Origin of the sequence: Duganella levis (genome assembly GCF_009857605.1) — a bacterium.
GTDB classification, from domain to species: Bacteria; Pseudomonadota; Gammaproteobacteria; order Burkholderiales; family Burkholderiaceae_D; genus Rugamonas; species Rugamonas levis.
Map to the genome: position 1 here is coordinate 1 of NZ_WWCT01000009.1, position 56,763 is coordinate 56,763.

Below are 56,763 nucleotides of genomic sequence, written 5' to 3' on the forward strand. Positions count from 1 at the left end.
CCGCAGGCAGCACCGCCAGCGGTCGCAGCACCGCAAGCGCCTTCGGCTGCGTACACGCCGCCTGCCGCGCCGTCACGTCCTGCACCGTGGGAAGACATGCCGCCAGCCGCCGATGGCGGCGCGGCTGTCCTGGAAGCGCCGGTCCGCGTGGCGCCGCCAGTAGCCGCACCGCAGCAAGTCGCGCCAGCCCCGCAAGCCAGACAGCAAGCCGTTGAAGACGACGTGCCATCCTGGGTCACTGAATTCTCGGACGACAGCGCAGTCGCCGCACCAGCCTCGTCGCATCCCTACGCGCCGTCGCCATCGGCGGCCCAAGCGGGACAGCCTGAAGACCCGCACGCCATCGCCATGCCAGCCCGCGCCGCACCGGCACCCGCCAAGGCGCCGTACGCCTACGTGGTAACGCCAGTCCCGGAACTGAACTGGGATGGCAACTGGCCCGCCGTGGCCGCCGCTTTGCCACTGCGCGGCACCGCCCAGCAACTGGCCATGCAAGCCGAGATGGTCAGCTGCACCTTTGAAGGCAACGCCGCCGTGTTCACCCTGCGCGTGCCGATCGAAACCTGGCGCACCCCCGGCAACCTGGAAAAACTGACCACCGTGCTGACCGAACGCTTCGGCCGTACGGTGCGCGTCGATAGCGAACTGGGCGCCGTCTGGTACACCGGCAGCGCCGAGGCGCAAGCCTACCGCGACGCCTGCCAGCGCGCCGCCGAGGACATCGTCGCCAACGATCCTTTTGTGAACAGCATGATCCGCGAACTGGATGCCTGGGTTGTGCCCGGCACCGTGGTGCCGCCGCAGTTTAGTGCGGCAGCGGCCGGCTGATCGCCATCTTTAACTGAAACTCGGAGAACTCCATCATGATGAAAAACCAACTCGCCGGCCTGATGAAACAAGCCCAGGCAATGCAAGACAATATGAAAAAAGCCCAGGAATCGCTGGCGCTGATCGAAGTCGAAGGCCAGTCGGGCGCCGGCCTGGTCAAGGTCGTGATGACCTGCAAGAACGACGTCAAGCGCGTCTCGATCGACCCGTCGCTGCTGGCCGACGACAAAGACATGCTGGAAGACCTGGTCGCCGCCGCCTTCAACGACGCCGTGCGCAAAGCGGAAGCCACCGCCGCCGAAAAAATGGGTGGCCTGACCTCGGGCATGAACCTGCCGGCCGGCTTCAAGATGCCTTTCTAAGGAACCATGGCCAAATCGCTGGAATTCCTGACCGAGGCACTTCGCCGCTTGCCTGGCGTCGGCCCCAAGTCGGCCCAGCGAATGGCGTTCCACCTGCTGCAGCATGACCGCGAAGGCGCGGACATGCTGTCGCGCGCGCTGCATCAGGCCGTCAACGCCGTGCACCACTGCGCACTCTGCAATACCTTCACCGAAGAAGAAGTCTGCGACACCTGCAACGACGAGCAGCGCGACCGTCGCCTGCTGTGCGTGGTTGAGACGCCGGCCGATCAGCTGATGATCGAGCAGACGCTGACCTATAAAGGCCTGTACTTCGTGCTGATGGGCCGGCTATCGCCGCTGGACGGTATCGGTCCCAAGGACATCCATCTGGAAAAACTGGTGGCGCGTGCCGCCGACGGGCTGGTCACCGAAGTGGTGCTGGCCACCAATTTCACCAATGAAGGCGAAGCCACCGCGCACTACATCAGCGAGATGCTGAAGGCGCGCGGCTTGCACGTCAGCCGCCTGGCGCGTGGCGTGCCGGTCGGCGGCGAACTCGAATATGTGGACGCCGGCACCATCGCCCGCGCCATGCTGGACCGGAGAGCGACTTGAGCAAGAACACTTCCGGCCCCCTGGCCGGTATCAAGGTACTGGAACTGGGCACGCTGATCGCGGGCCCTTTTTGTGCGCGCATGCTGGCTGAGTTTGGCGCCGAAGTGATCAAGGTCGAATCGCCCGACGGCGGCGATCCGATCCGCAAATGGCGGGTGCTGAAGGATGGCACCTCGCTGTGGTGGTCGGTGCAGTCGCGCAACAAGAAATCGCTGACCCTGAACATGAAGCATCCGCAGGGCCGCGAGATCGCGCGCAAGCTGGCGCTGGAAGCCGACATCGTCATCGAGAACTACCGTCCCGGCGTGCTGGAGAAGTGGGAGCTCGGCTACGAACAGCTGAAGGCGCTCGATCCGTCCATCATCATGGTGCGCCTGTCCGGCTTCGGCCAGACCGGGCCGATGAAGGATTTGCCGGGCTTTGGGGCGATTGGCGAATCGATGGGCGGTTTGCGCTATGTATCCGGCCATGCCGACCGGCCGCCGGTGCGCGTCGGCGTGTCGATCGGCGACTCGGTGGCGGCCTTGCACGGCGTGATCGGCGCCATGATGGCCTTGCGTCACCGCGACGCCACCGGCGGCAAGCTGAAAGGCGAGGGACAGATGGTGGACGTGGCGCTGTACGAATCCGTCTTCAACCTGATGGAATCGCTGGTGCCGGAGTTTGACCATGCCGGCGTGGTGCGCGAGCGGACCGGCGGTTCGCTGCCGGGCATCGTGCCGTCCAATACCTACACCACCAGCGATGGCGAGAACATCGTCATCGCCGGCAATGGCGACGCGATCTTCAAGCGGCTGGTGCTGGCCATGGGGCGCATCGACCTGGCCGGCAATGCCGAGCTGGAGCGCAACGATGGCCGCGTCAAGCACACGCAGATGATCGACGACGCCATCCAGGCCTGGTGCGACACGCAGACCATCGACAGCGCGCTGACGGTGCTGAAAGCGGCCGATGTCCCGGCCGGCAAGATCTACTCGGTGCGCGACATGATGACCGACCCGCAATTCCTCGCGCGCGAGATGTTCGAGCAGCACCAGTTCGCCGACGGCACGCCGGTCAAGCTGCCGGCCATCTCGCCCAAACTATCGGCCACGCCGGGCCACACCAAATGGCTGGGCCCAACGCTGGGCCAGCACAACGACGAAGTCCTGCAATCCCTCGGCTACACCGCCGCCGCCATCGCCGCGATGAAGCAGGATGGGGTGTTGTAGACGAATTCGCGAGAGGTGGGTGATGCGGATCACGTCATGGCCAGCGCGGTTTGGCTGGCCAGCATGCGGTGGATGGTGTCGGGCGGCGAGGGGTGGCCGAGGTAGTAGCCTTGCACCATGTCGCAGCCGTATTGTTCCAGCAGCACCAGTTGGGCATCGGTCTCCACGCCTTCGGCCACCACCGCCATCTTCAGCCCGTGCGCCATGGCGATAATGGCGCGGGTGATGGCGGCGTTTTCGGAATCCAGCGGCAGCCCGCTGATGAAGCTCTTGTCGATCTTCAGCGCCCGCACGTCGAAGCGCTTGAGGTAGTTCATCGACGAGTAGCCGGTACCGAAATCGTCGATCGACAAATACACGCCAATGCCGCGCAGCTGTTCCAGCGTGGCCATGGTGGCGCGCGCGTCGTCCATCAGCGTGCCTTCGGTCAGCTCCAGTTCCAGCAGCTCGGCCGGAAGGCCGGTATCATGCAGCGCCGACAGCACAATCTGCATCAAATTCTCGTCCTTGAACTGCTTGGCCGACAGGTTGACCGCCACCCGCACCGGCGGCTTGCCCTGCGTCTGCCACGCCATCGCCTGCTGGCAGGCGGTGCGTAGCACCCATTCGCCGATTGGCACGATCAGCCCGGTCTCTTCGGCCAGCGGAATGAATTCGGTCGGCGAGATTACGCCGCGCTCGGGATGGCGCCAGCGCACCAGCGCTTCAAAGCCGGTGATCTGCGCGCTGGCGACGTCGATCTGCGGCTGGTACAGCAGGTACAGTTCGTCGTTCTGCAAGGCCTTGCGCAAGCCCACCTCCAGCTTGACGTGGCTCATGATCTGCATCGTCAGCGACGAACTGTACAGCTTGGCGTTATTCTTGCCGCAGTTCTTGGCGTGGTACATGGCGGTGTCGGCATACTTGAGCAGCGAGTTGCAGTCCTCGCCATCCTCCGGATACAGCGAGATGCCGATGCTGGCCGTGACGAAGATTTCGTGCGCGTCCAGCAGGAACGGCCGCCGCATGGCTTCCTTGACGCGGTGGGCGACGTTGAGCGCGTCTTCCACCCGCTCCAGGTCGGGAATCAGGATGGTGAATTCGTCGCCGCCCAGCCGCGCCAGGTTGGTGGCGGCTTCGGTGCGCGAGATCAGGTCGCCCGGCCGCGTGGTTTCGCGCAGGCGCTCGGAGACGGCCTTCAGCAGATGGTCGCCGACGTCGTGGCCCAGCGTGTCGTTGATGCGCTTGAAGGCGTCCAGGTCCATGAACAGCACGGCGAATTTCTTGTTGGCCTTGCGCGAGCGCGCCAGTTCGGCTTCCAGCGTTTCCAGGAAGGCCTGGCGGTTGGGGATGCCGGTCAGCGAATCGCAATAGGCCAGGCGGCGGATCTGCTCCTCGCTGCGCTTGCGCTCGCTGATATCGCGCACCAGGCCCAGCACCTCGTCCGGTCCGGTGGCCACCAGCCGCGCCTCGAAGTGGCGCACCGGCTGCGGCGCCGGATGTTCGCCCTGGCGCACGCGTGGCGCCGGTCCGGGCAGCGGCAGTTCGTAGTCCAGCGAGTGAATGTGCTGGGTGTCCAGCACCGTCTGCACCTGCTGCAGCATGTGTTCGGCGATATCGGCCGGCAGCACCTGGCTCAGGTGCTGGCCGACGCAGCGCTCGCTGGAAAAGACGCTGCTGGCCTCGTGGCCTTGTTCGTAGTCGAGGTAGTAGCCGTCCTTGTTCATGCGGAAGAAAGTGTCGGGAATGGCCGCCAGCACGGCGCGGTGCTGGGCGTCGGCGATGCGCAGGCGGCTGATGGCGTCGCTGGCGCGCAGTACGTACAGCACGCGGTGGCCGAGGATGGGCCAGTTGATCGGCTTGGAGACGAAGTCGGTGGCGCCGGCCTCGTAGGCGCGCGTGACCGATTCCAGCTCGTCGCCGCCGGTGACCATGATGATGGGTACGCTCGCCTGGGTTTCCAGCCGGCGGATTTCGCGGCACACGCTAAAGCCGTCCATGCCGGGCATGTCGACGTCCAGCAGCACCAGGTCGGGCGCCACGCTCTGGTAGCAGGCCAGCGCCTTGAGGCCGTCCTCGGCTTCGATGGCGTCCAGGCCGACCTGGGCCAGCATCTCCAGCATCAGCAGCCGCATGGTGGGATCGTCGTCGGCGACCAGTACCAGGCCGCGTTTGGGGGAAGTTGCCATGATCAGGTTTCCTTTTCCAGCATTGCTCCCAACGCCTGCCGCGCGGCCTGGAAAGATCGTTCCATGTCAGCCAGCAGGACAGCGGCGCCGGCGGTGGTTTCGTTGCGTCCCAGTTGTTCCAGTTCCTTGCTGCGCTGGGCCAGGGCGTTGGCGCCGACATTGGCGGCGCTGGATTTGAGACTGTGCGCCGTCTTGCGCAGTTGTTCGGCATCGTCGGCGGCGATCGCCTGGCGGAGGGTGTGCAGGTGGCCCGGCGTGTCGTTCAGGAAGGCTTGCAGCACGCGTTCCAGCAACGCGTCGCCGTTGGCCGGGCTGAGGGCGCGGATGTTATCCAGTGCTTGTTGATTGATCGGTTCGTCATCGGACGGCGGTTCGGCCAGCGCGGCCGACGGGGCTGGCACGCGCGGCAGGCTGATCCAGCGCGCCAGGGTCTGTCCCAGCGCTTGCTGGGTGTAAGGCTTGCTCAGGTAGTCGTCCATGCCGGCCGCCAGGCAGGATTCGCGGTCGCCTTGCAGCGCGTTGGCGGTGATGGCGATGATCGGCAGGCTGCGCGCGCGGCCGCGTTGCTGTTCGTGGCGGCGGATTTCGGTGGTGGCGGCGAAACCATCCATCACTGGCATCTGGCAATCCATCAGGATCAGGTCGAAATCGTCGGCCTGCACCGAGTGCAGCGCTTCCTCGCCGTTGCAGGCGCGGCTGACGTCCAGGCCCAGTCCCTCCAGCATTGCGCTGGCGACTTCGACGTTGACGGGATTGTCTTCCGCCAGCAGTACCTTGCGCCGTTTGCGCGCACGCGTACCCGGCACGGCGCCGCTGCTGACCGCGCTGACCGGCGGCGCCGTCACCGCCACCGCCATCGCATCGGCGACGCCGGGCAGACGCGGCGGCGGTGTTTCGGCCGCTGGCGCATCCACCACCGGCCGGCTGTCGCGGCCGCGTACCGGGGTGACGATGGCGTCGTACAGATCGCATTCGCGTGGCGGCTTGATCAGCTGGAAGGCGACGCCGGCGGCGCGCCGTTGCACGCCGTCGGCGGCGTTGCGTTCGGTGCTCAGCAACAGCAGGCGAGTCGGCGTCAGCGTGCTGTCGGCGCGGATGGCGGCCGCCAGTGCCAGGCCGGAGGTGCGCGGCTGCTGCATGTCGAGCAGTACCACGTCATAGGCCTGGCCGCGTGCCGCCGCCTGCCGCAGCTGGGACACGGCCTCGTTAGCGGTGGCGCTGGCATAGCTGATGCGCCAGGTCGCCAGTTGCCGCTCCAGCGCGGCGCGGCTGGCCGGATGTTCATCGACAATCAAAGCACGGATTCCCTGTGTTGCGGTGGATGGATCGTCGATATCGATACGACGTTTGTCAAAATTTACGGCAAACCAAAAGATCGATCCTTGAGTTAGCGCATGATCCACGCCTATAGAGCCGCCCATTAATTCCACCAGTTGCTTGGAGATTGCCAGGCCCAGCCCGGTGCCGCCGTGCTTGCGCGTGGTGGAACCGTCCGCCTGCGAGAAGGAATCGAAGATGCGCGCGCGCGCTTCGGCTGAGACGCCGATGCCGCTGTCATGCACTTCGAAGCGCAGGCCGACCGATGGCGCGTCTTCCTGCGCGACGACCACCTTGAGCGTGATCTGGCCGCTATCGGTGAACTTGATAGCGTTGCCGAGCAGATTGAAGATCACCTGCCGCAGCCGGTTGGGATCACCGCAGATGCTGAGCGGAATGTTGTAGGCGATGTCCAGCTCCAGCCGCAGCCCCTTGGCCTGCGCCTGCGGCGAGAACACATTGTCGATGTCGTCCAGCAGGTCGCGGAAATTGAAGTGGATGTATTCAACCGTCAGCTTGCCGGCTTCGATCTTGGAAAAATCGAGGATGTCGTTGATGATCACCAGCAGATGTTCGCCCGAACGCTTGACCATGCTGGTGTAGTGGCGCTGCTGTTCCGTCAGGCGCGTGGCCAGCAGCAGCTCGGTCATGCCGAGCACGCCATTCATCGGCGTGCGGATTTCGTGGCTCATGGTGGCGAGGAAGGCGCTCTTGGCCTGACTGGCGGCCTCGGCCGAATTCTTGGCTTTTTCCAGCTGCTCGGTGCGCACGCTGACCTGGCGTTCCAGCTGGTCGCGGTATTCGGCCAGCGCGGCGTCGCGGCCTTCCACCTGCGCCAGCATGTCGTTGAAGCTGTCGATCAGCGCGCCCAGCTCGTCGCTGCGCTGGTGGACGATGCGCGGCGTCGCGTGGCCGCGGCTGACCTGCTGGGCGGCGGCGATCAACTGGCCGACCGGCTCGGCGATGCTGCCCTTGAAGCGGGCCGCCGTCAGCAGCGCCATCATGAACGACAGCGCGGCGGCGGCGACGGCGGCGCCGAGGTTTTTCAGGATGTCCAGCCACATCCGCAACTGCGAACTTTCCAGCATCACCACGCCGACCTCCGTCTCGCCATCGCGCAGCACGCGATAGACGCGCAACGCTGGTGACCACAGCGGGCCGCTGCGTTCGGTGGTAAGGTCGGTGGCGTTGGTGGTGGCGTCCAGCTCATCCGGCCCGGTCTGCTTCTGGGGCAGGCGCGGCGAAGTGTAGCGCGCCAGCAGCTTGCCGTCGCTGCTGTACAGCGCCGCCTGCAGGATGTCTTCCTCGACCGCCAGCGTCGCCAGCGTCTGCTCGGCCTGGTGGCGGTCGACGTATAGCAGGGCGCTGCGGCTGTTGCTGCCGATGACGCCAGCCAGCGAGGAGAGTTGCTGACGCGAATCCTCGCTGTGACTGAGCACGGCGGTGGCGGCAAATGCGACGAATACCAGCAGCAAGGCGCTACCAGTGGACACCACGGACATGATCGTGAGCTTTTGGCTCAGACCGGAACGTTCAAAGTTGAACATCGCGCGCGCCTCTCAATAAATTCCAATAGGAAAAATATATGTATCTGGCACACTCGACATTGATCCTTGTCTAAGGCTGCACGTTTGCGCTGCCTCAAACAACATGTGCGCAGGCGTCGCAAGCTAGGGGGATGGAACGCAAAAAAATCCTGTTCGTGGCCGAGGCGGTCACACTGGCCCACGTAGGCCGTCCGTTGGCGCTGGCGCAGATGCTGGACCGCCAGCGCTACGACGTGCACTTCGCCTGCGCACCCGGTTACGAACGGTTCTTGCAGGGCAGCCAGCTCAGCAACTGGCCACTGACCAGCATTGCCAGCGCGCGTTTTCTGGCCGCGCTGGCGGCCGGCAAACCGGTGTACGACGCGCCGACGCTGGCGCAGTACGTGCTGGACGATATGCGGCTGTTGCAGGAGCTGCGGCCCGATGTAGTGATCGGCGACTTTCGGTTGTCGCTATCGGTCAGCGCGCGGCTGGTGCAGGTGCCGTATGTCAGCGTCATCAATGCCTACTGGAGTCCCTACGTGACGCAGCGTTACCAGGTGCCGGCGATTGCGCTGGCGCGCGTGTTGCCGATACCGCTGGCCGACAGCCTGTTCAACCTGGTGCGGCCGCTGGCGTTTGCCTTGCACAGCCGGCCGCTGAACCAGGTGCGGCGCGCCTACCGCCTGCCGTCGCTGGGGCGCGATCTGCGGCGCATCTACACCGACGCCGATTACGTGCTGTATGCCGATATTCCGGAGATGTTTCCGCCGAGTGATTTGCCGGCGTCGCATAGCTACCTGGGGCCGGTGATGTGGTCGCCGCCGGGCGAGTTGCCGGCGTGGTGGGATGGCGTGTCCGGCATGCGCGACATCATCTACGTCACGCTGGGCAGTTCGGGGCAGGGCGCCTTGTTGCCGCAGGTGCTGCAGGCGCTGGCGCCGCTGCCGGTGACGGTGATCGCCGCCACCGCCGGTAACGTTGACGTCGGCGTACTGCCGGACAACGCGCTGGTGGCCGACTACCTGCCCGGCGAGCTGGCGGCGGCGCGTTCGCGGCTGGTCATCTGCAACGGTGGCAGCCCGACCAGCCAGCAGGCGCTGGCGGCCGGCGTACCAGTGCTGGGCATTGCCGGCAATCTGGACCAGTATCTGAACATGGATGGCGTGCTGCGCGCCGGCGCCGGCGCCTTGTTGCGCTCGGACCGCTTGGCGGAAGAACCCTTGCGCGAGACGGCGTTGCAACTGCTGTCACAAGCTGAGCCGCGCGCGGCGGCGGCGCGGGTGGCGCAGCAATTCCAGCGTTATGATGCCGGCGCGCGGCTGGCAGGTTGTCTGGCGCGCATTCTGCAAAGATAAAAAAAGCGGACCGGCGCTGTTCCGCCGATCCGCTGCCAATACTGCTGCTGCGCTCAGGACTGCACTTTGCGGCGTGTGCCCAGCGCGAGGCCAGCAAAGCCCAGTCCGATCAGTGCCAGCGTGGCAGGTTCCGGAATCGTGGCAAAGCTCTGCGACGAGTCGACCTTCAGGAATGGCACTGTGGTGGGGGTGGAGCCGTCCCACATGGTGGTGGGGGTAAAGAACGACGGCACGTTGGTGGTGCCGGTGAATTTGTCGACAAAGATGGAGCCGGTAACCGCATCCAGGTACAGCGGATTCACATAGTCGAGCATGAAGCGCGAGTCGAACGAGCCGGTGCCGACCGCGCCGCTGGCGCTGAAACTGGAGGCGTTGAATACCAGGTGGCCGGACAGGATCAGGATGCCGTCGCCGTCGCCGCCGGCGCCGCCGCAACCGGTCGAGGTGCTGCCGGCGCCGTAACAGCGCACGGTGTTGGGGCCGTTGCCGGGAATGGCGCGGCTGCCGTCGGTGATGTTATCGAGGTAGATGGCCATGTTCTGCACGCCGGCGTGCAGCGGATCGACATCCATCGCCGCCGACTGGGTGGGTGGCAGGCCGAAGTTGATGGTGGTGGTGCTTTGCGCCGTCACCAGTTCCTGGAAGCGAACCAATTTGGTGATCTCATAAGTGGTGTTTAGCCCCGCCGGCGTCACGATGGCGGGGATGTTGCTGTTCGACATAGTACCGACCATCATTTGTGAGCGCAGTTCGGTCAAGTAAGGCGCGGTGGCGCCAGGACCGACGATGCGGCCGGGGATGAAGCCGCTGGACAGGCCGGTATCGGTGACGTTGGTCCACAAGTCGGCATAGGTGGTGTAGTTGCCCGTGCCGGTCGGGTCCAGGCCCAGTGTGGGGCCGGCGCTGGCGGTCAGTGGCGCCGTCAGCGCGCCGGCCAGGATGGCGACAGCCAGCGCGGGGTGATGGGTGTTCATGTGTGCTCCTTGAAAAGGGCCAGGGGAATCGAGGCCGTAGGTAAAAAATCAGTCGCAGCGATAGAAAAAGGCGGAAAAAAAGCGGGCCGGCGCTGTTCTGCCGATCCGCTGTCAATACCGCTGCTGCGGTCAGGACTGCACTTTGCGACGCGTGCCCAGCGCGAGGCCCGCAAAGCCCAGTCCGATCAGTGCCAGCGTGGCAGGTTCCGGAATCGAAGCGAAACTCTGCGACGAATCGACCTTCAGGAATGGCACTGTGGTGGGGGTGGAGCCGTCCCACATGGTGGTGGGCGTGAAGAACGATGGCACGTTGGTGGTGCCGGTCACTTTGTCGACGAAGATCGAGCCGGTGACCACGTCCAGGTACAGCGGGTCGACGTAGTCAATCATGAAGCGCGAGTCGAACGAGCCGGTGCCGACCGCGCCGGTGGCGCTGAAGCTGGCTTCGTTGAACACCAGGTGGCCGGACAGGATCAGCAGGCCGTCGCCATCGCCGCCCGCGCCGCAACCGGCCGAGGTGACGCCGGTGCCGTAGCAGCGCACGGTGTTGGGGCCGTTGCCGGGAATCGCGCGGCTGCCGTCGGCCAGGTTATCGATGTAGATGGCCAGGTTCTGCACGCCGGCATGCAGCGGATCGACGTCCATCGCCGCCGATTGGCTCGGTGGCAGGCCGAAGTTAATGGTGGTAGGGGTTTGCGCCGTCACCAGTTCCTGGAAGCGCACCACTTTGCTGATCTCGAAAGTGCTGTTCAGCCCGGCCGGGGTCACGATGGCGGGGATATTGCTGTTCGACATAGTACCGACCACCATTTGCGAGCGCAGCTCGGTCAGGTAGGGCGCGGTGGCGCCAGGGCCGACGATGCGGCCGGGAATGAAGCCGGTGGCCAGACCGGTATCGGTAACATTGGTCCACAGGTCGGCGTAGGTGGTGTAGGTGCCCGTACCGGTCGGGTCCAGGCCGAGCGTGGGGCCGGCGCTGGCGGTCAGTGGCGCCGCCAGCGCGCCGGCCAGGATGGCGACAGCCAGCGCGGGTTGATAGGTTTTCATGTGTGCTCCTCGAAAAGGGCCACGGGAATCGAGGCCGTATCGTACCAAGAGCAAAACCCTTGCCAGAGTATGAAAACAGTTTTAAATCAATTGCTTACGCGCGTTCAGGAGGCGTTTGAGGCGGCCAGTGTAAAAAAATCCGTCAGGCCGCGTCTGGTGCGGATTTGAGCTTGCGCGCCGGGATGCCGCCCCAGATTTCGCCGGCGCCGATATGAGTATTTTTGGTGACCACGGCGCCGGTCGAGACGATGGCGTTGTCGCCGATCTGCACGCCGGCCATCACCACTGCCTTGGCGCCGACGGTGACGGTGTTGCCGATCTGGACCGGCAGCAGTTCCAGCCGCGCGCCTTCCACCACGTGGGCGAAGATGACGGCCTCGTGGCCGATGATGGTGTTGCTGCCGATGCGCGTCAGCGGCGGATCGAGCAGGGTGCCGGCGCTGTAGGTGTTGACGCCCAGCCGCGCGCCCAGCGCCAGGTAGATCAGGCGCTGGATCGGCACCGGGATGAAGTGGGTGCAGATCAGCGAGTTAAACAGCAGCAGGTAGAACAGGCTGTTGACGTTGGCCACCAGTTCGTCGCGCGAGTGCTCAACCACTTCGCCTTCCGGCAGCGGCAGCACCAGCAGGAACAGGCGGTAGACCAGAAAGGCGTACAGGTAAATCAGCAGCACCGCCGCCAGCACCAGCGTCACGCCGCGAAAGTCGCCCAGCGGCAGACGATCAACCACCAGCGCGGTGGTGCCGATGGCCAGCGCCAGGATCACCAACAGCAGCCATAGGAACACCGCCACCTGGCAGAATTTGATGGCGCGCATCAGCCGCCTCCATGCACCGGCACCAGCAGTTCGCGCAGTGGCCGGCGCAATGAGCGCGCCGTGGCCGCCTGGCCGGCGCCGATGCGCGCCATGAACACGGCCGCTTCCCAGTCCTGCTGGCCGAGCAGCGCCGCGCCCGCGCGCGACAGCTCCACGGCTTTTTCCTGCATGCCGGCGGTGCCGGAAAACACGCGGTTCTCGCGCACATAGCGGGAGAAGATCAGCGGCGTCATTTCAGGCTGCATCTGCAAACCGAGCGCGGTGGCGGTCAGCCAGAAGCGCTGCATGGCGCGGCCGGCGGCGATGTAGTCGTCCATGCGCTGCGGCCGCTGCACCGCCACCAGCACCAGGTGCGCGGCGCAGGCCAGCGACGGGATCAGGTCCATCTGCAAACGCGGCGCCAGCGTGCCGGCCAGCCAGGTGTTGAAGAAGCGCACGCGCTGCCAGTCCTGCATCACCCAGCGCATCAGCTTGGTGGTCATCGGGTCGGCGCCCAGCGCCTGGTCGGGGATGCGGTCTTCGCTGTATTGGGCGTTCCACTCGATGATGGACTGGTGCACGCGGTGCGCTTCCGGCATGGTCAGGCGCAGCTTGGCGTTGCGGAACATCAGACGGGCGGCCGCCACGCGCTGGCTGCCTTCCAGCCAGTGCACGCGATAGCCGTCCGGCAGCGCGGCGGTCAGCGTGGCTTTTTCGGTGACGGTCAGCGGACGCCGGCTCAGCGGGCGGCGCTGCACGGCGCGCGGCAGGATGGCGTCGGCCAGCGGATCGGCCGGCAGACCGGGCGAGGGCACGAATTCGACGCTGATGGTAGGCCGCGCTTCGGGCGTGTCCATGTTGCGCGCGGCGCGCATCTCCAGCCCGAAGGTGCTGGCGGCGATGGCCATGGTTTCCAGCAGCGCGCCGATCGACATCTGGCTGGGATGGCCGTCGAGGTCGTAGACGCAATGGTCGCGCGTGTCGTGGCCATGGATCACCAGCCGGCGATCGTCCAGCACTTCAAAGCGCCACGGCTGGGTGTTGTCGCCGCTGGGCGCCCAGCGCGCCAGGTCGAGGATCTGTTCGAGTGTGGCGTCCAGTTGCTGTTCCATCCTGTTCATGGTTCCCCTCCTGGCCGACGCCGTCGGGCCAGCATCATCATCAGCCGTTGTAGCGGATGGCGGTTGCCGCCGGGACGCCAGGTGCGCACCAGCTTGTTGCGGAAGGCGTCGAACTGGTAGCCCCACGGGGCCGGCCGTACGTCGCCGCGGTTGAGTAAAATCTTCAGCGCTTCGGTGGCAGCGGCGCCGGCGCACAATTCGCAGCCCATGATGGTGGACGGGCCGCGCTGCTCCTTCAGGTTGATGGCCGACGGATCGACCAGGTAGCCGCCGTGCAATCCGGCCGGCGCCAGCCCGACCAGGAAGCGCAGGGCTTTTTCCATGTCCGGCTTGTCGCCCCAGCCGAAGTAATCCTCGAACGTCATGTGGCCGGGCAGGAAGCTCAGCACGGCCGTGCCCATACCCAGCGGCGCTGCCGTGACGGACGGAATGCCGAGCCGGGCGCAGGCGGCAAAGGTGGCCTGGCGCGCGTCAAAGGCAAAGAAATCCAGGCCGTCCACGTACAAGTCTACTCCTTCAAAGAAGCTGGCGAGGTTGTCCTGGCGGATGCCGTCGGGGAAGCGCACCAGTTTGACTTCCGGATTGATATCCAGCGCCATCTCGGCCAGCACCGCGACCTTGGGCCGGCCCAGCGTGCCCATGGTGGCGCCGACCTGGCGGTTGAAGTTGGCGATGTCGAAGGTGTCGAAATCGGCAATGTGGAACGCGCCGACACCTAGCCGCGCCAACGTCAGCAAATGCACGCCGCCAACGCCGCCCATGCCGGCGATGGCGATGCGCTTGTTGCGCAAGGTGGCCTGTTCGTCGTTGGTCACCCAGCCGATGTTGCGTGCAAACGCCTGTTGATAGATAAATTGATGTGCCATGCGTCTCCCATTTTCCAGTTGGACACATGGGAACGGTCGAAAGTTCCGCCGTGGATGAAAAAAGCCGGCTCCTGGGAGCCGGCCTGTGATCAACAACAGCCGCCGCGCTTGCCTGCACCGCCGTAGCGGGCTTCCTGCCGTTCGCGGAAGAATTCCTCGTACGTCATGTAGGGCTCGCCCGGATGGGTGGTTTCCCGGTGCGTGACGTAGACGTCGTAATCAGGCAAGCCCATCATCAGGCGCATGCTTTGCCCGAGGTAGCGGCCGGCCTTGGCGATATCGCCCAGCATCATGGCACCTGCGGCGTCAGCACCAGCGGGCTTTCGTTGGCGGTTGGCTTGCTGTTGGCGCGCGCCGCCAGCACGGTGCGGGCGCCGAAGATCAGCACGCTCAGCACGACGATCACGAAGAAGCCGGCCAGCGAAGCATCCAGGTAATCGTTGAAGATCACTTGCTGCATCTGCGCGATCGACTTGGCCGGGGCCAGGATCTTGCCTTCATCCAGCGCTGCCTGGTACTTGGACGCGTGGGCCAGGAAGCCGACTTTCGGGTTGGCGGCGAAAATCTTCTGCCAGCCGGCCGTCAATGTGCACAGCAGCAGCCAGATGGTCGGCACGATGGTGACCCAGGCGTACTGGCCGCGTTTCATCTTGTACAGCACGCAGGTGCCGAGGATTAGCGCGATCGCCGCCAGCATCTGGTTGGCGATGCCGAACAGCGGCCACAGCGTGTTGATGCCGCCCAGCGGATCGACCACGCCCTGGTACAGGAAGTAGCCCCAGGCCGCCACGCACAGGCCGGTGGCGACCAGGTTGGCGAAGGTGTTCTCGGTTTTCTTCATGGCCGGCACGAAGGCGCCCAGCAGATCCTGCAGCATGAAGCGGCCGGCGCGGGTGCCGGCGTCGACGGCGGTGAGGATGAACAGCGCCTCGAACAGGATGGCGAAGTGGTACCAGAAGGCCATCATCTCGCGTCCGCCCAGCACGCCGGACAGGATGTGGGCCATGCCCACCGCCAGGGTCGGCGCGCCGCCGGCACGGGAAATAATGCTGTGCTCGCCAACATCCTTGGCGGTCTGGATCAGCATGTCAGGCGTGATGTAGAAGCCCATCTGCGACACCGCCTGCGCGGCCGACTCGGCGGTGGTGCCGAGCAGCGCGGCCGGCGAGTTCATGGCGAAGTAGACGCCCGGATCAATGGTCGAGGCCGCTACCAGCGCCATGATGGCGACGAACGATTCCATCAGCATCGCGCCGTAGCCGATGAAGCGGGCGTGGCTTTCGTTCTCGATCATCTTCGGCGTGGTGCCGGACGAAATCAGCGCGTGGAAGCCGGACACGGCGCCACAGGCAATGGTGATGAACAGGAAGGGGAACAGTGAACCCGACCATACCGGGCCGGTGCCGTCGATGAACTTGGTGAAGGCCGGCATTTGCAGGTGCGGCGCGACGATCAGGATGCCCAGCGCCAGGCCGACGATGGTGCCGATTTTCAGGAAGGTCGACAGGTAATCGCGCGGCGCCAGCAGCAGCCACACCGGCAGCACCGAGGCGACGAAGCCGTAGCCGATCAGCATCCAGGTCAGCTCGGTGCCGGTGAAGGTGAACATCGGCGCCAGCGCCGCGTTTTCCTGCACGTACTGGCCGCCGAAGATGGCGCCCATCAGCAGGATGAAGCCGATGATCGACACTTCGCCGATGCGGCCGACGCGGATGAAGCGTGAATACACGCCCATGAACAGCGCGATCGGAATCGTCGCCATCACGGTGAAGCTGCCCCATGGCGAGCCGGTCAGTGCCTTCACCACGATCAGCGCCAGCACCGCCAGGATGATGACCATGATCATGAAGGTGCCCAGCAGCGCGATGTTGCCGGGAATCGGCCCCAGCTCGGCCTTGATCAGGTCGCCCAGCGAGCGGCCGTCGCGGCGCATCGAAATGAACAGCACGATGAAGTCCTGCACCGCGCCGGCAAACACCACGCCGGCCAGGATCCACAGCATGCCGGGCAGATAGCCCATCTGCGCGGCCAGTACCGGGCCGACCAGCGGACCGGCGCCGGCAATCGCGGCGAAGTGGTGGCCGAACAGCACGAATTTATTGGTGGGGACGTAATCGAGGCCATCGTTGAGCTTGCCGGCCGGGGTCTGGCGGCGGGCGTTCAGGCCCAGCACCTTGTCGGCGATGTACAGGCTGTAGAAACGGTAGGCGATCAGGTAGACGCAGACGGCGGCGATGACGATCCAGATCGCGCTGATCGACTCGCCGCGGTGCAGGGCGACGACGCCCAGCGCCGAAGCGCCGGCCAGGGCCATAGCGGCCCACCCCAGCTTGCTTGCCAGGGTAGTTGGTGCGGTACTCATGCTTCCTCCAAGGTTCTCTTTGCCGCTTTTTGCGGCTTATGACTAGTATTCATCAAGCTGATATCAGTAACAAGCGCACCAATACGCACAGCGGCTGCGTACAACTACGTAGGCTGATGGGCGGGCGGGGGCGTAGAATCCCGGCTACAAGAATAAGGAGGGACGGCTCGATGAAGTTGCGGCAGAAGGTGATTTTTTTGGCGATCACGCCGCTGATTCTGGCGCTGTGCGCGATCGCCTTTGCGGTGCGCCACCAGTCGGTGCTGCTGGCCGAGCAGCAGCGCGCCACCATCCAGCAGGCTTACCTGAGCAGCAAGGAAGCCGAACTGAAGCATTACGTGGCGCTGGCCTCGCACTCGATTTCGCACCTGTACGAATCCGGCCGCGACGACGAAGCCACGCGCCAGGAGGCGATGCGCATCCTGTCCTCGCTCAGCTATGGCGACGACGGCTACTTCTTCCTCTACGATATGCAGGGCAACACGCTGATGCATCCGCGCCAGCCGGAGCTGGTGGGCCAGAACCTGTTCGGCCTGCGCGACGAGTACGGTCAGCTGACCATCCAGAACCTGCTGCAACGGGCCCGCGCCGGCGGCGGGCTGGAGCGGTATATGTGGGTCAAGCCGTCCACCCATAAGCCGGTGGCCAAGCTGGGTTACGTGATCGCCATGCCGAAGTGGGGCTGGATGATGGGCACGGGTATTTATCTGGACGACGTCGACCAGGCGCTGGCCAAGATCGACGTCCAGCAGTCCGGCAACATCCACAACACCATGCTGTGGATTGCCGGCATTGCGATTGCCGCTGCCGTGGCCGTGGCCAGTTCCGGCCTGGCGCTGAATATCAGCGAACTGCGGGTGGCCGACGCCAAGCTCAAGGTGCTGGCGCAGCGGGTGGTGGAGTCGCAGGAAGAGGAGCGGGCGCGGCTGTCGCGCGATTTGCATGACGGTATCAGCCAGTGGCTGGTGTCGATCAAGCTGCAGATCGAGGCCGGGATTATCCGACTGACCAGCGGCCAGCAGCCGGCGGCGCAGGCGGTGTTCGAGCACGCCGCCGACCAGCTCAGCAACGTGATGGCCGAGGTGCGCCGCATCTCGCACAATTTGCGTCCGGCCATCCTGGACGATATCGGCCTGGCCGCCGCGCTGCACCACCTGGGCCAAGAGTACACCCAGAGTAGCGGCACTCCGGTACACTTTGAAGCATCCGGCTGCACCGATGCCTTGCCGGACGTCGCCAATACCGTGCTGTTCCGGCTGGCGCAGGAAGCGCTGACCAATATCGAGCGCCATGCCGGCGCCAGCCGCATCGACATCACGCTGGCTGGCGAAGCCCATGGCGTGTCGTTGCGGATCCGCGATGACGGCCACGGTTTCGACGCCGAAAGCATCGCCCTGCATCCGCAGCGCGGCATCGGCTTGCGCAATATGATGGAGCGGATGGACGCCATAGGCGGCCGGTTCGCAATCCAGTCCTCGACCGACGGCACGGTGGTTACCGCTTATGCCGCTAACAACAGTCCAATGCTATGACGAATACGATCAAGATCCTGCTGGTAGACGACCATCCCCTGGTGCGCGACGGCCTGCGCGCGCGGCTGGAGGCCATGCCGCAGTTTGAAGTGGTGGCCGAGGCCGGCGGCGCGGCGGAAGCGCTGGAGCAGGCCTCCCGCCATCCGGTCGACCTGGTGCTGATGGACATTAATATGCGCGGCGCCAACGGCATCGAGGCCACGGCGCTGTTCAAGCAGGCGTTTCCGCAGATCGCGGTGCTGATCCTGTCGATGCACGACAAGCTGGAATATGTGTCGCAGGCGATCCAGGCCGGCGCGCGCGGTTATGTGCTCAAGGATGCGCCCGGCAAGGACATCGTGGTGGCGATCGAGACCGTGATGTCGGGCGGCATTTATTACAGCACCGCGCTGGCGCGCCAGCTGGCCCAGCCGCAAAACCAGGACAACCAGCTGACCTCGCGCGAGCACGAAGTGCTACGCCACATCGCCCATGGCGAGTCGAACAAGCAGATCGCCCGCGCGCTCGACCTCAGCGTGCGCACCGTGGAAACCCACCGCCTCAACATCAAGCGCAAGCTGGGCATTGAAGGGCAGGCCGAGCTGATCCGTTTCGCTGTGCAAAACGCCCAGTGAGGAGTGTGGCAAAAAAGCCCACATTATGACGCGAAAACTTAAGCATTGATCAACAGAGCGTGTTTGTACGGCAATATCTGCTATATTCCTGCACCGACTGCCGCACCGTCGATTGGTCTTATATTGGTAATATTGCTTATCACATTACTATCTTCATGGTATCTGATTGCTTAAAGTCAATTGTTGATCTAAGATGGGGCGGATAACCCTGATGAGATATTGATGTCTGCGCCTGAAATCAGCCCGTTTCCACTGGTGGAATTACATGCAGTGTCCAACGCTCATAATGAGTGGGTGGCACTGCTGTTCGAGGTCTCGCCCGATGCCGGCGACGCTTTTCAGGCCACGTTGACGCTGTTGAAAACGCCCGACGTGTTTGCCGCACTGGCGCCGCTGGAGTGCATCCTGCCGGTGCCGCAGCCCCAATTGCTGGAACAATCCCAGCTGGAGAACCTGCCCCCCAACCGCATCATCCTGCGCGTGCCAGCCGGCGCCTGCGCCGACGTCGCCGTGCAGCGCAAACTGGCCGGCTATGCCGAGGCCGGCTACCGCATCATGGTCGAAGGCGTGGCCGAAGGCTCGGCCGCCACCATGTGCAGCGCCCGCTCGTTGATGGTGGACGCGTCGCTGACGCTGCCGCCGATGCTGGCGCTGGTGGCCCAGCCGGGCCCGCATCTGGCGACCGCCATGCGCAGCGAAGAACGCATCGCCGACTGCGCCAAGGCCGGCTTCAGCTGGTTCGCCGGCGACTTTGCCCAGTACCCTTCGCCAGACAGCAACGCCGGCGACGGCACCTCGCGCAAGCGCCTGCTGGCGCTGCTCGGCCTGCTGGCGCGCGATGCCGATTCGCGTGAGCTGGAAGTGCTGCTGAAGCAGGACCCGGCGCTGGCCTACCACTTGCTCAAACTGGTCAACTCGGCCGCGTTCGCGCTGAGTTCGCCGATCCACAGCTTCGGCCAGGCCATCAACGTGCTGGGCCGCCGTCAGCTGCAGCGCTGGCTGCAATTGCTGCTGTACGCGCGCCAGCAGGATGATGGCATGGCCAATCCGCTGCTGCCGCTGGCGGCAGTGCGGGCCTCGATGATGGAAGGGCTGGCCAAGCAACTGGGCTGGGACCGCGATCAGCAGGACATGGCCTTCGTGGCTGGCGTGTTCTCGCTGCTGGACGTGCTGCTGGCGATGCCGATGAGCGAAATCGTCGCCGCCCTCAGCCTCGATCTGGACGTGGTGATGGCGCTGCTGGACCGCGCCGGCCCGCTGGGCGACCTGCTCAAGCTGGTGGAACAGCACGATGGCGCCAGCCTGGAACAGGCCGGCATTACCCACGAAGCTTATTGGGAAGCGCAGTTGCAGGCTTACCACTGGGCGATTCAGGTGAGCAGGAACATCTAACCCATGCTCGCGCAACCCGGCTCCGATTTCCTGACCAACAGCGCGGCCTTGTGCGACGCGGTGTTGCGCTTGCGCGGCACCGCCCTGACCGAAGAACTGGGCCGCATCCTGCGTGCCGTGCTCAACAGTCCACTGGGCGAATACATCCCGGCCGATGCCGTCGCGTTGCTGCTGCGTCCGCCGATCGGAACCGCGCAGGCCGCCAACGACGACGCCGTGCCCAGCCTGAGCCAGGACCTGTACTTCGACCAGCATTTCTTCGGCCGCTTCGTGGTGTCCGGCCGCACCGCCTACAGCGATCTCGACCGTCAGCACCTGAGCAGCCTGGCCAGCCTGGCGGCCAGCGTGCTGCAAGTCCATTCCGTGGCGCAGCGCACCACCCACGCCTACGTGCAGGTGGAAGCGCAATTGCAGCACCAGGCACAGATCCTGGACCAGATCCACGAGTCGGTGCTGACCATGGACATGAACGGCTTCATCATCAGCTGGAACAAGGGCGCCGAACGGCTGTTCGGCTACACCGCGGTGGAAGCGGTGGGGCGCAACATCCTGTTCCTCTACGATGACGAAGACATGGGCTTCCACGACGCCTTCCTGGAGCAGGGTGGACGGCTGATGGAGGTGCGCCGCAAAAAGAAGAGCGGCGAGGTGTTCTGGGCCAGCCTGTCGCTGTCGCCGCTGTGCGACATCAACGACCGCTCGATCGGCCTGATCGCCTACCTGACCGACATCACCGAACGCAAGATGGCCGAGGAGCGCATCCACCACCTCGCCTATTACGACGCCCTGACCGGCCTGCCGAACCGCACCCTGCTGACCAAGCTGGTCGACCAGGCGCTGATGGTCGCGCAGCGCAACAAGGCGCATGGCTGCGTGCTGTTCATCGACTTGAACCGCTTCAAGATGATCAACGACACGCTGGGCCGCAACATCGGCGACGCCTTGCTGGTCGAAGTGGCGCACCGCTTCCGTTCGGTGCTGCGCGACCAGGACCTGGTGGCGCGCCTGGGCGGCGACGAATTTGCCGTCGGCCTGTTCGACATCGGCCAGCACTTCGAGGCCAGCATGGTCGCGCAAAAACTGCTGGCCACGCTGAACGAGCCGATCTTCATCGACGGCCACGACTTGCGCGTGGGCGGCAGCATCGGCATCAGCGTCTACCCGCAGGACGGCGCCGACGCCGAAACCCTGCTGCGGCTGGCTGACATCGCCATGTACCGCGCCAAGCAGGAGGGCGGGGCGGACGGCGACCACGTCGCCTTCTACAGCCAGGACATGAACCAGGGCATGCAGGAACGCATGCGCATCGAAACCGGCCTGCGCAATGCGTTGGGCAATGGCGAACTGCTGCTGCACTACCAGCCCAAGTATTCCATCCCCGATGGCAAGATCATCGGCGCCGAAGCGCTGGTCCGCTGGCGCCATCCGTTGCGTGGCCTGGTGCCGCCGTCCGAATTCATCCCCTTGGCCGAAGCGACCGGACTGGTGGTGCAGGTCGGCGAATGGGTGCTGGAAACCGCGTGCGCGCAGGCGCAGGTGTGGAAAGACGCCGGCCTGCCCCCGATCCGCCTGGCGGTGAATGTGTCGGCGCGCGAGTTCACGGCCGCGTTGCCGGGCCGCGTCAGTGAGACCTTGAAGCGCTACGGCCTGGAGCCAACGTGGCTGGAACTGGAAATCACCGAAAGCACGCTGATGCACAACATCGACCGCGTGATCGGCATCATGGACCGAATTACCGCGCTGGGCGTGACCTTGTCGCTGGATGATTTTGGTACGGGGTATTCGTCGCTGTCTTACCTGAAGCGCTTCCCGATCGACACGCTGAAGATCGACCGCTCGTTCACGATCGGTATTCCGGAAGACACCAATGACTGCGCGATTGCCAACACCATCATCAGCATCGCCCAGCAGCTCAAGCACAAAGTGATTGCGGAAGGCGTGGAGACCGAGGCGCAGCTGGCGTTCCTGAAAAATTCCGGCTGTGATGAAGTGCAGGGTTACCTGTTCTCCAAACCGCTGGAAGCGGACGCGTTTGAGCGTGCTTTGCGGGAAAATTGGCTACCGGGGCAATCGACTCGGGCGGCGTGATAGCCGATGGGTGGTCTTGGCGCTGGAAATCTGTATAATGTTGCACACTTAGGAAGCGTGGCCGAGTGGTTGAAGGCAGCAGTCTTGAAAACTGCCGACGGTGTGAGCCGTTCGTGAGTTCGAATCTCACCGCTTCCGCCAGAAAAATACGAAAACCGCCCACTGGGCGGTTTTTGCATTTTGGGACGGAAGCGGTGAGATTCGAAGGGCTGGGCCTACCAGCCCAGCCCTCTCCGAATCGCCCAGCCCCGCGCGCCGAGCGCGCGCGTTCTACGCCTAATCATTTTTCAACGGCCCAGTCTGTGTCCAGTTGCCGGACCTGACCCTGATCCACTGATCTATGACCCTGATCTACTGATCCATGCTGATCCATGATTAAAAATACAATTTCTCAAGCCGATGTAAGCTAAAATCGGTACTGAGTAGCAGGTGCCACTCAGTTGGCTTGTGACTTCGAGGCCGGTTTCCGGCGTGCCAAAATCGATATTTAACACGCAGTCGCAAGGAGCCACCATGGTTTCGCGTTCGAAAGAAACGAAGGCTTTTCTTATTGCGCATGCGGTTCTACTAGCCATCGTCCTGGTCGGCTTTGCGCGCTCGTTTTATCTGCGTAGCTTATTCACCCCGCGTCCTCTGCCCACGCTGTTGTTATTGCACGGCATTGTATTGACACTCTGGTTCGCGCTGGCGGTGGTTCAGGGCGTTCTGGTAATGACGGCGCAGCGCCGGTGGCATCGGAGAATGGCTTGGCTGGCGGTGCCGGTGGTTGTTGGCGTCGTCGTCAGCGGCATCGCGGTCAACATGGGTGTGGCGCTGGAGGTGGAGTCGGCCAGCAGCCCCGAGAATATGTTCGTCTGGGGTAACTTCATGAGCCTCGCGTCGTTCGTGATTCTGGTGGTCGCTGGCGTGGTACTTCGACGCCGCTATGTGGCGCACCACCGGTTAATATTTTTTGCGTCACTCGCCATCATTGGGCCAGCCTTTGCGCGGTTTGCGTTTTGGCCGGCCATCGGTCTGGGAATGAATTTTGCGCCGATCTTTGCCGGTGTCGGCATGCTTTCGCTGATTGTGCTGGCGCTTGGCTACGACCTGTTCACCTCAAGGCGTGTGCAATCTGCGACCTTGGCTGGCCTTGCCGGTGTACTGATCCCCTTGGTCGGCGGTACGGCGGTTGCCATATCGGGAGTGGGCTTTCGGTTGCTGCATTGAGCTCACCGCGCCGAAGGATAAATGACGATGGGAGCAGGTCCGCTTAGGTAAAAGCCGTGTCAATGACATCCCTCAATGATGCTTCAGCGGCGTTTACGGAAAGTTTCTATTTTGCACTGTTCCTTTTGTGTTAATATTTATAATGCAACTTGCGCAAGGCGAGGGAATTTTTCGAGGACAAGAAGTTAGTGAAATTTGCATCTCCATTGGTATGTCTGCTTTGCATATATAGCGGTACGGTAGTTGGCCAGGTCGATTCGGGTAAAAGCCCCCAAGTAGTCATCAATGGCAATGTGTCCGATACTGATTTACGCCAGGAATCAGTCGCGGGAAAAATCATTATCAGCAGAAAAAATATCGAAGACAGCGGGGTCAGTACCGCTTACGAATTGCTGAAGCGGCAGCCGGCTGTGACGGTGTCGGCCAAGGGCCAGCTCGGGCTGATGGGCATGCCAGGTTATACGCAGTTGTTGATTGACGGTGTGCCGGCGCCCGCCGGTAAAAACCCGCTGGATCTGGATGTCGTCCATATCGAAAAAGTCGAGATCGTCCGCTCCGCGATGGCGGAGTTTGGGCCGTTCGGCAGCGCCGGGACCATCAATATCGTCTCGCGCAAAATCAACCGCCGCAACCTGAGCATGCTTCGGACCGGGGTGACGGCGAGTGCGCTCGACAAGGGCGCCAATCTGGCATGGTCGACCAATATCGCCGACGATGTGTCGCCGTTTTCTTACGCTGCGCAGGTCTCCGTATCAAAAAGCCGCAAGCACGTCGAGGAGCAGTCGCGCCTGTCAGAGGCGAACGCCCAAGCCGATGTGGCGATCGTGCAGCGCAGCGACCTCTGGCGGCAAAACGACTCACAAACATTATTGGGTGCTGGCACCATTGCCTGGAAATACGACAAATCCAATACGCTCAGTTTGGACCCATCCTGGATGGGGATGCAGTTCGACAATAGAAGCCGGGACAGCAGCATCTGGAGCCCGCTTGGCCGCGGTCCTATGTTTTCTGCCCAGGCAGTGGAATCGCCGTTCCACTCGTTCTCGCTACCGCTGAAATGGGAGACTGTTCCGTCTGCGGGATCGAAATTTTCACTGTCGCTGTCACCGACGCGATTCAGCTATCGCAAGGAACTGGCGCGCGATGAACTCTTTGCCGACCTGACGACACGTGTCCGGCAGAACCAGCAGCATTCCGACCGCAAAGCCGACTTTATCAAGGCCAATTACTCAACGCGGGCCGAGGCGCACACCGTCAAGGCCGGCGTGACCGTATCGCGCAACACGGAAGACACGCGGTTCGGCTATCTGCTCAACGGCGCCGACGATGTCAGCCTGGGCGCCTTCGGCCTGACCAAGGAAGCGGTCGACAACAAGCTGTCGCTGTTTCTGCAGGACGAATGGCGCGTCGATAGCTCCCTCAGTGTGAACCTCGGGTTGGCGTCACAGCGCCGTTTCATGCAGCTGCACGAAGGCGTATTCGACAGCCGCATCCGCTACGCCGTGACATCGCCGTCGGCCAATCTGACCTGGCGCGAAAACGCCGACTCAAAAAACCAGGTCCGGCTGGGGATCGCCAAGACCTATACCGAGCCTTTCGCCGATCAACTCAGTGCGCGCCCGGACATTAATCCGCTATCGCCATGCCCGGCGACCGGACAGTGCGGCGCCAATCCGCCGGAGTTTGCGGACACGGTGGGTAACCCGCAATTGCGGCCGGAACGGGCCATCGGCGTCAACCTGTCGCTGGAGCGCTACCTCACTGCCGACAGTCTGATCACGCTGGAGTTGTTCGCGCGCCAGTTCCGGGATACGGTCGGCAAGCATCTTGAATTGATGAACGTTGTGTGGGCCGACCAGCCGCGCTATGTGCTGCGTCCGGAAAACCTGGGGACCGCCTGGAGCCGGGGGATCGGCATTGAGTTGCAACTGCTGACGTCGGATATATCACCAAGCCTGCCGAAGATTGAGTTGCGCGGCGCGGTCAATTATGCGGTGTCGAGGATCTCGCTGGTGCCCGGCCCGGACAACCGCATCGCCGGGCAATCCCCCTGGACCGCGAAGCTTGGTGGTGAATATAAATTATCGAGTCTGCCGCTTAAGATCGGTGCGGATCTGAACCTGCTGCCATCCGGCTGGATACGCAGCAGCGACATTAATCGTAGTTACAGCAACCATCGGTTCGATCTGGGTGCCAGCGGGACGTGGACCTTCAATCCGAAATTGAAACTGATCGCGAATATCGACCATCTGGCATCGAACCGAAACTATTCGGAAGAAGAGTTTGGCAGCCTGGCTGCCGCCTACAGCAGTAGATCCACCATCAGGAAAATCGAGCCCACACTGGGCGTCAAACTGGACCAGAGATTCTAGGAGAAATCATGAAAAAAGTATGCTTCGTGCTGTTTTTGTTTGCCACCGGCGCCGCATCGTACAGCGTTGCTCAAGTGACGTCCGACCCCAAGGCCGCCTGCTACAAGCGTTGCATGGACGAGATTGGCGAAAAGCCGCAATGCGAATATATCTGCTACAACAAGAAATAATAATGCTGCCGATGCACGCTGCACCGGCAGCCGCGTTCTAGGACTGCAGCAATAGCGCCGTTTGAGCAAAACGTTCGCCGATCAACTGGTGCGTGGCTGCGTCGGGATGCAATGCATCCGGCAGTGGCAGGCGGGCGTTGTCGTCCGGGCCGTAGAGTTGGGTACCGTCGAGGTAGTGGATGTTCGGATCGGTGGCTTGCCGTTGCTGGATGATGGCTTGCAACTGTTCGCGGATGACGCGCAGCGTCAGCTTGCCCTGGCGGATTTCGCTTTGCTTGCCGACGGCGCGGAACAGCAGGCGGCCTTCGGCCAGCGCGGCGGCGTCGAACAGGCAAGGGCCGGGCGTGTCTTCGTGGATCGGGCAGTGCAGCGGTGAGATCACCAGCAGCGGCGTGTTCGGATGGCCGTCGCGAATGGTGTCCAGGAAGCCGTGCACGGCCGGGGCGAAGGCGCGCAGGCGCAGCAGGTCGGTGTTGACCAGGTTGATGCCGAGTTTCACGCTGATCAGGTCGGCCGGCAGGTCGCGCATGGTGCGGGCGGTGAACGGGTCCAGCAGGGCGTTGCCGCTGAGGCCGAGATTCAGCAGGTCGACGCCGGCGAGTCCGGCCGCCACCACCGGCCAGATGCCGGATGGACTGGCGGCATTCGAACCCGCGCTGATGGAGCTGCCGTGGTGCAGCCACTTGCGCTTGCCGGTCGCGGCCAGCGGCGTGATGGCGGCGTTGGCGCGCAGGTCGACCAGTTCGGTGGTTTCGTCGTGCGGCAGCCAGATGTCGATGGTTTTGTCGCCGTCGGGCAGGTCGGTGAAGCGCAGCGTTTGGGTTGCGCCTGGCTCGATGGCGGAGGCGCCGGCGGCCAGGTCAATCGTTAGCGTCTTGCCGCCGGGTGCGCTGAGCTGGCGCGCCAGCTTGCCGTCGATGTGCAGGTCGTAGACGCCATCCGGCCGCGCCGCCATGCCGACGTAGGCGCGCTTGGTTGGCAGTGTATCCAGTTCGATGGAGGTCGCCGCCGTCCGGAACGACAGGCGCACGCCGGAGGGCTGCGACTCCGCCATCGCCAGTTGCGCGTCGGGACATTGGGCGCGGGCCCAGGCGGGCAGGCGATGGGGCAGCAAGCCAGCTGCGGTGCGCTCGACTTCAACGGCGCCGTGGATGAGATTGATCATCCCGGGATTATTTCCGAGTACCGTCAGGTTTGTCAATTTCCGGTGGTGCCGCCGATGGAGACGGCTGGGCATAAATCACGATGGGTGCGGGACTCTTGGGCGTGGACTGCGTCACCAACAACGTGGTTGCCGAGATCGTGATGGCAGCGCTGGCGATTGAGATGCCGGCTACCCATTTGATGAGTTCGCCCTGGCTTTTGGTGATTTCACTCTGGCTTCTGGTCACTTCGCTCACGACCTTTTGCAGATACGCTTCCGTTTGGGCCCGTTGGAGTTCATTTTCTTTCTGTGTGGACTTTAATCCAGCCTCCAATGTTTGGTTGAGCTGCACGAAGCGAGTATCTGTCGCGAGTTGATGCGCGCGTGCATCACCGTTCAGTCTTTCGATGACGGCTTGCAGCTTTGCATCGATGTAGTCTTTGTCAGTGGTCTCCATCGCGCCATTTTGCGCGCGCTATCCAGCTTGTCAATGATAGCGCGCAAGCGTGGTTTAGAAGGTGTGTCGCAGGCCGAGGTTGTAAGCGCGGTCGCCGGTGCCGGCTTCGCTGTTGTTGGCCACGGTGTAGCCGGCGCCGTTGCGGTTGTGGATGCTGCCGTAGGCCACATAGAGCGCGGTGCGCTTCGACAGCGGGTGGACGTAGCCGACGCCCCAGGTGCTGGCGTCCTGGTTGTACGCCGTGCGGTCGTCCTTGCGCATGACGGACGCCATCAGCGTTCCCTGCGAGATCCGCGCCGCGATGCCGATCAATACCTCGCGGCCATCGGTGGAGGCTGTCGGCGCCACGCCGCCGTACGGATTGCTGGTGTTGCCCAGCGGCGCACTGTTGTAGCCTTTGTCGACGCCGACCGCGAAGTATATCCGCACGACGCCAACCTCGTAGTTTGCGGCGAACAGTTTGTTGCTGCCGGTGCCGCGCATGACTGCCGGCGTACCAGCCGCCGCGACCGTGTCGCCATTGCGGCCGTTGTAGGCGAGGCGCAGGTTAAGCGGGCCGGCGCTGTAGCCCAGCGATGCGCCTATCTGCCGGCCGGCTGTGGCATCGCCAGCCTGTTCGCCGGGACTGTAGGCAATGTCGCCGCTCACACCGTTGGACTCCGGCATGGCGTACATGATGGTGTTGTTACTGCGGGCATTGGTGCCCCAGTCGGGGAAGGCGTTCTTGATGGTGCCGGCATAGCCGGTGCCGAACGGATCGGCGACGGCGACCAGCGCGTTGTGGTAGGGCGTGGTCTGCCGGCCCAGCGTCAGCGTGCCGGCGCCGCTGCGCAAGCCCACCAGCGACTGCCGGTTGAACAGCACGTTGGCGCTGGCCAGCGTGCCGGTGTCGATGCTGTAGCCGTTTTCGAGTATGAAGAAGGCGGAGACGCCGCTGCCCAGATCCTCCGAACCTTTGAAACCTATGCGTGATGACGATGCCGGTCCGCTGGTGATCCGGGTGACGTTGCCGGCGCTGCCGCCACTTTCGCCCACCAGGCCAACGTCGGCGATGCCGTAGATGGTGAGCGAGGACTGCGCATGGACTGCCGGCGCTGCAAACAAGGCCGTCATGGCAGCCGCGATCGTCATTTTTTTCATAGGTCTCCTGTTTAGTTTTATGCGGGTCCAGCCCGCTGTTTGTTGGCAAAGTGTTCGATGGCCAGCAGCCGGAAAGCGTTGACGGCTGGGTTGTCCTGGTCTGTGCGCCAGGCCATGCTCATTTCTGCCGGCGCCACCACATCGGCGATGGGGCGGAATGCCACATTGTCGTAATGGAAGCGCTGTGCCGAGGACGGCAGGATCGACACGCCCAGGCCAGCGCGCACCAGCGACAGAATCGTCGGGCTCTGGTCGATGTATTGGGCGATATTGACCTGCACATCCTGGCTGGCAAAAATGCCCATCAGGCGGTCATAAAAATACTTGCCCTGCACCGGTGCGTGCATGATGAAGGGCTGGTTGTTCAACTGCTTCAGTTCAATCTGCTGATGCGCGCACAGTGGATGGCCTTGGGGCAGCGCCACCACCAGCGGTTCTTCCGCCACCAGTTGCATCTCCAGCTGCTGGCGCGAGGACACCGGCCGCATGAAGCCGAGGTCGATGGTGTTGGCGTAGAACGCTTCAATCTGCGCCACCGAGATCAATTCAAACAGCACCACGTCGATATCCGGCAAGGCTTGCCGGGCGGCGGCCAGCAGTTCCGGGATCAGTTCATAGCCGGCGGCGCCGGTGAAGCCAACGCGGACCCGGCCGGTTTTGCCTTTGCTGGCGCGGCGCACCGTGGTCTCGGCCTGTTCCGCCAGATTCAGCAGGCGGATGGCGTCGGCCAGGAAGATGCGGCCTTCGGTGGTCAGCTTGACCGTGCGGCCGACCCGTTCAAACAGCTCGACGCCGAGGTTGTGCTCCAGCAGCTGAATCTGCCTGCTAAGCGGCGGTTGTGTCATGTTCAGCAATGCAGCGGCGCGGCGGAAATTCAATTCCGTGGCGGCGGCGACAAAGCAGCGTACCTGTCCCAGATCTAACATAGCGTGTCCTGTAAGGCGTAAGTAGTCGGCCATGATTATAGGTTTATTGGCCGCAGGACAGGTTTCGCGTGCTTCATCGGATCAGGTGGTCAGGCTGCCTTCGGGACGTTGACCGGCCAGACCGGCCGCCAGGCTGGCCAGCACCATCTCGCCCATGGCGGTGCGCGATTCGACGGTGGCGCTGGCGCGGTGTGCCTGCAATACCACGCGGTCGTGGTTGAACAAGGCTTCCGGCACGTTTGGTTCATCGACAAACACATCCAGTCCGGCGCCGGCGATGGCGCCGCGTTGCAGCGCTTCGACCAGATCGCTTTCCACCACCAGCTTGCCGCGCGCGATGTTGATCAGGTAGCCGTCCTTGCCCAGTGCGTCCAGCACAGCGGCGTTGATGATGCCTTGCGCCTTGTCGGCGGCGGCCGCTAGCACCAGGATGTCGCTGTCGCGCGCCAGTTGCAGCAGGTCCGGCACGAAGCGGTGCGGTACTTCATCAATCTGGCGCAGATCGGTGTAGGCGACTGGGCAGTCGAATGCCGCAGCGCGCTGGGCGATGGCGCGGCCGACCTTGCCCATGCCAACGATGCCGACCCGCTTGCCGCTGAAACGGCGCGACAGCGGCAGCGCACCCGGATTCGGATTGCGCTGCCAGTTGCCCGAGGTAACGAACTGGTGGCCGGCGCAGATCTGGCGGCAGGCCGACAGGATCAGGCCGATGGCCAGGTCGGCCACATCCTCAGTCAGTGCGCCGAAGGTGGCGGTGACCGGAATGCCGCGCGCCTTGGCAAACGCCAGGTCGACCGCATCGGTGCCGACGCCGTTGACGGCGATCACCTGCAAGGCCGGCAGCGCGGTGATCATGTCGTTGCTGATGCCGGTATGGCCGCCGGTGATCACGCCCCGGATCACGCCGCCGTGCTGCTTCAGATATGCGGCCTTGTCCTCTTGCTCGAACAGGCGGTGCATGGTGTACAGCGTATTCAACTGATCATTGATGGCGGGCACGAGAATCGGGTTCAACTGCAAAATATTCGGCTTCATTCAGGAGCTCCTTGTTGGTCGTTGGCGCATGATCTGCGGTTTTTGACAACGCGTCCAATCCGAATACGCTATCAGTTGATACAAGCTCTGCGTGATTCAATTTGCGGATCAACGGATGTCCAGAAAAGATTGGACAGCGTTGTCGGCGGGTGGGAGGATTTGCTGGACCGATAAAAATAACAATCTTTTAAAAAACAAAAATGGAGACACCGCATGCGCCCACAACGCGTCACCAGCATCCCGCAGCCGATCGCCACAGCGACGGCAGCGGCGCCCGAGAAAGCCAGCAACTACCGCTGGGTCGTCATGGGCCTGATTTTCTGCATCTGGGCCATTGCCTGCGCCGACCGCGCCAACTTCGGCATCGCCTTGCCGTACATGAAGAAGGAATTCCACATCACTAATACGGAAGCGGGCCTGATCGTCAGCCTGTTTTCGTTTGCCTATGCCATTGTGCAGATCCCGGTCGGCCTGCTGTATCGCCGTCTCGGTGAAAAAGCCAGCCGGTATTTCCTGGCCATCTGCATGGTGTTGACGTCGGTATTTACCGGCTTGATGGCGACCACGTCGTCGGTCTTGCTGTTGCAGCTTTACCGGGTGGGACTCGGCCTGTCCGAAGGGCCGCTGGGCATCGGTTGCACCAATGTGATCAACCGCTGGTTCCCGCCGCAGGAGAAGGGGCTGGCCACCGGCATCTGGATCGCCGCCTCTAAGCTGGGGCCGCTGATGGTGCCGTCGATCGGCTTGATCGTCATCGCCATCTGGGGATGGCGCGAGATCTTCTACGTCTTTGCGGTGCCGGGCTTGCTGTTCTCGGTGCTGTGGATGCTGCTGGTCACCAATTCGCCGGACCAGAGCCGCTACTGCACGCCGGCCGAGCGCCGCTATATCCAGGGCGAGGGCGATCCCGCTGCCGGACAGCGTCTGCATCCGACCGCCGAGCGCATGCAACTGCGCAAGATGCCGCTGCTCGACTTCATCAACCGCACCAAGCCGGTGACGCGCCTGACCACGGTGAAGCAAGTGTGCCTGTCGTGGAATATCATCGGCGTGGCGCTCGGTTACGGCTGCATGATCGGCATCAGCAACATCTTCATGTCGTGGATACCGACTTACCTGATCACGGTGAAAGGCTTTGCAGCGGTGAAGATGGGCTTCCTGGCCTCGGCGCCGTTCATCGGTGCGGTCAGCGGCAATATGATCGGCGGCCTGATTTCCGACCGCCTGCTGGACGGCCGCCGCAAGCCGATGATGCTGCTGGGAGCGGTCGGCACCACGCTGATGATGTGCCTGCTGGTGGAAGCGCCCGATAGCGCCGTGTATCTGGGCTGCACGCTGCTGGTTTCCGGCCTGATGCTGGGCATCGGCTTCGCCGGCTACTCGGCGTATGCGATGGGACTGGCGACCAAGGCGACGTATCCAACCGCGTTCGGCATCGTCAATTTCCTTGGCCAGATTGGCGGGGCAGTGGCGCCGCTGGCGGTTGGCATGCTGCTTGATCACTACGGCTGGAGCAGCGTGTTCATGTATATGGTCGGTACCGCCTTGCTGTGCGTGGTGCTGGTGCTGAGCGTGGTGGAGCCGGTGGCCGAACCGGATCGCTGATCAGCTTCGTTATGTGCGCTCCCTAACATTGGGATACTCGTCACGCATTTACTATAAGCCTTGGACCCGACAGGCTAGAGGATGCGACGACATGAACGATCATAGCGATATCAATATGTCGCGCCGCAATGTATTGATTGCGGGCGCGATTTCAGCGACGGCGGCGACTGTGCCGTTGTCCGCAGCGGAGCCGCAGCAGGCCACCGCCACCGCAACCACGCCGCCGCCCACCCCGGCCAAATTCTCTTTCGAGGTCAACGGCAAGCAGCAGACGCTGGAAGTCGACACGCGCACCACGTTGCTCGATGCTCTGCGAGAACATCTGCATCTCACCGGCACCAAAAAGGGCTGCGATCATGGCCAGTGTGGCGCCTGCACCGTGCACGTGAATGGCCGCCGCATCAATTCCTGCCTGTCGCTGGCGGTGATGCACAACGGCGACAAGATCACCACCATCGAAGGTCTCGGCACGCCGAACCAGTTGCATCCGATGCAAGCGGCCTTCATCAAGCACGACGGCTACCAATGCGGCTACTGTACGCCGGGGCAGATCTGTTCCGCGGTCGCCGCGCTGGACGAAATCAAGCAAGGTATTCCAAGTCACGTCAGCGGCGACCTCAACGTCCGGCCGCTGCTCAATGAAGCCGAGCTGCGCGAGCGCATGAGCGGCAATATATGCCGATGTGGCGCCTACTCCAACATCATCGATGCGATCACCGAGGTGGCGGGGAGGACGGCATGAGGGCCTTTACTTACCAACGCGCGCAAACGCCGGCCGAAGCTGCCGCCGCCGCACAACGCACACCAGGCGCTCGCTTCATCGCCGGCGGCACCAATCTGCTGGACTTGATGAAGCTGGAGATTGAAACGCCGCAGCATCTGATCGATGTGAACGGCCTGGCGCTCGATAAGATCGAGCTGATCCAGGGCGGCGGCCTGCGCATCGGCGCGCTGGTGCGCAATACCGACCTGGCCGCCGATCAACGCGTGCGGCGCGATTATGCCGTGCTGTCGCGCGCCTTGCTAGCTGGAGCCTCCGCGCAACTGCGCAACAAGGCGACCACGGCCGGCAACCTGTTGCAGCGCACGCGCTGCCCATACTTCTACGACACCAACCAGCCTTGCAACAAGCGCCAACCGGGCAGCGGCTGTTCGGCGATTGGCGGCTACAGCCGCAATCACGCCATCCTCGGCGCCAGCGATGCCTGCATCGCCACCCATCCGAGCGATATGGCGGTGGCCATGCAGCTGCTGGACGCTACTGTGGAAACAATCAAGCCGGATGGCGCGACCCGTACGATTCCCATCGCCGATTTCCACCGCCTGCCGGGCAATACGCCGCAGATAGAAACTGCGCTGACGCCGGGTGAACTGATCACCGCTGTGACCTTGCCAAAGCCGCTGGGTGGCGTGCACGTCTACCGCAAGGTGCGCGACCGTTCCTCATATGCGTTTGCGCTGATTTCCGTGGCGGCCGTGGTGCTGCCGGATGGCAGTGGCCGCGTGGCGCTGGGAGGTGTTGCCCACAAGCCGTGGCGCGTGCCGGGCGCCGACGCCAGCATGCCGCAAGGCGCCAAGGCCGTGTCCGAGCAGTTGCTGGCCGGCGCCAAACCGAGCGCCGAGAGCGCCTTCAAGATCCCGCTGGTGCAGCGCACGCTGGCCTCGGTGCTGGCTGATGTGAAGAAAGGCTGAACAACATGAAATTTGTCACTCCCGCCACCACCAATCCCATCGATCAACTGAAGGTGATTGGGCACGCCACCGACCGTATCGATGGCCCGTACAAAACCACCGGCACCGCGCCATATGCCTACGAGCACCAGCAACCGAACGCCGCCTACGGCTACGTGGTCGGCGCCGGCATCGCCAAGGGCCGCATCGCGTCCATTGATGTGAGCCAGGCCAAGCGCGCGCCGGGCGTGCTGGCGGTCATCACCGCCGACAACGCAGGCAAGCTGGGCAAGGGTAACTTCAACACCGCCAAGCTGCTGGGTGGCCCGGACATCCAGCACTACCATCAGGCGATTGCGCTGGTGGTGGCGGAGACCTTCGAGCAGGCACGCGCGGCCGCACAGCTGGTCAACGTCCAGTACAACCAGGAGAAAGGCTCGTACGACCTGGCCAAGGTCAAGGACAAAGCCAAGGAACCGGACGACAAGGAAGCCAAGGACAAGAAAGTCGGTGACTTCAACGGCGCGTTCACTGCCGCACCGGTCAAGCTGGACGCCACCTACACCACGCCCGACCAGTCGCACGCTATGATGGAGCCGCATGCATCCATCGCCAGCTGGCAGGGCGACAAGCTGACACTGTGGACCTCGAACCAGATGATCGACTGGGGCCGCAGCGATATGGCGAAAACGCTAGGCATTCCGAAAGATAATGTGCGGCTGGTGTCGCCGTACATCGGTGGCGGTTTCGGCGGCAAGCTGTTCCTGCGTTCGGAGTCGCTGCTGGCGGCGCTGGGCGCGAAGGCCGTGAAGCGGCCGGTCAAGGTGGCCTTGCAACGTCCGCTGATGATCAACAACGCCACACACCGTCCAGCCACCATCCAGCGCATCCGCATCGGCGCCACGCGCGAGGGCAAGATCAGCGCGATCGGGCATGAAAGCTGGTCCGGCGATCTGCCGGATGGCAAGCCGGAAACGGCCGTGCAACAAACCCAGCTGCTGTATGCCGGTCCTAACCGGATGACCAAGATGCGGCTGGCCGTGCTCGATCTGCCCGAAGGCAATGCGATGCGCGCACCGGGCGAAGCACCGGGACTGATGGCGCTGGAAGTGGCCATGGATGAAATGGCCGAGAAGCTGAAGATGGACCCGATCACCTTCCGCATCATTAACGACACCACGGTCGATCCGGCCAAGCGCGAACGCAAGTTTTCTACGCGGCGCTTTGTCGATTGCCTGCGTACCGGCGCCCAGCGTTTCGGCTGGGACAAACGTCAGGCGCAGCCGGGCAAGGTGCGTGATGGCCGCTGGCTGGTCGGCATCGGCGTGGCGTCGGCCTTCCGCAACAACATGGTGCAGAAATCGGGCGCGCGCGTGCGGCTGGACAGGAAGGGGATGGTCACGGTGGAAACCGATATGACCGACATCGGTACCGGCAGCTACACCATCATCGCCCAGACGGCGGCGGAGATGATGGGTGTGCCGCTGACTCAGGTGCAGGTCAAGCTGGGCGATTCGGACTTTCCGGTCTCGGCCGGCTCGGGCGGGCAGTGGGGCGGCAACAGTTCGACGGCGGGTGTGTATGCCGCCTGCGTCAAGCTGCGCGAACTGGCGGCGCAAAAGCTGGGTCTCGATCCGAATCTTGCCGAGTTTTCTAACGGCAATGTGCGCGCCGATGGCCGTTCCTTTCCGCTGACGCAGGCCGCCGCCAACGGCGAACTGGTGTGCGAGGATACGATGGAATACGGCGACCTCGACAAGAAGTTCCAGCAGTCCACCTTCGGCGCGCATTTCGTCGAAGTGGGCGTGGACGCCGCCACCGGCGAAACCCGCATCCGCCGCATGCTGGCGGTATGCGCCGCGGGCCGCATTCTCAATCCCAAGGCGGCGCGCAGCCAGGTGATCGGCGCCATGACCATGGGGGCGGGCGCGGCGCTGATGGAGGATCTGGTGATCGACCAGCGTGGCGGTTTCTTCGTCAACCACGACCTGGCCGGCTATGAAGTGCCGGTGCATGCGGATATTCCGCATCAGGAAGTGATCTTCCTCGATGAAACCGACCCGGTGTCTTCACCGATGAAAGCCAAGGGCGTGGGCGAGCTGGGCATTTGCGGCGTGGGGGCGGCGGTGGCGAATGCCATCTACAACGCCACCGGCGTGCGGGTGCGTGATTATCCGGTCACATTGGATAAACTCATCGCAAAAATGCCAGAAGTATGAGTTAGTGCTATCCTGTTTGGACGGTATGAACAAGGAGGATATATGCCTGCTTCTCACGACACCTATACGCGCACCCAGGGCCTGAAGAAAACCTACGAGGTGGAATATACGGCCCTGCGTTACAAAATCTCCCTGGGCGATAAAGTGCTCAAGGATATTGAGCTGGGGCTGCAATCTGCCCCGGTCTACGATCCGGAAATCGCCTGGCGACACGCGATCGCCGATATCGAAAACCTGCGGGGCATGACCGAGCAATAGCTTTTAGCGGCAGCCGGGGCTCAGCTCCGGCCGTTCGCGCGCTTGCAAGCCCATCAGGTCCGGCCGGTCGTAGGGGATGTAATTCATCCAGAACCACGGCAGGCAGGTCTTGCCATAGACGTACTCTATGGCAGGGAAGAACATATTGTTCGCGTTTGAGCTATTGCTCAGCATGACGATGCCGTTGCGCGACTGGCGGAAGCCCAACGCAACGTTGTTGGTGCCATCGTCCGCGCCTTCCTTAAAGAACGCCGGCCCCAGCGGCGAGTTGTACAGCGGCCAGCCGATGCCGATCGACAGGCCGCTGCCGCGCCACAAATCCGTATCGCCGGGCCAGTGCGAGGGGAACTGTTGCACGGATACGATGGCCATCTGTGGCGACAGCATCTCTTTGTACGCGGCGCCCGACAAGCCTTCGCCGCGCAGCACGCCAGCCATGAAGGCGGCGTAATCTCCAATTGTCGTATCCATCGAGCCGGCTGCGCGGGCGTCGCTGCGCCGCTTGTGCGGGATGACCTTGCCGTCTTTGCCGTAGTGCGTGGTTTCGCGGCCGGCCCAGCTGTCGCGCCAGACCATGCTGGTGTGGCGCATGCCGAAGCGGTCGAACACGCGTTGCTGCATCAGCGTTTCCAGCGGGATGCCGGTTCGCTCTTCCACCACGATTTGCAGGATGTTCAGGCCTTCGCCGGAATATACGTAGCGGCTGCCCGGCGGAAATTTGAAGTCCAGCTTGTTGTTCTCGTTGATGTAGCGCCAGTTGATCAAGCCACTGGTGTGGGTCAGCAGCATGCGTGGCGTCAGCAACTGCCAGCGCGGATCATCCTTCAGGTCGGCAAATTTGGGATAGTCGGGGAGCGGCTTTTTCAGCAGCGTGGGCAAGGGCGCGTCCAGCGTCAGCACCCCTTCGTCTACCAACTGCATTACCGTGTAGGCGAATACGGCCTTGGTGAGCGAGGCGGCGTACATGATGGTGTCGGTGCGCAGGGGCTGCTGCTTGTCGACATTGGCATAGCCGTAGGCGTGGGTATAGGTCACCTTGCCGTCCTGGATCAGCGCCAGCGACAGGCCGGGCACACGCGCGGCGCTCATCAGGCGCTGGACTTCGGCATCCAGTCCCGGCGGCGCGGCAGGCGGTGAGGGTGGCGCTGCGCATCCTCCAAGCATCACAACGGCAATCAATGCAGCGTAGCGGGGCAGGGAGGAGAGGCGCATGGTCAGTCCTTTCTGGGTTGGGCCGCGAACCAGGGTTTGAGGCGGCGGATGGCTTCTGCGATTTCCGCCGTGGAGACGGCGAAGCTGAACCGGATGAAGTATTTGCCGTCGACCGGATCGAAGTCGATGCCGGGCGCGCTGGCGATGCCGGTGTCTTGCAGCAGGCGCTTGCAGAAGGCCAGGCTGTCGTCGGTCAGGTGCGCGATGCTGGCGTAAATGTAGAACGCGCCGTCCGGCGGCGCCACCGTGGTCAGGCCCAGTTCCGGCAGCGCGGCCAGCAGCAGGCGGCGGTTTTCGCGGTAGACGTTGATGTGACCATCCAGCTCATCCAGCGCGTCGAAGGCGGCCAGACCGGCGTGCTGGCTCAGCGACGGTGCGGTCAGGAACAGGTTGCCGCAATAGGCTTGCGCGCGGTCGACGTGTTCCGGCGGCGCCAGCAGCCAGCCGAGTCGCCATCCGGCCATGCTGAAATATTTGGAGAAACTGCTGACCACCAGCGCTTGCGGTTCGTAGGCGAGGATGGTTTGCGCCGGCTCGACGTAGCTGAGGCCGTGGTAAATCTCGTCCGAGATGATGCGGATGCCGCGCGCGCGGCAGACTTCCGCGATGGCTTGCAGCTCTTTTGCCTTGATCAGCGTGCCAGTTGGATTGGCTGGGCTGGCGATGATGACGGCGTGCGGCGCTGGCTCGATGGCGGCCAGTGCGGCGGCGGTCAGCTGGAAGCCGACGTCGGCGCCGCAGGCGATTTCCACCGGTTCCATGTGCAGCGCCTTCAGCGTGTTGCGGTAAGCCACGTAGCCGGGCCGCGCCATGGCGATGCGGTCGCCCGGCGAGAACATCGAGCTCAGGGCCAGCACCAGCGCCGGCGAGGCGCCGCAGGTCAGGATGAACTGGTCGGCGTGGACGGTGACGCCGTAGCGCTCGTCGTAAAACTGCGCCAGCCGCTGTTTCAGTGGCGCGCTTTCCCAGTAGCCCATGCTTTCCGCGTCCAGCACGGCGTGTGCCCTGGCGATGGCGGCCTGTGGCGCGCCGGTGGACGGCTGGCCAAATTCCATGTGGATGATCGAACGGCCTTCAGCTTTCAGGGCGTGAGCCTGTTTGCTGATGGCGATGGCGTGGAAGGGTTCAAGTTCAGCTTTCATAGCATCGATTATACTGTTGCTTGTTACATAAAAATAGTGAAGGCTGGCTGGGTATGGCAATACGTTGGAAGCGGTGGGGCATTGGTGCGGCGAGCGCTGTCGGTGTGTATGCATTGGCGGGGGCATGGCTGTTGCCGAGTGTGATTAAAAGCCAGCTGCCCAAGTATGCCGAGACCGAACTGGAGCGCAAGGCCAGCATCGGCCAGCTCAGTTTTAATCCGTTCACGTTGCGCCTGGAGGCGCAGGATGTGCGCTTCACCGAGGCTGACGGCGCGCCGTTGTTTGCGGTCGGCGGGCTGGCGGTGGAGATGCAGTGGCGCTCGCTGTTCCGCCGTGCGTGGAGTTTTGCCGAGATCCGCATCACGCAGCCAGCGGTGCAGTTGGCGATTGCCAAGGACGGCAAGTTCAATATCGCCGAATTCCTGAAGACGCTGGAAAAGCACAAGAAGCCGGATGAGCCGGATTCGCCGATGCCGCGCCTGGTGATCGAACACTTTGTGCTGGATAACGGCCAGGTGGCCATGCACGACAAGCACGCCGGCTATGACGATACCTTCACGCCGATTACCTTCGCGCTGAACAACCTGAGCACGCTGCCGGATGAGAACGGCGATTACACGCTGAACGCGGATGCGGGCCTTGGCGGCAAGTTGTCCTGGAAAGGTGTGGCGGCGGTTAATCCGATCAGCGGCAGCGGGTTGCTGACGCTGGAGAACGTGGCCTTGCCGGGTATGGCGACGTATCTGAAGTCGTTCTCGCGCGTGGTGGTGGAAGAGGGCAAGTTGTCCGCCAGGCTGCCGTACAAGTTTGGCTACAAGGACGGCAAGCTGGATGCCAGTCTGGCTGGCGCTGGTTTGACGCTAAGCGATCTGTCGCTGAAGCGCGGCGCGGATGCGCCGTTTGTGAAGGTCAGGCAGTTGGCGGTTGGCGATGTCGGCGTTGATTTGCTGAAGCAGTCGGTCAGCGTTGGCAGCTTGCAGTTGAACGGCGGCGCGCTGACCGTGCGGCGCGATGCGATGGGCGAGCTGGATGTGGCGAATTTGACGCTGCCGACGCCGACGCCGACGGTGGCCGTGCCCGCCGCTGCGCCAGCCAAGCCTGCTGCAGCCAAGGGCAGCTGGAAACTGCAATTCAAGCAGATCGGGCTAGATGCGGTGGCGGTCAATTACTTCGACCAGACCGTAAGTCCGGCGCTGAAAGTCAGCACCGACAACGCCAAACTGAAACTGGCATTGCAGCTGGACGGCAGCAAACTGAACATCGCCGATGCAGATTTCTCGATGGATAACCTGTCGATGAACGCCGGTTCGCAAGCGCCACTCAAACTGTCGCGCATTGGCTTTGAAGACGCTTCGCTGGATCTGGACGCACACAAGGCCAACGTCGGCCGTTTGTACGCGGACGGCGGACAACTTGATCTGTCGCGCGATGCCAAGGGCCAGTTCCTGTTCCTGAACACGCTGCCGAAGGCGGGCGTTGGCGGCACGGCAGCGGCCAAGTCGCCAACGCCTGCGCCTGCCAGCACGCCGTGGGAAGCTGCCATCAAGTCCGTCGAGCTGAACAAGTTCGGCGCGCGCTTTGATGATGCCAGCACGGGCATCAAAATCAATTTGCAGGACTTCAACCTGAAAGTCCGCGACGCCAGCACCGATCTGAAAAAGCCGTTGTCGTTTGAAGGCGGTGTCGGCCTGCGCGAAGGCGGCCAACTGGTCGCTAAGGGCAAGGTCATGCCGTCCACCGGCGCGGTCGATACCGATCTGAAGCTGAGCAAGCTGGCGTTGGCGCCAGTGCAGCCGTTGCTCGGCAAGTACATCAAGCTGAAAATCGCCGACGGCGCCATTAACGCGCAAGGCCATTTGCGCACTGGCGCGGGCGGCAGCAAGACCGATCCGGCGCTGCGCTATGACGGCTCGTTTGAAGTGGCCCAGCTGTCGTTGAACGAACTGGATAACGACCGCTTCGCCCACTGGTCCAGCGTGCGCGCCGACAAGCTGGCGCTGAGCCTCAAACCGGATTTGCTGGACGTGGCCGAACTGCGCGTGATCGAGCCGAGCGCGATTCTGATTATCGAAAATGACCGCAGCTTCAACGCGCAGCGTTTGCTGGTGGAGCCGCCGGCGCCGGCCGCCGCTGCCGCCCCGGTGGTTGCCGCAACGCCAGCCGCCAGCGAACCATTCCCAATCCGCATCCGCCGCGTGCGCTTGCAGGACGCCAAGCTGGACTTCACCGACCTCAGCCTGCGTCCGCAATTCGGCGCGCACATTTATGAACTGAACGGAATCATCACCGGCCTGTCGTCCAAGCGCGATGCGCGCAGCCAGATCGAGCTGGATGGCCGCGTGGACGACTACGGCCAGGCCCGCGTGCGCGGTCAACTGAATCCGTTCGTGCCGGCCGATAACACCGACCTGAACGTGATCTTCAAGAACATCGACATGGTGGCCGCTTCGCCGTACAGCATGAAGTTTGCCGGCTACAAGATCGCGCAAGGCAAGATCTCGCTGGACCTGCAATACAAGGTGCGCAATGGCCAACTGGATGGCAACAATCAGGTGGTGCTGGATAACCTGACCTTGGGCGAACGCATCGACAGTCCAGACGCGCTGAAGCTGCCGCTGGAACTGGCGCTGGCCATCCTCAAGGACAGTAACGGCCGCATCGATCTGGGCATTCCGGTGGCGGGCAATATGAACGACCCGAGTTTCAGCTATGGCGCGGTGGTGTGGAAGGCGTTGGGCAACATCATGACCAAGGTGGTGACTTCGCCATTTCGTGCGCTGGGCAATCTGTTTGGCATCAGCGGCGACAAGCTGGAAGCAGTGGAGTTCGATGCCGGCAGCGACGTTGTGCTGCCGCCGGAACGCGAGAAGCTGAAGCAGGTCGCGCAGATTCTGGCGAAGAAGCCGGATTTAAAACTGTCTGTGCCGGGCCTGTACAGCGAGGCCAATGATGGCGCGGCGTTGCGCGCGCAAGCGTTGCGTCGCGCTGTGCTGGCCAAGGCCGACATCAAGCTGGCGGCCGGAGAACAGCCTGGTCCGCTGGATATCGGCCAACGCAAGGTGCGCACCGCGTTGCGCGACCTGTACGCCGAGCGCTTCGGCGCTGCCGAGTTGGACAAGGAGAAGAAGGCGGCCGAGGCCAGCGCCAGCGTTACCGATGCCGCGGCGGCTGCTACCGGCGACACCGCCTCCGCCGCGCCCGCCGGCGCTGCCGCGAAGAAGCTGCCTATGTTGCAGCGTCTGGGCAAGCTGGTGCAGGGCGAGCCGCAGGTGGCCGACGCCACGGCCTTTTACGGCAAGCTGCAAGCGCGCCTGGAGCAGAATCAGCCCTTGGCCAAGGACGCCTTGCCGCAACTGGGAGCGCAGCGTGCCGCAGCAGTGGTCGCGGTGCTGAAGGAAGCCGGCGCAACCACGGTCTCGACCGCCTCTCCGGCCGCCACCGACAGCGCCGCCGGCAAGCCAGTCGCGGTGAAACTGGAACTGTCGGCGAAATAAGATGACTGAAGCGAATAAACACCCCGCCGGCAGTCCTCTGTTGGCGGGGCTGGCGCTGCTGTGCAGCCAGCTGTCACTGAACCTCGGCGCGGCGATCGCCAAGCAGCTGTTCCCCAGCATCGGCGTTGAGGGCGTGACGGCGTATCGCGTCGGCATGTCGGCGCTGGTGATGCTGCTGATTTTCCGCCCTTGGCGTACGCCGCTGACGCTGAAACAGGTACTCAACGTCGCCATCTACGGCTCGGTGATTGGCCTGATGAATCTGCTGATCTACCGCGCCTTCGCCCGCATCCCGATGGGCATCGCCGTGGCGATTGAAGTGGCGGGGCCGCTGACGGTGGCGGTGCTGTCGTCGCATCGTCCACGCGATGTCGTCGCGGTGTGCCTGGCGGTGGCCGGCCTGTATTTCCTGTTGCCGATTCATGGCCAGGTCGATCAACTCGATCCGGTGGGCGTGGCGTATGCCGCCGGCGCGGCGGTGTGCTGGGCCTTGTACATCGTCTACGGCAAACGCGTGTCGTCGATGTCGGGCGGGCAGTCGGTGGCGTGGGGCATGCTGGCGGCGTCGCTGTTCATCGTGCCGATTGGCGTGGCGCATGCGGGCGCGCTGTTGCTGACGCCGTCGTTCATGCTGGTCGGGCTGGCGATTGCGGTGATGTCCAGCGCCTTGCCGTACACGCTGGAGATGCTGTCGATGCGCAGGCTGTCGTCGCGCACGTTCAGCATGTTCAGCAGCGCCGCGCCGGCGCTCAGCGCGCTGGCCGGCATGGTGGTGCTGGGGGAGCATCTGACGCTGGCCCAGTGGCTGGCCATCGCTGCCATCGTGACGGCTTCGGCACTGACTTCCTTGCGCTAGTTCCCCCAGGCGCCGCCAAACGCAAGCCGCAAATGGCCGCTTATTGCTTTTGCAACGTGTTCGTGGCAGCATAGATGCTTCTTCAAAGGAGGTGTCATGCAAGTCGCTCGTGCCCAACAACCGATTGCTGCCGCTGCCGTCACGCTGGTGCTGTGGATCTTCGGCGTGGCGTCGTTTATGCCGCCGCTGTTCAAGTACACCAGCCAGTCCGTTCTGCTGATCATCGCCGCCGGCATCGGGATTTTCGTCTGCCTGGTGCTGCACCTGTTCTTCATCGCCATGGCCGCCAAGCGCCTGGGCCGTTCGCCAGTGGCGTGGGTGCTGGTGTCGCTGTGCTTCATGCCGGTCGCCTCCATCATCGGCCTGATTTTGTTCGAGTGGTTCAGCGAGCAGGAAAAACAAGCCGCTGCCTAAAGCGCTTGCCAGACGTGGACGGGATCGTCTAGTATCGATCCCGATGCAACTGCATCAGCGTCGCTCGGACGGTTCCGGGCGCTTACGTGAGACATCCATGACTGACACCCAAACTCCGCGCAGCTTTGCGCGTATCGATCGCCTGCCTCCCTACGTTTTCAATGTCACCGCCGAGCTCAAGCTGGCGGCACGCCGTCGCGGCGAAGACATCATCGATATGTCGATGGGCAATCCAGACGGCGCCACGCCGCCGCACATTGTGAGCAAGCTGGTCGACACCGTGCAACGGCCCGACACCCACGGCTACTCCGCCTCCAAAGGCATTCCGCGCCTGCGCCGCGCCATCTCGCGCTGGTACAAAACGCGTTACGACGTCGAGTTCGATCCCGATTCGGAAGCCATCGTCACCATCGGTTCCAAGGAAGGCCTGGCGCACCTGATGCTGGCCACGCTGGACCAGGGCGACACCGTGCTGGTGCCCAATCCCAGCTACCCGATCCACATCTGGGGCGCAGTGATCGCCGGCGCGAATATCCGCTCGGTGCGCATGACGCCCGGCGTCGACTTCTTCGACGAACTGGAGCGCGCGGTGCGCGAGAGTTATCCTAAGCCGAAGATGATGATCCTTGGCTTCCCGTCGAATCCGACCGCGCAGTGCGTGGAACTGGAATTCTTCGAGCGCGTGGTGGCGCTGGCCAAGCAGCACAACATCCTGGTGGTGCATGACCTGGCCTACGCCGACATCGTGTTCGACGGCTGGAAAGCGCCGTCCATCATGCAGGTGCCCGGCGCGCGCGAGGTGGCGGTAGAATTCTTCACACTGTCCAAGAGCTACAACATGGCTGGCTGGCGCGTGGGCTTCATGGTCGGCAACAAGGAGTTGGTGGCGGCGCTGGCGCGCATCAAGAGTTACCACGACTACGGCAGCTTCACGCCGGTGCAGGTGGCGGCGATTGCCGCGCTGGAGGGCGACCAGACCTGCGTCAGCGAGATTTGCGCGCAGTACCAGAGCCGGCGCGACGTGCTGCACAAAGGTCTGCTGGAAGCCGGCTGGCCGGTGGACAAGCCGAAAGCCTCGATGTACATCTGGGCCCGCATTCCGGAAGCCTATCGCCACCTCGGCTCGCTGGAATTTGCCAAGCTGCTGCTGGCCGAAGCCAAGGTTTGCGTCTCCCCCGGCATCGGCTTCGGGGAGTATGGCGATGAGTACGTGCGTTTCGCGCTGATCGAGAACGAAGCGCGCATTCGCCAGGGCTTGCGTGGTATCAAAGCCATGTTGCGCAAAACTTCCGCATAAAATTTGCGGTGAGTTTAAGCCGCATCAAACCCTGTGCTTGATGCGGCGGCTACTGTAGCTCACTAGACCCATCAGAGGAGCTACCATCATGTCCCATTTTTCCACCGGAGCCAGCGCGCGTCGCCTGGTCAATGCAGTCCAAAAACTCGAACGTAACCTGGCCACCGCCGGCTTGCCGCGATTTGTGGCCCGCTTGCCGGTGTGCTGGCTGAGTTGGCACTATTGCCGCATGCTGGATCAGAAGATTGCGCGCATCAAGCGCATTCGCGGCAAGTTCGACCGCTGGGGACCGGCCATCCACGATGCCTCGCCGGTAGCGCAGGAAAAAATGGAAATGCTGGATCTGGACCACAGCATGCGCACCGATATCGAGTTCACCAAGAGCACCATGATGGAGTTGCGCGACTACTGTGTGGACATCGGCCGCATGTTCGAGCAGCTGGGCTATGAGTCGGCGGGGCTGAAACGGCGCCAGACCGCCTTCCTGGAAATCCTGGACGCGTCGTGCGCTTCGGCCAGCCGCATGCAGGACGCGCTGACGCGCCATGACGACGCGGTACTTGCCAAACTGCGGGCCGAGGCGGATGCCGCCGCAGCCCATTCCGCCCGCGCTTAGAACCCTTCCAATACAATTTTCCCCTTGGCGCGATTGCTCTCCACCAGAGCATGGGCGCGCTTCAGGTTCTCGGCGTTGATCTTGCCGAAGCGTTCCGCCAGCGTGGTCTTGATCGCGCCGGTTTCCACCAGCGTTGCCACGTCGTTCAGCAGTTGATGCTGCTGCTGGATGTCGTCGGTCTGGAACATCGAACGGGTGTACATGAATTCCCAGTGCAGCGACACGCTCTTGCGCTTCAGCGTGCGGACGTCGATGCTGGCCGGATCGTCGATCAGCGCGACCTTGCCTTGCGGCGCCACCAGCTCGCTGATCGCCGCCCAATGGTGATCGGTCTGGTTCAGCGACGCCACATACGTCACCGGCGGCAGGCCGAGGCGGGTGATTTCTTCATTCAGCGGCTTGCTGTGGTCGATCACATGGTGCGCACCCAGTTGCTTGACCCACTCACCGGTTTCCGGACGCGAAGCGGTGCCGATGATGGTCAGGCCCGTCAGCTGGCGCGCCAGCTGCACCAGGATCGAACCGACGCCGCCAGCCGCACCGATCACCAGCAGCGACTTGCCCTTGGTGGCGGCCGCATCGCGGCTCACGCCCAGACGGTCGAACAATAATTCCCATGCGGTGATGGTGGTCAGCGGCAGCGCGGCGGCTTGCGCGAAGTCCAGGTTCTTTGGCTTGTAGCCGACGATGCGCTCGTCCACCAGGTGCAGTTCGCTGTTGGTGCCGGCGCGGGTCAGGTCGCCCGCATACCAGACTTCATCGCCGACCTTGAACAGGCTCACGTCCGGGCCGACCGCCTTGACCACGCCGGCCGCATCCCAGCCGATCACCTTGGCCTGGCCTTCGGCCGGCGCCACGTTGCGGCGAATCTTGGTGTCGACCGGATTGACCGAAATGGCGCGTACTTCGACCAGCAGGTCGCGGCCGGTGGCCTGCGGCGTTGGCAGTTCGATGTCGATCAGCGATTCGGCGTCTTCGATAGGGAGCGATTGGCGGTAGGCGATTGCTTTCATGGGATTCTCCGATGAAGTTAGGATGGAAGTATGATATTTTGTTTTTTAACGAGAAAAAAGCGCCTTATGGGGAAACTCTTTCAAAGGAATGAGGAAAATTGCTGCGTTTAGATGACCTGAATGTATTTGTCCGCACTGCCGACCGTGGCAGCTTGTCGGCCGCCGCTCGTGAACTTGAGATCTCGCCGGCGCTGGCCAGTGCCGCGCTCAAGCGGCTGGAAGGAGAACTGAAACTGCGCCTGTTCGCCCGCACCACGCGTTCGTTGCGGCTGACAGAGGAGGGTGAGCACTATCTGCGCCATGCGAGTGAGGCGCTGCGTGTGCTCAAGGAAGGGCATGACGCCCTGATCCAGGGTAAGGAAATCCTCGGCGGCACGCTGAAAATCTCGATGCCGTCCGACCTCGGGCGCAATCTGGTGGTGGGCTGGCTGGATGAATTCCAGGCGCAGTATCCGAAAGTGGTGCTGCAACTGGGCATCAGCGACCGCGTGTCGGACATGTACCGGCAACCGATCGACATCGCCATCCGCTACGGCAAGCAGGAAGATTCCAGCTTGATCGCCTTGCCGCTGGCGCCGGAAAACCGCCGCGTGCTGGTGGCCTCGCCCGACTACCTGAAACAGCACGGCAAGCTGAATTCGCTGGATGACCTGGCGCAGCACAACTGCCTGCGCTTCATGCTGGACGACGTCATCCACGACCGCTGGAGTTTTTACAGCGAACAGCACGCGGCGCCAGACGTGGTGCATGTCAGCGGCAACCGCACGGCCGACGATGCCGACGTGGTGCGGCGCTGGGCTGTGGCGGGCGTCGGCATCGCCTACAAATCGCGGCTGGACGTCAGCGCCGACATTCGCGCCGGCCGCCTGCAAGTGCTGCTGCCTGATGCGCTGGGTGAACCGACGCCGCTCAACATGGTCTGCATGCACCGCGCGCAGATCACGCCGACCGTGCTGCAACTGCGCGACTTCCTGCGCGCACAGTGCGAAAAAGCTTAAGACCACCTGAAATTCGCCACCAGTGTGGTTGCACTGCGACAAAATGCGCTTACCATAGCGCTAATAAAAATGATCGGGAGAGAGTTATGACCGAAACCCAGCGCGATTTCCTCAGCGCCGGTTTTTCGCTGACGCTGATAGCGTTGGCGGCCTTCGTGATGCAGCGCTTCTTCCTGCCGCTGGTATGGGCCGGCATTCTGTGCGTGGCGACGTGGCCGATGCACGTCTGGCTGCGCACACGCATCCGTCACAACATCCTGTCAGCCGCCTTGCTGACCTTGGTGGTGGCGGCGATCTTCATCGTGCCGGCATTGTTGGGCGTGGCACAGGCGGCCCGGCAGGCGCCGGAACTGGCCAACTACATCGTTAGCGCCAATACCGATGGTGTGCCGGTGCCGGACTTCCTCGCCCACCTGCCGGTGGTCGGCGATTCGATTGCCGAATGGTGGCAGGCGACACTGAGCCAGCCGCATGGCCTGGCGCATTTATTCTCTGACCGCGAAATCAACGGTTTCCACTCGGCCAGCGACATCATCAAGGTGGCTGGTGTCGGCTTCATGCACCGGCTGGTGGACTTTGGCCTGGCGTTCCTGTGCCTGTTCTTCTTCTACAAGGACGGCGAGGTGCTGAACCGCCAGATCATGAATATCGGTAGCCGCTGGTTCAGTGAACAGCGTTGGGCACAATACTCGGAAAAAATCCCGACCGCGATCCGCGCCACTGTCAACGGCCTGGTGCTGGTCGGCCTGGCGGAAGGCGTCTTGATCGGCATTGCCTACTGGCTGGCCGGGCTGAAGTCCGCCGCGTTGTGGGCTGCGGCGACCGGCATCCTGGCCATCATTCCGTTCGGTGCGCCGATCGCCTTCGTCAGCGCGGCAGCCGTGCTGGCGTTTGGCGGCGCGCTACCAGCCGCTATTGCCGTAGCAGTGTGGGGCACCGTCGTGCTGTTTGTGGCGGATCACTTTGTACGGCCAGGCATCATCGGCAACGCAACGCGCTTGCCGTTCCTGGCTGTACTGTTCGGCATACTGGGCGGGGTCGAAACCCTGGGCCTGGTCGGACTGTTTATCGGTCCGGTGGTGATGGTGCTGTTTGTAACGTTATGGCACGAGGCGCAAAGCCATCATGCGGATGTCGGCTAGCCAGTTGCCAGACCCAGGTGAGGAGCGCAAGCGAGGCTGCGGCATCTGCCGGCCTGTCTTGTGCATGGGTAGGGCAACTGGCACCGGCAACCATTAGTGCGCCTTCGACTTCGACAGGATCAGCAGCCAGCGGCGGAACATCAGTACTTCCAGATGGCCTGCCTGCACGCCGGTATCGCATTCGATAATCGGGTTCACCGCGTAGAAACGCTTGCGGAAGTCACGGCACACCATCATTTCGCGGCGACCCATGCGAACCATAAACGAGGTAGGCAGGTATTCCAGACCGAAGCGGGAGCCAAAGCTGCTATTCAGAGTGCTCATGACAGTTCCTTTTTTGTGGGAAGTAGTGTTTAACGAGGAGTTCAGAATAGCATAACTACTGTATGAATAAACAGGTACTGTGCAAATAAACAGTAAATTCGTTATTTTGTGATTTTTACGCCAACTTCATCGGCGACCAGGCGGGGAGGACCAACTATTAGCAAACTCATGAGTTTCGTCGAGGCAAGACTGTCTCCGGGCGGCGAATTCGGCCTACATTTAACCGTCGGCATGGCGCTGCTGCTGGCTTCCGGGCTGGTTTTCCATGAACTGGCGGAGGCCGTGATGGGGCAGGCCGCCATCACGGTATTGGACTTGCAGGTGGCGCATTGGTTCAATGCACACGCCGTTGAACCGCTGACCAGCCTGATGGTTGGCGTCTCGGCCATGCATTCGGTGGCCGGCATGGTGCTGCTGTTTTGTCTGCTGGCCGGGTATCTGTGGCGGCAGCAGGCACGTTACTGGCTGCTGGCGCTGGCGTTCGCGGTGCCGGGCGGGATGGTGCTGAATGTGGCGCTGAAATTTTTCTTCCGCCGCGCTCGGCCGGTGTTTGAAGATCCGCTGGTGACACTGACCACCTACAGCTTCCCCAGCGGCCATACCACCGCCGCCACCTGCTTCTACGGCCTGTTGGTCAGCTACCTGGTCATCGCGCGGCCGGCGTGGAGTGTGCGTGTGGGAACAGTCGCCTTCTGCCTGACAATGGTATTGTTGGTAGCATTCAGCCGTGTGTATCTGGGCGCGCACTATCTCAGCGACGTGCTGGCGGCCATGGCCGAAAGCGTCGCGTGGCTGGCGGTGTGCATCACGGCGATCTCCACGCTGCGCCGTCGACGCGAGGGTAAAACGGTATAAATAATATGGATAAAATCGTCGTCATTGTTAATGCGGGTGCAGGACTGGGCTACTGTGGCGGCTGGACTGCCGCGCTGGAAGAAAAGTTCCGCAGCCAGGGTGTCGAGCCTGACATCACGCTGGCCAAGAGCGGCGACGAAATGATCGCGCGCGCCGAACGCGCGGTGAAAGAAGGCGCGCCGGTGGTGGTAGCTGGCGGCGGCGATGGCACCATCAATGCCGTGGCCTCGGTGCTGGCCGGCACAGAAACGCGGCTGGGCGTGCTGCCGCTAGGCACACTGAACCACTTCGCCAAGGATCTGAAGATTCCGCTGGAACTGGACGAGGCGGTCGCCAACGTGGTACACGGCAAGCCCGGCAAGGTCGATGTGGGCGAAGTCAACGGCCGCATCTTCCTCAACAACTCCAGCCTCGGCATCTATCCCGATATCGTGCGCGACCGCGAGCAGCAGCAAAAGCATCTGGGACGCGGCAAATGGCCGGCTTTCGGCCGCGCCTTGTTTGCCGCGCTGCGGCGCTTCCCCTTCCTGAGTGTGCGGCTGAAGATCAACGGCGACGAGCATCTGCGCCGCACACCCTTTGTTTTCATCGGCAATAACGAATACCTGCAAGGATTGACGCTGGGCGCGCGCGAGCGGCTTGATAGCGGCAAACTGTGTCTGTACGTGGCGCAGAAACCCACTCGGCTCGGCCTGCTGCGCTATGCGGCGCATGCGCTATTCGGCAAGTTGCAGGAGGCACGCGATTTCGATGTATTGTCGGCGTCGTCGCTGGAAATCGAAACCCGCCACCATCACCTGCGGGTGGCTACCGACGGCGAGGTGACGCTGATGAAACCGCCACTATGCTACCGCTCGCGCGCTGCGGCGCTGTCTGTCATCGTCCCGGCCGTCTAGGAGAAGCGCATGCGCACCATCGTCCATTTATCCGATCTGCATTTTGGCCGCGTCGATCAGGATTTGCTGCGGCCGTTGCAGGAACTGGTGGTCAAGCTGGCGCCGGACGTGGTGGTGGTATCGGGCGACCTGACCCAGCGCGCCAAGACCGAAGAATTCAAGGCCGCGCGCGCGTGGCTGGATACCTTGCCGGGGCCGCAGATTGTGGTGCCGGGCAATCACGACATCCCGCTGTACAACGTTGCCAGTCGCTTCCTGACGCCGCTGCGCAAATACCTGCGCTACGTCACGCTCGACCTGGCGCCGGAATATGTGGATGACGAAATCGCCGTGCTCGGCATCAATACCGCGCGCTCACTGACCTTCAAGGATGGCCGCGTCAACAAGGAACAGCTGGTGCAGATGCGCCAGCGCATGCAGGCGGTTGGGCCGGAGCATACGCGCATCATCGTCACCCATCATCCCTTCGATTTGCCGGACACATTCGACAAGGACGACCTGGTCAACCGCGCGCCGATGGCGATGCAGGCGTTTGCCGAATGCGGCGTCGATGTGCTGCTGGCCGGTCACCTGCATTCCAGCCACGCCGGCAACAGCGCGCAGCGCTACAAGATCAGCGGCTACGCGGCGCTGGTGGTGCAGGCCGGCACGGCGACGTCGACCCGTGGACGCGGCGAATCGAATTCCTTCAACGTGCTGCGGGTGGCGCCGGACGATGTACAGGTCGAGCGTTACAGCTGGGTGGAAGGTACCGCCAGCTTCGAACCGGTGCACACCGAATGCTTCCGCCGCAACGGCGACGTCTGGGCGATGGCCGCCGAATCCTAAATCCGCTAAATCCGGGGTCAGTTCTGCCAAATGTACATGAGCTCGTGTGCATTTGGCAGAACTGACCCCGGGTTATTAGAGCCAGTAGTCCATAAAGCGCGCCGCCCATTCTTTCATGCGGTTGGCCCATGGGCGGTGGCGCCATTGTTCCAGCGTGATCAGGTTGGAATCGCGCATGTCTTCCTGGAAGGCTTTTTCCATTTCGGTGCCGAACGGTTCGCCCATGACGATCACGTTCAGCTCGCTGTTGTGCAGGAAGCTGCGGGTGTCGATATTGGTCGAGCCGACCGTCGACCAGTTGCCGTCAATCACGGCGGTCTTGGCGTGCAATACCGCCAGTTTGAGCTGGTAGATTTTCACGCCGGCCGCCAGCAGGTCGTCATAGAAGGCGTGGCCGGCATAGAACACCAGCCCGCTATCCGAGACGCCCGGCAGCACGATCTTGACGTCTACGCCGCGCTTGGCGGCGGCAATCAGCGCATCCACCGTCTGCCGGTCCGGCACAAAATAGGCCGAGGTGATGTGGATCGATTTCTTGGCTTCCTGGAATGCCAGCGCGTAAGCCTTGTAGATTTCAAACTGTCCGCCCGGATCGCTGCCCAGCACGCGCACCACCTTGTCGCCGGCAATTACCGGCTTGGGAAAGTAGTCGGCCTCGCGCAGATCATCCTTGTCCTGCGACGCCCACTGGCGCACGAACAGCCACTGGAACGCCTGCACCGCCGGCCCTTCAACCTTGATGTGGGTGTCGCGCCAGCCTACATCCTTCTTGCTGGTGGGCTTGGAGGCTGAGCGGAACAGTGAACTCTTGGCATAGGTGGCGCTGATGTTGATGCCGCCAGTAAAAGCGATCTTGCCGTCGACGATCAGCACCTTGCGGTGATCGCGGTTGTTGAGCTTCCAGTCATTGCCGCTGACCTTGGCCGGATTGACCGGATTGAATTCGATCAGCTTGATGCCGGCATCGCGCATGCGCTTGAAGAACTCGGCCGGCACGCCGATGGTGCCGACGCTGTCATACAGGATATTCACGGTCACGCCTTGCTGCTGTCGTTCGATCAGCGCGTCGGCAAACTTTAGCCCCAGTTCGTCCTGGTCGAAGATATAGGTTTCCAGGTTGATGTTGTTGCGCGCCTGGGTAATAGCCTTCAGCATTTCCGCCATGGTCTGCGGACCGTCGAACAGCAGGGTGGTCTTGTTGCCGGCGATCAGCGGCACGCCGGTCGCTGCTTCTTCCAGCGACGCCTGCTGCTGCAAGTCCAGCGAGCCCTTGGCCCAGCGCTTGGCCAACAGCGCCTTGCTGCGCGCGTCGCTCAGTTCGCCGTTCGGACCCTTGACGGTGGGCGTGGCGCCTGGTTCCAGCTTGTCGCCCAGCGCCGTCACATTTGGCAGGGATGCGCACGCGCCCAGCAAACCCCAGCACATCAAGCCGAGGGGAATCCAGAAACGCATGCGCAAGACTTTCATTGTCAGCCTTTGTCGATTAATTTAGTGTCATCGGAACCGCCAAACAGGAAACTGATCGGCCCGGCGCGGAAGCGCCGTCCCAGTGCCTTCATCAACTGCCAGCCCTGCTTGAAACGTACCTGGCGCGACCGCAGTGCGACCCACAGCGCCAGGCCAAAGCTGACCAGCAGATTGACTGTCCCGATGGAAAGGAAACCTGCCACCGAGGTCACAACCAGTTCCCAGCTGACATTGTGATCGAGTCCAACAATTGCTGTCGCAAAGTTGGCCGAGGAGAACGTAATGTGCCGGATGTCCAGTGGTATGCCCAGCACGAAGCCAAGGAAAGGCATCACGCCGAGCAGGATGCCGAAGCAGAAATTACCCATCAGTCCGCCCAGGTTGTTCTCCAGGTAGACGCCCAATCGTTCCAGCCGTTCCTGGCCCAGCAGCCAGCGCAGGCCGCGCAGTTGCGCGATGCGCTGTGCCCAGCGGGTGTACAGCGCCTTGTTGTCGTAGTAGCCCGAGATCAGGCCGGCCACGAACAGGCAGACGCCGGCGATCGCCGCGTAGATCAGCGTCGGCGCGTGGATCGGGTCGATATCCTGCAACAGGTGCATGGCCTTGTCCGGCGTCACCAGATGATGACCGGTCATATACGGCCACGCCATGGCGATCAGCCACGCGGTCGGAATGCAAATTGCCAGGTTGCCCAACACCGCCATGTTCTGCGTGCGAATCACCTTGGCGCACAGCTCGGCCATGCTGTCGATGTCGATGTTGCGGCCGTCCTTGCTGTGCAGGCCGGAGGCGATGCGCGATGCCGTCATGGCCGGCTGCTTGGTCGCCACCGTGAAGTGCAGCAGGTGGATCAGCACGAAGCCCAGCGAGTAGTTCATGCTGAACAGGAAGGTCTCCACCAGTGGCGCGGCGCGCAGGTAGGACATCAGGATCTTGAACAGCGCCATGAAGCCGATGATCAGGCCGGCGCCGGCCGACGAGACGAACATGCCGCCCAGCTCGCGCCGCGTGTCGGCCACGTAGTGTTCGCCGGTATGGCTGGCGTTTTCGGTGACGTTGCGCGCCAGCAGGTTGATGTTATCGCGCAGCAGGTCGCGCACCATGTATTTGTTGTTGTGCGCGTCGATCAGTTCGCGCGCCAGCGCGATCGCGGCCAGTCGGCGCGCGTTGTCCTGTTCTTCGCCGAGCTGGTGCACGTCCACCAGGAACAGCAGCTTGCGCATGCGGTCCAGGCTTTGCGTCAGCGACACCAGCAAGTAGGTGAGGGCGATGCTGGTGCCCTGGCTCAGCGCTTTCTTGCGGATCTTGCCGATCACGGTGTCGCATTGGTCGAGCATCACCAGCAGGTGGCGGGCGTCGTCGATGTCGACTTCCTGGCCGGCCAGCTTGCGGTGATAGGCGTCCAGATAGGCGTTGACTTCGAAGTTCTGCACCATGAATGGTGATTCGTAAGTCTCCATCTCGGTGTGGAAGTTGGTCAGGCGCGGCTCCAGGCCGATTGCGCAGACGCGGTAGGACAGCGTGCGGATCGCGTCCAGCAGGCCTGGCAGCATGATGTTGCTGAGGTGTGGCTGGCCGGCGTCTTCCGACCTGGCGCTGGCGCGCTGTTCGGCGTTGATCACCACATCGATCAGTTGCAGCCAGTCGTCTGCCGGCACGGCGGCCATCCAGATGTGGTCGGTGCGCTTGTAGGCGATCTGGTCGACCGCCTCGCTCAGGTAATCGTTGCCCAGTGCGGGCGGCAGCATGCGGTAGGCGATGCGGGTCTTCAATTCGCTGAAGAAGCCGTCGTTGGACAGCACGCCGATCTCGGTGTACAGGCTGGCGTGGCGGCGCGCGGCCAGCAGGTTGCGCAGGTAGTTGCGCAGCGCGATGGCTTGCGCGGGATTGCCTTTGAGTAGTTGGCACAGGGTGCGCACGTTGGCCGTGGCGCGGACGCCATCGGTGGCGCGCTTGGGACGCAGTGTGTCAAACAGCGCGACCAGTGGGCCGATGTCATTGCTGTCTGCGTCGATGCGTTCCAGTAGTTCGAGCATGGAGATAGCCTCGTCAGATAAAACAGCAGTATAACGGCAGCGTCGCCCCATGTATGTACGCCAACGAACATAGGTTTCCGCGACGAAATACAACTGCTGCGTGGTGATGCGCACAGAAGGGAGCAGGGGCGGCGACTACACTGGGTCTTAACAACTTCCCCATTTTTGGCCGATTATGAAACCCGCTCTCCTCACGCTCGCTTTAATTGCACCGCTGAGCGCCCTGGCGCAAACAGAGGTGTATGGGGTGGTGGATGCCGGCGTCGTTGCCGACAGCGGTTGCCGCGGCGACTGCACGCGCACCAGGGTCGACAGCGGCGTCGCCAGCGGATCGCGCCTCGGCGTGCGCGGCCGCGAAGAGCTGGGCAATGGCACGGCGGCGGTCTACACGGTGGAGGTCGGTTTTCTCAACGACACCGGCGTCTCGGATCAAAATGGCCGGCTGTTCGGTCGCCAGGCGTTTGTCGGGCTCGATGGTCCGCTGGGCCTGGTCACGCTGGGGCGGCAGTACAACCTGGTCTACACCGCCCTGACCGATGTGGCCGATCCGTTCCACGGCGGCATGGCCGGCAGCGCCGCCAATCTGGTGGGTTACACCACCAAGCGCTACGACAACACCATCAAGTACACTTCGCCGCGTTCGCGCAGCGGCCTGATCGGCTCGGCCATCTACAGCTTTGGCGAGTCGCCGTTCAACAGCAAGGTCAACCGCGCGTATGGCGCCACCATCGGCTATGAAAAAGGACGCGTCAATCTGAGCATTACGCACCAGCGCAAGGACAATCTGCTGGATGCCACCGGCACCACGCCGGCGGTCGACCAGTCGGCCAGCAACTCGCTGGTAGCGGCCAATGTCGACTTCGGCCGCTTCGTCGGCTACGCTGCCTACGGCCACAGCAAGGGCGATGGCAGTTCTCAGTGGGATGAAACCAATCCTTATGGCGCGGTAGCGCAGCGCGATCCGTCCACCAATAGCCGTGACGTACTGCTGGGCGTGGCGGTGCCACTAGGCGCCACCACCTTGCTGGCCTCGGTCATCCATAAGGATGACCGAGGACTGGCCAATCGTGACGCCAACCAGATCGCGGTCGGCGCCAGCTATGCGCTATCCAAGCGGACCAATGTCTACACGTCGGTCGCCAAGATCCAGAACCGCAACGGCGCCGGCTACACGGTCGGCAATGCCAGCAACCGCGGCAGCGGCGACCGCGCCATCAACATCGGCTTGCGCCACGCCTTTTAATCCACGCGTATCAAGGTTTGGCGGGACAGCTGGCGGCCAGCCAGCGTCCAGTCGACTCCACCGTGGCTTGCTGCGGACCGGCGCCGCTGTTGTTGGTCACCTGCATGCTGGCGGTGTACGCACTGTCGCCTTGCATGCGCACCTGACCGCTGCCGCTGGAGGCCGGATCGGTGCAGCTGAACGTCACATCCACCCCACCCGCCACCGGCGTTTGTTTCGAGCTGCACTTGCCTTGCTGGCTCAATGGCAGCTCCTTGCGCGCGGCCATCTCCGGTGTGACGCAGGCGGTCATGCGCAGGCGGCCATCGCTGCCGGCTTGCGGCACCGAGACGCCGTTCTGCGCCATCATCGCCTCCATCTGTGCGCGTTGCGCCGGCGGCAGCGCGGCCAGCTGCGACAGGGCTGCGCTCACCGCCTGGTCGGTCTGGGCGTTGCCGGTGCTGACCTTGCTGTTCAATTCCCACAGGCCGGGCTTGATGGTTTGGGCGTGTGCCTGGATGGCCGTCAGCGCGGCCAGCGCGATCAAAAGTCGTTTCATGAATCCCTCCAGTAGAAATGAAAACGG

At 63.0% G+C, this 56,763-nt stretch carries 48 protein-coding genes, 1 tRNA gene and 1 pseudogene; 29 read left to right on the top strand and 21 right to left on the bottom strand.

Annotation, left to right across the window (positions count from 1 at the left end; genetic code table 11):
- The 4 genes and pseudogenes from GTP69_RS12745 to GTP69_RS12760 all read left to right on the top strand — a co-directional run.
- Positions 1 to 828: pseudogene (locus tag GTP69_RS12745) on the top strand (DNA polymerase III subunit gamma/tau); the annotation flags it as partial.
- Between the two features lie 35 nt (positions 829 to 863).
- On the top strand, positions 864 to 1,190 hold the full coding sequence (locus GTP69_RS12750; RefSeq protein ID WP_110849834.1) for a YbaB/EbfC family nucleoid-associated protein: 327 nt from the start codon (positions 864 to 866) through the stop codon (positions 1,188 to 1,190).
- A gap of 6 nt (positions 1,191 to 1,196) precedes the next feature.
- Complete coding sequence (recR, locus tag GTP69_RS12755) at positions 1,197 to 1,787, top strand: recombination mediator RecR (RefSeq protein ID WP_110849833.1); 591 nt, start codon at positions 1,197 to 1,199, stop codon at positions 1,785 to 1,787.
- On the top strand, positions 1,784 to 2,998 hold the full coding sequence (locus GTP69_RS12760; RefSeq protein WP_161055256.1) for a CaiB/BaiF CoA transferase family protein: 1,215 nt from the start codon (positions 1,784 to 1,786) through the stop codon (positions 2,996 to 2,998). Before recR ends, GTP69_RS12760 begins: the two co-directional genes overlap by 4 nt.
- A 29-nt stretch (positions 2,999 to 3,027) precedes the next feature.
- Here GTP69_RS12760 and GTP69_RS12765 read toward each other — a convergent pair whose 3' ends face one another.
- Positions 3,028 to 5,166, bottom strand: coding sequence for a putative bifunctional diguanylate cyclase/phosphodiesterase (locus GTP69_RS12765; RefSeq protein ID WP_161055257.1), 2,139 nt, complete (start codon positions 5,164 to 5,166; stop codon positions 3,028 to 3,030).
- A gap of 2 nt (positions 5,167 to 5,168) precedes the next feature.
- Positions 5,169 to 8,030 (bottom strand): response regulator, encoded by a 2,862-nt coding sequence (locus tag GTP69_RS12770; protein ID WP_161055258.1) that lies wholly within the window; start codon positions 8,028 to 8,030, stop codon positions 5,169 to 5,171.
- Positions 8,031 to 8,161: 131 nt separating this feature from the next.
- Between GTP69_RS12770 and GTP69_RS12775 the strand changes: the two genes are divergently transcribed.
- The gene (locus tag GTP69_RS12775) at positions 8,162 to 9,367 is read left to right on the top strand and encodes a glycosyltransferase (protein ID WP_161055259.1); all 1,206 of its coding nucleotides are present in this window, start codon (positions 8,162 to 8,164) and stop codon (positions 9,365 to 9,367) included.
- 53 nt (positions 9,368 to 9,420) lie between these two features.
- Here the strand turns inward: GTP69_RS12775 and GTP69_RS12780 are convergent, their stop codons facing one another.
- From GTP69_RS12780 to GTP69_RS12810, 7 genes are all read right to left on the bottom strand, one after another.
- Positions 9,421 to 10,341: a PEP-CTERM sorting domain-containing protein gene (locus tag GTP69_RS12780; RefSeq protein ID WP_161055260.1), complete on the bottom strand. Its 921-nt coding sequence runs from the start codon at positions 10,339 to 10,341 to the stop codon at positions 9,421 to 9,423.
- A gap of 129 nt (positions 10,342 to 10,470) precedes the next feature.
- Complete coding sequence (locus GTP69_RS12785; RefSeq protein ID WP_161055261.1) at positions 10,471 to 11,388, bottom strand: PEP-CTERM sorting domain-containing protein; 918 nt, start codon at positions 11,386 to 11,388, stop codon at positions 10,471 to 10,473.
- Between the two features lie 142 nt (positions 11,389 to 11,530).
- Positions 11,531 to 12,205 (bottom strand): DapH/DapD/GlmU-related protein, encoded by a 675-nt coding sequence (locus GTP69_RS12790; RefSeq protein WP_161055262.1) that lies wholly within the window; start codon positions 12,203 to 12,205, stop codon positions 11,531 to 11,533.
- Positions 12,205 to 13,305 (bottom strand): nitroreductase family protein, encoded by a 1,101-nt coding sequence (locus GTP69_RS12795; RefSeq protein ID WP_161055263.1) that lies wholly within the window; start codon positions 13,303 to 13,305, stop codon positions 12,205 to 12,207. Before GTP69_RS12795 ends, GTP69_RS12790 begins: the two co-directional genes overlap by 1 nt.
- A complete protein-coding gene (locus GTP69_RS12800) occupies positions 13,302 to 14,171 on the bottom strand; it encodes a ThiF family adenylyltransferase (RefSeq protein ID WP_161055264.1) in 870 nt (289 codons plus the stop codon). Before GTP69_RS12800 ends, GTP69_RS12795 begins: the two co-directional genes overlap by 4 nt.
- Positions 14,172 to 14,260: 89 nt before the next feature.
- Positions 14,261 to 14,461 (bottom strand): YbdD/YjiX family protein, encoded by a 201-nt coding sequence (locus GTP69_RS12805; RefSeq protein WP_110849929.1) that lies wholly within the window; start codon positions 14,459 to 14,461, stop codon positions 14,261 to 14,263.
- Positions 14,461 to 16,533: a carbon starvation CstA family protein gene (locus GTP69_RS12810; protein WP_161055265.1), complete on the bottom strand. Its 2,073-nt coding sequence runs from the start codon at positions 16,531 to 16,533 to the stop codon at positions 14,461 to 14,463. Before GTP69_RS12810 ends, GTP69_RS12805 begins: the two co-directional genes overlap by 1 nt.
- Before the next feature lie 170 nt (positions 16,534 to 16,703).
- Between GTP69_RS12810 and GTP69_RS12815 the strand changes: the two genes are divergently transcribed.
- The 8 genes from GTP69_RS12815 (at position 16,704) to GTP69_RS12850 (ending at position 25,910) form a co-directional block, all read left to right on the top strand.
- On the top strand, positions 16,704 to 18,065 hold the full coding sequence (locus tag GTP69_RS12815) for a cache domain-containing protein (RefSeq protein ID WP_161055266.1): 1,362 nt from the start codon (positions 16,704 to 16,706) through the stop codon (positions 18,063 to 18,065).
- Entirely contained in the window at positions 18,062 to 18,679 is a 618-nt protein-coding gene (locus GTP69_RS12820) for a response regulator (RefSeq protein WP_161055267.1), read from the top strand. The genes GTP69_RS12815 and GTP69_RS12820 overlap by 4 nt, the downstream gene beginning before the upstream one ends.
- 222 nt (positions 18,680 to 18,901) lie before the next feature.
- Entirely contained in the window at positions 18,902 to 20,071 is a 1,170-nt protein-coding gene (locus GTP69_RS12825; protein WP_161055268.1) for an EAL and HDOD domain-containing protein, read from the top strand.
- A gap of 3 nt (positions 20,072 to 20,074) precedes the next feature.
- Positions 20,075 to 22,159, top strand: a complete 2,085-nt coding sequence (locus tag GTP69_RS12830) for a putative bifunctional diguanylate cyclase/phosphodiesterase (protein ID WP_161055269.1) — start codon at positions 20,075 to 20,077, stop codon at positions 22,157 to 22,159.
- Positions 22,160 to 22,210: 51 nt separating this feature from the next.
- A tRNA-Ser gene (locus GTP69_RS12835) sits at positions 22,211 to 22,300 on the top strand.
- 372 nt (positions 22,301 to 22,672) lie between these two features.
- Entirely contained in the window at positions 22,673 to 23,368 is a 696-nt protein-coding gene (locus GTP69_RS12840; protein ID WP_161055270.1) for a hypothetical protein, read from the top strand.
- A gap of 293 nt (positions 23,369 to 23,661) precedes the next feature.
- Positions 23,662 to 25,740 carry a TonB-dependent receptor plug domain-containing protein gene (locus GTP69_RS12845; protein WP_161055271.1) on the top strand — a complete coding sequence of 693 codons (2,079 nt, stop codon included), beginning with the start codon at positions 23,662 to 23,664 and terminating at the stop codon, positions 25,738 to 25,740.
- Positions 25,741 to 25,748: 8 nt separating this feature from the next.
- Positions 25,749 to 25,910, top strand: coding sequence for a hypothetical protein (locus tag GTP69_RS12850; protein ID WP_161055272.1), 162 nt, complete (start codon positions 25,749 to 25,751; stop codon positions 25,908 to 25,910).
- Between the two features lie 37 nt (positions 25,911 to 25,947).
- On the opposite strand, the gene GTP69_RS12855 is transcribed toward GTP69_RS12850, so the two are convergent.
- The 5 genes from GTP69_RS12855 to GTP69_RS12875 all read right to left on the bottom strand — a co-directional run bounded on the left by GTP69_RS12855 (position 25,948) and on the right by GTP69_RS12875 (position 30,612).
- Positions 25,948 to 27,075: a GDSL-type esterase/lipase family protein gene (locus tag GTP69_RS12855; RefSeq protein ID WP_161055273.1), complete on the bottom strand. Its 1,128-nt coding sequence runs from the start codon at positions 27,073 to 27,075 to the stop codon at positions 25,948 to 25,950.
- Positions 27,076 to 27,082: 7 nt separating this feature from the next.
- On the bottom strand, positions 27,083 to 27,511 hold the full coding sequence (locus GTP69_RS12860; RefSeq protein ID WP_161055274.1) for a hypothetical protein: 429 nt from the start codon (positions 27,509 to 27,511) through the stop codon (positions 27,083 to 27,085).
- 54 nt (positions 27,512 to 27,565) lie between these two features.
- A complete protein-coding gene (locus GTP69_RS12865) occupies positions 27,566 to 28,651 on the bottom strand; it encodes a porin (RefSeq protein ID WP_161055275.1) in 1,086 nt (361 codons plus the stop codon).
- Between the two features lie 17 nt (positions 28,652 to 28,668).
- Complete coding sequence (locus GTP69_RS12870; RefSeq protein ID WP_161055276.1) at positions 28,669 to 29,577, bottom strand: LysR family transcriptional regulator; 909 nt, start codon at positions 29,575 to 29,577, stop codon at positions 28,669 to 28,671.
- Positions 29,578 to 29,658: 81 nt separating this feature from the next.
- A complete protein-coding gene (locus tag GTP69_RS12875) occupies positions 29,659 to 30,612 on the bottom strand; it encodes a 2-hydroxyacid dehydrogenase (RefSeq protein WP_161055277.1) in 954 nt (317 codons plus the stop codon).
- Positions 30,613 to 30,825: 213 nt separating this feature from the next.
- On the opposite strand from GTP69_RS12875, the gene GTP69_RS12880 reads away from it, so the two are divergent.
- From GTP69_RS12880 to GTP69_RS12900, 5 genes are all read left to right on the top strand, one after another.
- Positions 30,826 to 32,217, top strand: coding sequence for an MFS transporter (locus GTP69_RS12880; protein WP_161055278.1), 1,392 nt, complete (start codon positions 30,826 to 30,828; stop codon positions 32,215 to 32,217).
- 91 nt (positions 32,218 to 32,308) lie between these two features.
- Positions 32,309 to 32,959: an aldehyde dehydrogenase iron-sulfur subunit PaoA gene (paoA, locus tag GTP69_RS12885; RefSeq protein WP_161055279.1), complete on the top strand. Its 651-nt coding sequence runs from the start codon at positions 32,309 to 32,311 to the stop codon at positions 32,957 to 32,959.
- Positions 32,956 to 33,909 (top strand): FAD binding domain-containing protein, encoded by a 954-nt coding sequence (locus tag GTP69_RS12890; RefSeq protein WP_161055280.1) that lies wholly within the window; start codon positions 32,956 to 32,958, stop codon positions 33,907 to 33,909. The genes paoA and GTP69_RS12890 overlap by 4 nt, the downstream gene beginning before the upstream one ends.
- A gap of 5 nt (positions 33,910 to 33,914) precedes the next feature.
- Positions 33,915 to 36,107, top strand: a complete 2,193-nt coding sequence (gene paoC, locus GTP69_RS12895; RefSeq protein ID WP_161055281.1) for an aldehyde oxidoreductase molybdenum-binding subunit PaoC — start codon at positions 33,915 to 33,917, stop codon at positions 36,105 to 36,107.
- 42 nt (positions 36,108 to 36,149) lie between these two features.
- Complete coding sequence (locus GTP69_RS12900; protein WP_161055282.1) at positions 36,150 to 36,365, top strand: hypothetical protein; 216 nt, start codon at positions 36,150 to 36,152, stop codon at positions 36,363 to 36,365.
- Between the two features lie 3 nt (positions 36,366 to 36,368).
- Here GTP69_RS12900 and GTP69_RS12905 read toward each other — a convergent pair whose 3' ends face one another.
- Both GTP69_RS12905 and GTP69_RS12910 read right to left on the bottom strand, forming a co-directional pair.
- Entirely contained in the window at positions 36,369 to 37,577 is a 1,209-nt protein-coding gene (locus GTP69_RS12905; protein ID WP_161055283.1) for a serine hydrolase domain-containing protein, read from the bottom strand.
- 2 nt (positions 37,578 to 37,579) lie between these two features.
- Positions 37,580 to 38,719: a pyridoxal phosphate-dependent aminotransferase gene (locus tag GTP69_RS12910; RefSeq protein WP_161055284.1), complete on the bottom strand. Its 1,140-nt coding sequence runs from the start codon at positions 38,717 to 38,719 to the stop codon at positions 37,580 to 37,582.
- A 53-nt stretch (positions 38,720 to 38,772) separates the two neighbouring features.
- Here GTP69_RS12910 and GTP69_RS12915 point away from each other — a divergent pair, with 53 nt between their 5' ends.
- The 5 genes from GTP69_RS12915 (at position 38,773) to GTP69_RS12935 (ending at position 45,396) form a co-directional block, all read left to right on the top strand.
- Entirely contained in the window at positions 38,773 to 42,213 is a 3,441-nt protein-coding gene (locus GTP69_RS12915; RefSeq protein WP_161055285.1) for a DUF748 domain-containing protein, read from the top strand.
- 1 nt (position 42,214) lies between these two features.
- Entirely contained in the window at positions 42,215 to 43,069 is an 855-nt protein-coding gene (locus GTP69_RS12920) for an EamA family transporter (protein ID WP_161055286.1), read from the top strand.
- A 96-nt stretch (positions 43,070 to 43,165) separates the two neighbouring features.
- A complete protein-coding gene (locus tag GTP69_RS12925) occupies positions 43,166 to 43,483 on the top strand; it encodes a hypothetical protein (RefSeq protein WP_161055287.1) in 318 nt (105 codons plus the stop codon).
- 97 nt (positions 43,484 to 43,580) lie between these two features.
- On the top strand, positions 43,581 to 44,780 hold the full coding sequence (gene alaC / locus GTP69_RS12930) for an alanine transaminase (RefSeq protein ID WP_161055288.1): 1,200 nt from the start codon (positions 43,581 to 43,583) through the stop codon (positions 44,778 to 44,780).
- A gap of 88 nt (positions 44,781 to 44,868) precedes the next feature.
- Complete coding sequence (locus GTP69_RS12935) at positions 44,869 to 45,396, top strand: hypothetical protein (RefSeq protein ID WP_161055289.1); 528 nt, start codon at positions 44,869 to 44,871, stop codon at positions 45,394 to 45,396.
- Here GTP69_RS12935 and GTP69_RS12940 read toward each other — a convergent pair.
- Positions 45,393 to 46,409, bottom strand: coding sequence for a zinc-binding alcohol dehydrogenase family protein (locus GTP69_RS12940; RefSeq protein WP_161055290.1), 1,017 nt, complete (start codon positions 46,407 to 46,409; stop codon positions 45,393 to 45,395). The two genes, GTP69_RS12935 and GTP69_RS12940, sit on opposite strands and share 4 nt — an antisense overlap.
- A gap of 98 nt (positions 46,410 to 46,507) precedes the next feature.
- Between GTP69_RS12940 and GTP69_RS12945 the strand changes: the two genes are divergently transcribed.
- Positions 46,508 to 47,407 (top strand): LysR family transcriptional regulator, encoded by a 900-nt coding sequence (locus tag GTP69_RS12945; RefSeq protein WP_161055291.1) that lies wholly within the window; start codon positions 46,508 to 46,510, stop codon positions 47,405 to 47,407.
- 86 nt (positions 47,408 to 47,493) lie between these two features.
- Positions 47,494 to 48,549, top strand: coding sequence for an AI-2E family transporter (locus GTP69_RS12950; protein WP_161055292.1), 1,056 nt, complete (start codon positions 47,494 to 47,496; stop codon positions 48,547 to 48,549).
- A gap of 93 nt (positions 48,550 to 48,642) precedes the next feature.
- Here GTP69_RS12950 and GTP69_RS12955 read toward each other — a convergent pair whose 3' ends face one another.
- On the bottom strand, positions 48,643 to 48,873 hold the full coding sequence (locus GTP69_RS12955) for a hypothetical protein (protein ID WP_110848631.1): 231 nt from the start codon (positions 48,871 to 48,873) through the stop codon (positions 48,643 to 48,645).
- A 168-nt stretch (positions 48,874 to 49,041) separates the two neighbouring features.
- On the opposite strand from GTP69_RS12955, the gene GTP69_RS12960 reads away from it, so the two are divergent.
- Genes GTP69_RS12960 through GTP69_RS12970 form a run of 3 tightly spaced genes read left to right on the top strand, consistent with a single transcriptional unit; the run spans position 49,042 to position 51,452 of the window.
- Entirely contained in the window at positions 49,042 to 49,728 is a 687-nt protein-coding gene (locus GTP69_RS12960; RefSeq protein WP_161055293.1) for a phosphatase PAP2 family protein, read from the top strand.
- A 5-nt stretch (positions 49,729 to 49,733) separates the two neighbouring features.
- Entirely contained in the window at positions 49,734 to 50,624 is an 891-nt protein-coding gene (locus GTP69_RS12965) for a diacylglycerol/lipid kinase family protein (protein WP_161055294.1), read from the top strand.
- A 9-nt stretch (positions 50,625 to 50,633) separates the two neighbouring features.
- Positions 50,634 to 51,452 (top strand): metallophosphoesterase family protein, encoded by an 819-nt coding sequence (locus tag GTP69_RS12970; RefSeq protein WP_161055295.1) that lies wholly within the window; start codon positions 50,634 to 50,636, stop codon positions 51,450 to 51,452.
- A 75-nt stretch (positions 51,453 to 51,527) separates the two neighbouring features.
- On the opposite strand, the gene cls is transcribed toward GTP69_RS12970, so the two are convergent.
- A complete protein-coding gene (cls, locus tag GTP69_RS12975; RefSeq protein ID WP_161055296.1) occupies positions 51,528 to 52,919 on the bottom strand; it encodes a cardiolipin synthase in 1,392 nt (463 codons plus the stop codon).
- A 2-nt stretch (positions 52,920 to 52,921) separates the two neighbouring features.
- Positions 52,922 to 54,955, bottom strand: a complete 2,034-nt coding sequence (locus tag GTP69_RS12980; RefSeq protein WP_161055297.1) for a site-specific recombinase — start codon at positions 54,953 to 54,955, stop codon at positions 52,922 to 52,924.
- Positions 54,956 to 55,130: 175 nt separating this feature from the next.
- Here GTP69_RS12980 and GTP69_RS12985 point away from each other — a divergent pair, with 175 nt between their 5' ends.
- A complete protein-coding gene (locus tag GTP69_RS12985) occupies positions 55,131 to 56,198 on the top strand; it encodes a porin (protein ID WP_161055298.1) in 1,068 nt (355 codons plus the stop codon).
- Positions 56,199 to 56,208: 10 nt separating this feature from the next.
- Here the strand turns inward: GTP69_RS12985 and GTP69_RS12990 are convergent, their stop codons facing one another.
- Positions 56,209 to 56,736: a DUF3617 domain-containing protein gene (locus tag GTP69_RS12990; RefSeq protein ID WP_161055299.1), complete on the bottom strand. Its 528-nt coding sequence runs from the start codon at positions 56,734 to 56,736 to the stop codon at positions 56,209 to 56,211.
- Positions 56,737 to 56,763 lie beyond the last annotated feature (27 nt).

What these genes read in the sequence shown, in the direction of transcription:
- GTP69_RS12750 (WP_110849834.1), top strand. Translation starts at nt 864, where the DNA reads ATGATGAAAAACCAACTCGCCGGCCTGATGAAACAAGCCCAGGCAATG.
- recR (WP_110849833.1), top strand. Translation starts at nt 1,197, where the DNA reads ATGGCCAAATCGCTGGAATTCCTGACCGAGGCACTTCGCCGCTTGCCT.
- GTP69_RS12765 (WP_161055257.1), bottom strand. Translation starts at nt 5,166, where the DNA reads ATGGCAACTTCCCCCAAACGCGGCCTGGTACTGGTCGCCGACGACGAT.
- GTP69_RS12770 (WP_161055258.1), bottom strand. Translation starts at nt 8,030, where the DNA reads ATGTTCAACTTTGAACGTTCCGGTCTGAGCCAAAAGCTCACGATCATG.
- GTP69_RS12775 (WP_161055259.1), top strand. Translation starts at nt 8,162, where the DNA reads ATGGAACGCAAAAAAATCCTGTTCGTGGCCGAGGCGGTCACACTGGCC.
- GTP69_RS12780 (WP_161055260.1), bottom strand. Translation starts at nt 10,341, where the DNA reads ATGAACACCCATCACCCCGCGCTGGCTGTCGCCATCCTGGCCGGCGCG.
- GTP69_RS12785 (WP_161055261.1), bottom strand. Translation starts at nt 11,388, where the DNA reads ATGAAAACCTATCAACCCGCGCTGGCTGTCGCCATCCTGGCCGGCGCG.
- GTP69_RS12790 (WP_161055262.1), bottom strand. Translation starts at nt 12,205, where the DNA reads ATGCGCGCCATCAAATTCTGCCAGGTGGCGGTGTTCCTATGGCTGCTG.
- GTP69_RS12795 (WP_161055263.1), bottom strand. Translation starts at nt 13,305, where the DNA reads ATGAACAGGATGGAACAGCAACTGGACGCCACACTCGAACAGATCCTC.
- GTP69_RS12800 (WP_161055264.1), bottom strand. Translation starts at nt 14,171, where the DNA reads ATGGCACATCAATTTATCTATCAACAGGCGTTTGCACGCAACATCGGC.
- GTP69_RS12805 (WP_110849929.1), bottom strand. Translation starts at nt 14,461, where the DNA reads ATGCTGGGCGATATCGCCAAGGCCGGCCGCTACCTCGGGCAAAGCATG.
- GTP69_RS12810 (WP_161055265.1), bottom strand. Translation starts at nt 16,533, where the DNA reads ATGAGTACCGCACCAACTACCCTGGCAAGCAAGCTGGGGTGGGCCGCT.
- GTP69_RS12815 (WP_161055266.1), top strand. Translation starts at nt 16,704, where the DNA reads ATGAAGTTGCGGCAGAAGGTGATTTTTTTGGCGATCACGCCGCTGATT.
- GTP69_RS12820 (WP_161055267.1), top strand. Translation starts at nt 18,062, where the DNA reads ATGACGAATACGATCAAGATCCTGCTGGTAGACGACCATCCCCTGGTG.
- GTP69_RS12825 (WP_161055268.1), top strand. Translation starts at nt 18,902, where the DNA reads ATGTCTGCGCCTGAAATCAGCCCGTTTCCACTGGTGGAATTACATGCA.
- GTP69_RS12830 (WP_161055269.1), top strand. Translation starts at nt 20,075, where the DNA reads ATGCTCGCGCAACCCGGCTCCGATTTCCTGACCAACAGCGCGGCCTTG.
- GTP69_RS12840 (WP_161055270.1), top strand. Translation starts at nt 22,673, where the DNA reads ATGGTTTCGCGTTCGAAAGAAACGAAGGCTTTTCTTATTGCGCATGCG.
- GTP69_RS12850 (WP_161055272.1), top strand. Translation starts at nt 25,749, where the DNA reads ATGAAAAAAGTATGCTTCGTGCTGTTTTTGTTTGCCACCGGCGCCGCA.
- GTP69_RS12855 (WP_161055273.1), bottom strand. Translation starts at nt 27,075, where the DNA reads ATGATCAATCTCATCCACGGCGCCGTTGAAGTCGAGCGCACCGCAGCT.
- GTP69_RS12860 (WP_161055274.1), bottom strand. Translation starts at nt 27,511, where the DNA reads ATGGAGACCACTGACAAAGACTACATCGATGCAAAGCTGCAAGCCGTC.
- GTP69_RS12865 (WP_161055275.1), bottom strand. Translation starts at nt 28,651, where the DNA reads ATGAAAAAAATGACGATCGCGGCTGCCATGACGGCCTTGTTTGCAGCG.
- GTP69_RS12870 (WP_161055276.1), bottom strand. Translation starts at nt 29,577, where the DNA reads ATGTTAGATCTGGGACAGGTACGCTGCTTTGTCGCCGCCGCCACGGAA.
- GTP69_RS12875 (WP_161055277.1), bottom strand. Translation starts at nt 30,612, where the DNA reads ATGAAGCCGAATATTTTGCAGTTGAACCCGATTCTCGTGCCCGCCATC.
- GTP69_RS12880 (WP_161055278.1), top strand. Translation starts at nt 30,826, where the DNA reads ATGCGCCCACAACGCGTCACCAGCATCCCGCAGCCGATCGCCACAGCG.
- paoA (WP_161055279.1), top strand. Translation starts at nt 32,309, where the DNA reads ATGAACGATCATAGCGATATCAATATGTCGCGCCGCAATGTATTGATT.
- GTP69_RS12890 (WP_161055280.1), top strand. Translation starts at nt 32,956, where the DNA reads ATGAGGGCCTTTACTTACCAACGCGCGCAAACGCCGGCCGAAGCTGCC.
- paoC (WP_161055281.1), top strand. Translation starts at nt 33,915, where the DNA reads ATGAAATTTGTCACTCCCGCCACCACCAATCCCATCGATCAACTGAAG.
- GTP69_RS12900 (WP_161055282.1), top strand. Translation starts at nt 36,150, where the DNA reads ATGCCTGCTTCTCACGACACCTATACGCGCACCCAGGGCCTGAAGAAA.
- GTP69_RS12905 (WP_161055283.1), bottom strand. Translation starts at nt 37,577, where the DNA reads ATGCGCCTCTCCTCCCTGCCCCGCTACGCTGCATTGATTGCCGTTGTG.
- GTP69_RS12910 (WP_161055284.1), bottom strand. Translation starts at nt 38,719, where the DNA reads ATGAAAGCTGAACTTGAACCCTTCCACGCCATCGCCATCAGCAAACAG.
- GTP69_RS12915 (WP_161055285.1), top strand. Translation starts at nt 38,773, where the DNA reads ATGGCAATACGTTGGAAGCGGTGGGGCATTGGTGCGGCGAGCGCTGTC.
- GTP69_RS12920 (WP_161055286.1), top strand. Translation starts at nt 42,215, where the DNA reads ATGACTGAAGCGAATAAACACCCCGCCGGCAGTCCTCTGTTGGCGGGG.
- GTP69_RS12925 (WP_161055287.1), top strand. Translation starts at nt 43,166, where the DNA reads ATGCAAGTCGCTCGTGCCCAACAACCGATTGCTGCCGCTGCCGTCACG.
- alaC (WP_161055288.1), top strand. Translation starts at nt 43,581, where the DNA reads ATGACTGACACCCAAACTCCGCGCAGCTTTGCGCGTATCGATCGCCTG.
- GTP69_RS12935 (WP_161055289.1), top strand. Translation starts at nt 44,869, where the DNA reads ATGTCCCATTTTTCCACCGGAGCCAGCGCGCGTCGCCTGGTCAATGCA.
- GTP69_RS12940 (WP_161055290.1), bottom strand. Translation starts at nt 46,409, where the DNA reads ATGAAAGCAATCGCCTACCGCCAATCGCTCCCTATCGAAGACGCCGAA.
- GTP69_RS12950 (WP_161055292.1), top strand. Translation starts at nt 47,494, where the DNA reads ATGACCGAAACCCAGCGCGATTTCCTCAGCGCCGGTTTTTCGCTGACG.
- GTP69_RS12955 (WP_110848631.1), bottom strand. Translation starts at nt 48,873, where the DNA reads ATGAGCACTCTGAATAGCAGCTTTGGCTCCCGCTTCGGTCTGGAATAC.
- GTP69_RS12960 (WP_161055293.1), top strand. Translation starts at nt 49,042, where the DNA reads ATGAGTTTCGTCGAGGCAAGACTGTCTCCGGGCGGCGAATTCGGCCTA.
- GTP69_RS12965 (WP_161055294.1), top strand. Translation starts at nt 49,734, where the DNA reads ATGGATAAAATCGTCGTCATTGTTAATGCGGGTGCAGGACTGGGCTAC.
- GTP69_RS12970 (WP_161055295.1), top strand. Translation starts at nt 50,634, where the DNA reads ATGCGCACCATCGTCCATTTATCCGATCTGCATTTTGGCCGCGTCGAT.
- cls (WP_161055296.1), bottom strand. Translation starts at nt 52,919, where the DNA reads ATGAAAGTCTTGCGCATGCGTTTCTGGATTCCCCTCGGCTTGATGTGC.
- GTP69_RS12980 (WP_161055297.1), bottom strand. Translation starts at nt 54,955, where the DNA reads ATGCTCGAACTACTGGAACGCATCGACGCAGACAGCAATGACATCGGC.
- GTP69_RS12985 (WP_161055298.1), top strand. Translation starts at nt 55,131, where the DNA reads ATGAAACCCGCTCTCCTCACGCTCGCTTTAATTGCACCGCTGAGCGCC.
- GTP69_RS12990 (WP_161055299.1), bottom strand. Translation starts at nt 56,736, where the DNA reads ATGAAACGACTTTTGATCGCGCTGGCCGCGCTGACGGCCATCCAGGCA.